Source organism: Paraburkholderia lebeckiae (assembly GCF_050436325.1).
GTDB classification, from domain to species: domain Bacteria; phylum Pseudomonadota; class Gammaproteobacteria; order Burkholderiales; family Burkholderiaceae; genus Paraburkholderia; species Paraburkholderia tuberum.
Genome location: NZ_JBNDLZ010000002.1, coordinates 2,440,087 through 2,497,757, shown reverse-complemented (window position 1 = coordinate 2,497,757; position 57,671 = coordinate 2,440,087). Strand labels below are relative to the sequence as shown.

Genomic DNA, 57,671 nt, shown 5'->3' with positions numbered 1-57,671 from the left:
CAATGGAGCGTCGAGCAGCGCGAAGGGTCACGATATCTGCGCGTCCAGCTGGCGATTACCGCGCTTCTTCAGGACGAAGCGATCGCTGCCGTCTCATTGCTGAAGACGCGCGCTCCAGGCGCCAGGGCCAGTAGTGAGCGGAAGGGCACACCGGTCATTGCGGACAACTTCTATCTGGGCTTCGAGCACCCGCTGGCGACAAGTCAAGTGGAGGGCGACAGCCTCAGCTTCATGCTGCATCGCGCGTTACCGCTGGAGAAAAACAGGACGCTGGTCTACTCCGCTGTGGCAGGTGTAGCCAGCGACGGCCAGGTTCGGCGCGACTTCGGCATCTATCTGGAGCGGGAAAGAGCTCACCCGTGTCGCCCGTTTCTGCACTACAACAGCTGGGGCGACATCGGCTACCTCACGCCGTACACGCAGGAGCAGGCGCTCGAGCGCATCGAAACAATCGGCCGCGAGTTGCACACAGCGCGCGGGGTGCAGATCGATTCGCTTCTGTTCGACGATGGCTGGGACGACCTTGGCGGCGGCTGGCAATTCAGCAAGGCATTTCCACATGGCTTCGTTCCGCTGCGCGACGCCGCCGCGCGATTCGGCGCCGCTCCCGGCATATGGCTTTCCCCGTGGGGCGGCTACGGTACGCCGAAACAGGAACGCGTGACGCGAGGACGTGCCGCTGGTTATGAGGTCATCGACAACGGTCTCGCATTATCGGGGCCGACGTATTACCGGCGCTTTCATGAAGTCGTGATGGACTTGCTCGACAAGGGCGGCGTCAATCATTTCAAGTTCGACGGCACAGGCAATGCCGACAAGGTGTTCCCCGGCAGCCTGTTCGACAGCGATTGGGACGCGGCGATTCAACTGATCGACGACATCCGCGCGGCCAAGCCCGAAACCTTCATCAATCTCACCACAGGTACGCATCCGTCGCCGTTCTGGCTGCGCCACGTCGACTCCATCTGGCGCGGCGGCAGCGACGATGGCCTGGCGGGCAGCGGCACGAACCGCGAGCGCTGGATCACATACCGCGACACGCAGACGTATCACAACGTCGTGGAGCGCAGTCCGCTCTTTCCACTCAATTCGCTGATGCTGCACGGCATCCTCTACGCGCAGTGCAATCCACGCCTCAATGCGTCAGCGGGCGACGCGTTCTCCAACGAAGTGTGGTCGTACTTCGGGACCGGCACGCAATTGCAGGAGCTCTACATTACGCCGGCGCTGCTGGGCGAGCACGACTGGGATGTGCTTGCGCGCGCCGCCCAATGGGCGCGCGAAAACGGCGACATACTTCGCGACAGTCATTGGATCGGCGGGGCACCGGACGAACAAGCGGCCTATGGTTGGGCAGCGTGGGCGCCGCACAAGGCGATCGTGACGCTGCGCAATCCTCACAGTCGCACTCAACGCTTCACACTCGACCTGCGGCGCCAACTGGAACTGCCGGATCACGCGGCGGCACGATTCGAATCGCGCAGCGTTGGGCGTGCGGGGGATTCCGGTATTCCCGCTCAACTGGACGCTGATCTGTCGCAAGCAGTGCAACTGGCGCCGTTCGAAGTGCTCACGCTCGAACTGCTGCCGGTTGCCGCCGCGAAGCGGTGAAGGGGGACGAGGCGTATGCGCTAGTACAACCTGTCGGCCAGTTGAATCGGCTTTGCCTCGATCTGATGGAGGTCGAAGACCAGCACCTCGTTGTTACCTTGCACGAGCCACGGCGCGGGACAATACAGGCGCCTTTGCGGGCCGATGTTCCAGTAGCGTCCGAGATTGTGGCCGTTGACCCAGACGATACCCTTGGTCCAGTTGCTCATGTCGAGCCAGGTGTCGCCGACTTCAGCCAGCAGCATGCTCGCCTTATAAAAGAGACCGGGTTTGCGTGGGTTCGTGCAGTCTTCATTGAGGTTGGCGATAAACGTTTCATCCATCGGCAGCAGGTAGACGTCCCATTCCTCGAGCAACGCGAGCGAGCCGTCGACGTGTTTCATCGTGACCGGCTCGAGCAGACCTTTACGGTCAACGATCGCGGGTCCGAAGTTGACGCGCCCCATGGCCTCGACGAGTATCTCCAGCGCGACCTGGCCGTCCGGGTTCGACCCGCGGTTGTGCCGCGCCGAAGGCAGGGCAAGCGGCGCGCGATGCATCATTTGGAGCGACTGCGCGTACTCCTGCGGCAGTTGCGCTCTAGATACGCCGCCCGCGTACCGTTCACCAAGGAAAACCGTTGCATAGTCATGAACGGCGCTGATATCCAGCACACCGCGGGCGTGCTCCGGCAACGACCTGCGATACAGCACGAAGCCGAACGACTGACCGTAGCGTTCAAACGACTGCGGATTCACGCCATGCTCGCTTGGCAGTGCCGCGGGCAGGTTGTCCCAGATCGAGGCGTAGAGCGTTGGCATCAAGGCCTCAGCGCCTGCGCAGTCAAGCGTGGCGATGACGTCGGGTATGGCTGGCAAGGGTTCGGGCAGATAGCTGGCGATAAGGTCTCGATACTTGATGTACTTCGGCGTCGCCATGCCTTGCTCGCTGATCGGCGCGCAGTAGTCGTAGCTCGTGATGTCGGGCTGATAGTTGCCTGAAGCGTCCACGTTCGCGCCGGCAAAAAAGCCAAAGCTCGTGCCGCCGTGAATGACATACAGGTTGAACGACAGCCGCGCCTGCATGAACGCGGCCAAGGTACTGGAGAGGTCGTAGTCCACGCCCGCGAACCCCGCTTCGCCCCAATGCGTGAGCCACCCAGGGTACACCTCGCCAGCCATCGCGGGCACCGAGGGGAATTCGCGGCGCACGGTTGCGATCTGCGCTGCGTCGGCGTTGCTCAGCGCGATCGCGCCGCCCGTTACCGTGGTGCGATTGCGTTCGAGTTGCGGGAGACCGTCTTCGGTGTAGAACGGCCCGGTTATGCCTCCTGCTAGCCAAAGCTGCCTGAGCTCTTCGAGGTAAACCGGATTGCTCGCATACGAACCGAATTCGTTCTCGATCTGGATCATCAGGATCGGTCCGCCGTGCTCGCTCATCAATGGCTTGATACGCGGAACCAGTTCGTCGATATAGCGAGCCACCGCCGCCATGTAGCGAGGATCGGTGGCCGAGTCGGTCCGCAACTGGATGTCCGGATCGCGCAACAGCCAGGAAGGGAGGCCGCCCAGATCCCACTCCGCGCACACGTAAGGCCCGGGGCGCAACAGCACCCACATCTCCTCGGCTTGGCATAGGCGGATGAAGGCCTCGATATCGCGATTCCCGCTGCGGAAGTCGAACACGCCTCTATGCGTCTCGTGGTAATTCCACATGATGTACAACGCGATGCAGTTCATCCCCATCGCCCTTGCCATGCGGATCCGGTGTCGCCAGTACTCACGCGGGATGCGGGCTGGATGCATCTCGCCGCTGCGAATCTGGAACGGCAGGCCGTCGAGCAGGAAATGTTCGCCGTCGGGGCTAAAGGAGAAGGTGTGGCTGCGTTCGAGGTTCACGATGGGCGTTGTCAAGTTGACGAATGCAGGCTACCTGTAAATCGGCTGCACCTGCGAGAACGGTAGAACGCAGCTCCTTAACGATCAACAGCTTGCGAACTTTTTCCGTCCGCGGCGGCGCCGTGCCTCGCACGGACCAAAGATGTCGTTCGCCGGACCGGCCGACCAACGTCAGCTGAGGAACGGCGGATTCAACCGGTGGACGCGATCGCTCGATGGAATCGTTCAGCTGGCGTGCGGATTGCCGGTGCGTGAACTATTCTGAAAAGATCGCAATTGTTCATTCCTTTTCAGGTATTCGACAGGAGGTGTGCCATGTCGATGTCGCCAACCTTGCAGGACTGCCTGCGCAGCAAGGGTTCCCGCTACGAAGTCGTGCGTCACCCATACAGCCACTCGAGTATCGAAACGGCTGCTGCGGCGCACATTCCGGGCGACCGCCTCGCCAAGACCGTGCTCCTCGAAGACGAACACGGCTACGTGGCCGCCGTGCTGCCGTCAACTTACGCCGTGCAGCTCTCCGAACTCTGGAGCAAGACAGGGCGCCGGCTCGCCCTAGCCACGGAAGTCGAACTGCGCGAATTGTTCAAGGACTGCGATGTGGGTGCGCTGCCGCCAATTTGTATGGCGTATGGCATGAAAACCTACCTGGAATCCAGCCTGGCAGGCCAGCCCGACGTCTACTTCGAGGCGGGCGATCACGAAGAACTGATTCATATGGAAGCGGATCAGTTCCTCATGCTGATGGACGATGCGGAGCGCGCCCATTTCGCACGGCGGATGCGAGGGTTGGGCGGGCGGGCCTAACCCAACTGGCCAGCCCGTGCGCTGGCCGCGATAATTTGACCGCCTTTTGCTTCATTTGTCAGGGGTAACTAATCAGCGGAAGCTAGAATTTGGTTCCAACTTCCGTTTGATTAGTCACGCACGTCACTGATTTTGCCGAGGTTGATCACACTCGCATTTGACTCGCCCGACAGCGTGAGCGCGTCGCCTTTGATGAAAGCACAGTTGCAGACATCGAGCGTAGACGGGACGAAACGTCCACCCGTTGCGCTGAGTCTGCCGAGGATTGCCGACGCCGAGCCGCCCGTGACCCTGTTCAAGGTCGCGCCGGAGCCGTTGTCGAACGTCACGCGGTTATGGGCTCCGACAGAGAAGCTGTCCCAATCGATCACGCCGCGCGTCGAACCCGGCTGCGTGACCAGCAGCGCATTGCCACGGTTCGAGATGGTGCCGGCCCCGGCAACGTATTGGCCGCCCTGCGGAAGAACGCCTGCTGCGCACGCAAGGTGCGTCGCAGACAGACCGGCAACGGAAATGCACAGGAAAAGCAGCGATAGTGCAGGACGCGTCATACATCCCCCTTTCCGCGCGGGCACGCATGGGAGTGCGCTTGAAGAACCGGTCTATGCCTCTGAAGAATAGCAATTTGGCGCTGCTGCGCCTCGCGATGGACTCAACCTTTCGCGACGACGTAGGCCCACCGCCCGGCTTCGAGTCTTCCCACGACCCATTCCGATATCATTTCGCAAGGATGCGCGGCATTTGCCGTTATCACGTATATAGTCTCTAACCTTTTCCCCGTTGCAGCGGGGACGCGCTCTGAGTCAGCGATGAAAGTCGACCTATCCACGCTTTACCTTCTCGTGATCGGAACCTTGTTTGCCAGTTCCGCCATGATGTATTGGGAACACCTGTCCCATCCCAAGCGCGGCAAGGAATTACGAATGCTGGCGGCCGGATATGCGACCCTCGGAATCGGTTGCGCGGCGGCTGCATTTCGGGTTCAACTGCTCGGTGCAGCTGGCCCCGCAGTGAGTAATCTCGTGATTCTCACCGGCTATCTGCTCGTCCTGGACGGTGTGGCAATGTTCAACGGCCGGCGATATCTCGCGAGCTCGATCGGGTTGCTTCTGCTGATGGGACTCACGTGGGCCGTGGCTGGCGTGCGTTGGCAGGCTGCCGTCTGGATGTACGTCAGCGCCATGCCGATCGCGCTGGCGTCCGCCATGACGTCGCTCGAACTGCTGCGAGGCGACGGCATGCCGGCGGTTCAATCCCGGCGCGTCGCCGTGGCGGTAACGGGCATCCACGCGCTGTTTTACGTCGCCCGGGCTTTCGTGCTGCCATGGCTGGTGCCAATCTTCGGGCCGCGCGTGCTGGCTGTCTCCAGCGAAATCACGATGTACGAAGGGGTTCTCTACTCGGTCATTTTGCCGATGACCTTGCTCCGGCTGACCCGGGAAGAAATTCATGGTGAGCTTTTGCAGGAGTCCCGCACGGATTACCTAACTCGCCTCGGGAATCGAAAGTTGTTCTTCGAAGAGGGGGAGCGGGTTATCAGCGACCACGGCATAAATCGACTGCCCGTCACGCTTCTTGCGTTCGACCTCGATCACTTCAAGAGAATCAACGACCACTTTGGGCACAAGACCGGCGACGAGGTTTTGAGGTCATTCGCGGAAACCGTTCGAGCCGTGACGGGTACAGACGCGATTCTGGCACGCATCGGCGGCGAAGAATTTGCCGCCCTGCTGCCGGGCTACGACAGCGACCGCGCAAAAAAGCTAGGCGAGACCGTTGTCAGCCGGTTCGCCGCAATGTCCCATCGCGCCGACGGCGACCGGATTCGCGCCACCGTCAGCATTGGACTCGCCGAGTCAAGTCGCGGAACGGCTTCCCTCACCGACCTGCTCTCAGCCGCCGACCAGGCGTTGTATCGAGCCAAGTCGCTGGGCGGCAATCGGCTTGAACAGACGCCAACGACCGCGCTCGCCGCCGCCAGCTGCTCTTCGAGTGGCAATCGGATTTAAGCTCCCGCCGGATAGAGTGGGGAAATTTCCGGTCCCGCTCGAAACACTGAATTCGTTTGCCAGCACGGCTCAGTCGATTTTCCGCGTGGCCGAGGAGCCACGCGGATTTTCGTCCGAGCGCGATCGCGCACGCAGGTACGAGACATGGATGCTCACGAACCCGACACACGGCCGACCCAGCCCGTAACCCGCCCTGTCCTTGTCTGGGACGCGCCGGTGCGGTTGTTTCACTGGCTGGTGGTCGTGCTGGTCACGGCCGCGTATGTCACGTTGAAGCTGAACTGGATCGACTGGCACGTGCGCGTCGGCGAGACGCTGCTCGCCCTTGTTATTTTCCGGCTGCTGTGGGGCTGCTTTGGCAGTGAGACCGCCCGCTTTCGCAGTTTCGTGGCATCACCCGCTGCCGCGCTTCATCATTTGCGCCGCCAGTTTCATCGCGAGCCCGATGTGCAGGTCGGTCACAATGCGGCCGGCGGCTGGATGGTTCTATTTCTGCTCGTCTTGCTGCTGACCGAGACGCTGAGCGGGCTCTACGTCAACAACGACATCGCCGACGAAGGGCCGTTTAGCGAACTGGTGCCCGCGTGGCTCGCCAACGCAATCTCGGCGTTGCACGGCCTTGTCTGGTACGTGCTGCTCGCCGCGGTGGTGCTGCACGTGCTCGTGATCGCCCTCTACGCGGTAGCGAAGGGACACAACCTGTTGCGCCCGATGCTGACCGGCTACAAACTGCTGCCCTCGTCCGTGGACGCGCCGCGGCAGGCGCCAGCGCTGCTGGCGCTGCTGCCATTCGGCGTCGGCGTTGCCGTGGTGATGCTGCTCGCGGCTTATCTTTGAGCCTGACGCAAACCGGCTCTCCGGGCGCGGCTACCGTGCCTGCTTCATTTGCCCTTCGGCGGCGTCACCTGGCCGCGAATCTCGCCATCCGGATTGTTCTTCGTGTGAACGTTGATGTACATGTCACCGGCTTCGAACATCTTGGCGTCGGCCGGAGATAGCGTGGCCTGACCGGTGATCGGGCTCGTCACCTCCATGGTGCCCTTCTGCGACAGCCAGACCTTTACGCCAGCGTTTTTACCAGCCGGGGCGGGTCCGTGGAAATGCGCCATCGTGGTCGGACTCGTCAATCCGCTGAAGCTGATGTTCCAGGTGACGACCCGCGTGCTGGGGTCGTACGTGAGCTTGGCGCTGCCGCTGCCCGGCGTCTGCACCGGCGGAACCTGTTGGGCGCCCGTCAAAGGCACCTCAAACGAGACGGGCGCCGCTTGCGCCAAGGTCAGCGTACCCGCGAAGGCCAAACCACCGAACACCATGAAAGCGCGCCGCGTGATGGATCGTGACATTTGGTTTTCTCCTGTTGGGTTGCCCGTGGTGAGCGGGCGATTATTGAAGACTGCAGAAGACCTCGTCGGCGTTGCTGGCAGCCAAACAAGTGAGTCAAGCATAGACGCAAGCACGCCGTAACGCGAAGGTTGCATGAGGCCGAAATCCGGCTATGCGTGGCGACCGCCCCGTTACGTCGACGCCGAAAGGAAACCGTCGGGCGAAAATCGTTGAGATTTGAACTGGCGCGAAAAATTCTTCCGGTACGATATGTGCTTTGCGCGAAGGCAGCGGATGTAACTGGCGCGACTTGGTGTTGCGCCAGGAGCCTTCATGGATCACACCCATTGTTACGCTGCCATGTCCATCCCGAACGCTTTCATCGGCATTGCGATTCTGTCCTGCCTGATGAGCGTCGCCGTTCTCGGCTCGCTGTTTCGCGCTCAGGTTCCGGGGATACGCCATTGGTGTGCGGCAAGTGGCCTGCTGGCCGTCATGGCCACGCTCCTTCTGTTCCGTCGGTCGGATATCGTCGTCCTGGGCGCAAGCGCGTTGCTGCTACTGGCCTCCCTCCTCGCGATCCACGGCTTCCGGCGATTCTTTCATCGGCCGCCATCGGTTATCTGGGAATACGGCGCGCTCTGTGCGATCCTGGCTGGGCTCGTCTATTGGACCTACGTGCGGCCTGACGTCAGTGCCCGGGGCGCGATGATCTCGGGCTTTCTCGCCTATGTCCGATTCGCCATCGCCTGGGTCGTCCAGCGCTACCGGCCGGTGGGCAGACCAAAATATGGCTACCACTTCGTGGCTATGGCCTCGGTGTTGGGTGCGCTCGTCCACGCAGTCCGTTGTGTCGTATATGGATCCGGCCTGGCGCATGAAACGACATTTCTGGAGGACACGCCGCTGAACGTTGCGTTTCTCGGCATGGCGATCCTGACCTTGCCATGCCTGTCGGTTGGCATGGTGATGCTGGCGCATGACCGGCTGGCGGAGCGGATGGAGCGCCTCGCCACCATCGACGATCTGACGGGCGCGCTCGGGCGGCGGGCGTTCATCGCCAGGACCGAGTCGCTGTTCGAGTTGGCAAAGGTGGCGAAGTCGAAGCTGTCCATCGCTATTCTGGACATCGATAACTTCAAGGGCATCAATGACCGATACGGGCATGCTGCCGGCGACCAGGCTCTTGCGCATGTTGCCTTGACGATATTGCGCGAGATTCGGCAAACCGACGTCCTTGGCCGCATCGGCGGTGAAGAGTTTGCGCTACTGCTGCCACTGACCGGGAAAGAGGAGGCGGCCCGTCTCACGAACCGGTTGCGCGCACTCGTCGCGGCGTCTGTTGCGCGCGCTCCGACCGGCGACGTCGCATGCACACTCAGCGCTGGCGTCGACGAATTCGGTGACGGCGATACCGTTGCCTCGGTGATGGCGAGAGCCGATACAGCGCTCTATGCCGCGAAAGCCAACGGCAGAAACTGCGTGATGCTGGCGGGGTCGTCGCAGCGTGCCGATGACATCGTTTCCAGTTTCCCGGCTTAGGAAAGGCTCCGCCCAGGGCTGCGCAGGAGACGCCTGATCGATCGTCCATTCGCACTGCCACTGCAAAAAAAAACGGCATGCAGTCGCCCGCATACCGGTCTCTATTGGGGTCCAGTCGCGTCACCGCGAAAAGGGCCGCCGCGCTGATCCGCGCCAGTCCGCGCTTTATTGGCGCTTTATTGGCGCTTTACTTGCGCTTCAATTGCGAAATATCGCGCACCGCGCCGCGATCGGCCGAGGTCGCCAGCGCCGCATACGCCTGCAATGCCTGCGACACGACACGCTCGCGATTGGTCGGCTGCCATGCGTCGTCGCCGCGCGCTTCCATCGCCGCGCGACGGCGTGCGAGTTCTTCATTCGACACCGCGAGATGCATCTTGCGCTGCGGAATGTCGATCTCGATCACGTCGCCGTCTTCGACCAGACCAATCGTGCCGCCTTCCGCCGCTTCCGGCGACGCATGGCCGATCACGAGGCCCGACGAGCCGCCCGAGAAACGGCCATCGGTAAACAGCGCACAGCTCTTGCCGAGGCCCTTCGACTTCAGATACGAAGTCGGGTACAGCATTTCCTGCATGCCCGGACCGCCCTTCGGACCTTCATAGCGGATCACCACGACGTCGCCCGGCACGACCTTGTCACCGAGAATCGCGTCGACCGCGTCGTCCTGGCTTTCGAACACGCGCGCGCGACCCGAGAACAGCCACTGCGATTCGTCGACACCCGCGGTCTTCACGATACAGCCCTTCTCCGCGAGATTGCCGTACAGCACCGCGAGGCCGCCGTCCTTCGAGTACGCGTTTTCCTTGCTGCGGATACAGCCGCTCTCGCGGTCCGCGTCGAGCGTCGCGTAGGTCGCTTCCTGGCTGAAGGCGACCGTGGTCGGAATGCCGCCCGGCGCCGCGCGGAAGAATTTCTGCGCTTCCTCGCCCGCGCCGCCGGCGATGTCCCACTTCGCGATCGCGTTGCCGAGGGTGCCGCTATGCACGTTGCCGCACGACAGATCGAGCAGCTCCGCGCGCGCGAGCTCACCGAGAATACCGATGATGCCGCCCGCGCGATGCACGTCCTCGATGTGGTACTTGTCGGTCATGGGCGCGGCCTTGCACAGGCACGGCACCTTGCGCGAGATACGGTCGATGTCCGACATCGTGAAATCGACGCCCGCTTCCTGCGCGGCGGCCAGCAGGTGCAGCACGGTGTTGGTCGAGCCGCCCATCGCGACGTCGAGCGTCATCGCGTTTTCGAACGCCTGCTTGGTGGCGATGCTGCGCGGCAGGACCGAGGCGTCCTCTTCCTGATAGTAGCGGCGGCACAGATCGACGACCAGGCTGCCCGCCTGCTCGAACAGGGCCTTGCGCCATGCGTGCGTCGCGACGATGGTGCCGTTGCCCGGCAACGCGAGGCCGATCGCCTCGGTCAGGCAGTTCATCGAGTTCGCGGTGAACATGCCCGAGCACGAACCGCAGGTCGGGCACGCGCTGCGCTCGACTTCGGCGACTTCGGCGTCGCTAATCTTCGGATCGGCGGCCTTGATCATCGCGTCGATCAGGTCGATCTTCGCGATCACCTGGCCGTCGGTCGGCGACTTGACCTTGCCCGCTTCCATCGGACCGCCCGACACGAACACGACCGGAATGTTCAGGCGCATCGCGGCCATCAGCATGCCCGGGGTGATCTTGTCGCAGTTCGAGATGCAGACCATCGCGTCCGCGCAGTGCGCGTTGACCATGTACTCGACCGAGTCCGCGATCAGTTCGCGCGACGGCAGCGAATACAGCATGCCGCCGTGGCCCATTGCGATGCCGTCGTCGACGGCGATCGTGTTGAATTCCTTCGCCACGCCGCCGGCCGCTTCGATCTGCTTCGCGACCAGCGCGCCCAGGTCGCGTAGATGCACGTGGCCCGGCACGAACTGCGTGAACGAATTCACGACCGCGATGATCGGCTTGCCGAAATCGTCGTCCTTCATGCCGGTGGCGCGCCACAGCGCGCGGGCGCCGGCCATGTTGCGGCCATGAGTCGAAGTGCGTGAGCGATAGTTGGGCATCTGTATCCTCAGGAATTGCTGTTATCGGTTTTGATGAGCGCCTGCGCGGGCGTGGGGATCGCATGAGTACGCGGACTTTGCGCTGGGAACGAATAGTGCAAGAGCGCCGGTAAGACGTCCAATATATTTTTTTTGGGTAATTAGGTCGTGAAAGATATTAATCGATGCGGCGACATTCAGCCGATTTCACGTTTTCTTGACATTGCCCGCTCCCACCGCGAATAATGTAGCGTTCGTTTAACGAAACCCTGTTCACTGTAAGAACATTGAAACGGAAACAGAGGTCTTTTCGAGCGCAACGCCGGGTTCGAGGCCAGTCGCGCCCAAGCCTGGGCTCACCCTCCTGGATTCGCGCCAATCTGTCCGCTGTGATCAAGATCAGGTAAGGCAAGTTTGCCGCCAATACGCGCCAGCACCCCGCGCCGGCGCGCCGTACCCGCCCCTCCGCCCAGCACAGGGCCGGGCACTACACAGAGTCACACACATGAAGCGAGACACTCCCCCTCACGCCGCCGGCCGACCGGCCGCTTCGCGCGGCATCGTCGAAGGTCTGGTGTATGTTTTCGAGCAGGTCATGCCCGACCCGTTCGTGCTATCGATCTGCCTGACGTTCTTCGTCGCCGTGCTCGCGATGCTGATCGCGCCGACCGGCACATTGCCGACGCTGCTCGACTCCTGGTACACCGGCACGTTCGGCATTCTGGGCTTCGCGCTGCAGATGATCCTGATCCTTGCGACCGGCTTCGCGATAGCGGAAGCGCCGATCGTGCAACGTGGTCTGCGCGCGCTCGCCTCGCACGCGAACTCGCCGACGCGCGCCGCGCTGCTCGTGTTTCCGGTCGTCGCGGTTGCCGCGTGGCTCAACTGGGGGTTCGGGCTGATCGTCGGCGCGTTGCTGTCGCGGGAAATCGCGCGGCGCGTCGACGTCGATTTCGCGTGGCTCGTCGCCGGCAGCTATTCGGCCTGGTCGATCTGCAATAGCGGGCTGTCGAGTTCGATCGCGCTATCGCAGGCGTCGCACGGCAATGCGCTGAACCTCGTCGAGAAAGCGACTGGCCACGTGGTGCCGCTCAGCGAAACCATCTTCGCGCCGTTCGTATTCATTCCGACCGTGCTGGTCGTCGTCGTGATGACCGCGATCTTCATCAAAATGCATCCGAGGGCGGAGAACGTCGTCGCGTTTCGTCAGAGCGGCGAAGCAGCCGCCGACACCCCGAGCGACGATCCGCATGCCCGCGCGAGCGGTGCGACATCGCTCGCGGCGCGCCTCGAACAGTCAATGCTCGGCACGCTGCTGCTGCTCGCGCTCGGCATCGGCTATCTGGCGATGACGTGGCACAAGGAAGGCTTCGATCTCGACATCAACAATACGATCCTGATCTTCCTGATGATCGGTCTCGCGCTGCAACGCACGCCGATCGCATACGCGAATTCGATCCGCCGCGCCGCGCGTCAGACCGGCTCGATGCTGCTGCAATATCCGATGTACGGCGGGATCATGGGCATCATGAAGGGCACGGGTCTCGCGTCGATGATCGCGAAGGCGTTCGTGACGATCGCCTCGCCGGTCACGCTGCCGCTGTGGAGCTATCTGAGCTCGCTGATCATCACGCTGCTGGTGCCGAGCGCCGGTGGCCACTGGGCGGTGCAGGGTCCGTTCGTGCTGCCCGCGGCGCTCAGCCTGCATGCGTCGGTGCCGCGCACCGCAATGGGCGTCGCGATGGCCGAGAACGTATCGAACATGCTGCAGCCGTTCTGGGCCGTGCCGATCGTCGCGATTGCGGGTATCCGGATTCAGCGCGTAATGGGCTATACCGCGGTGACGTTTGCGGTGTCGCTGGTGATTTACGCGGTGGCGTTGTGGCTCGTGCCGTAAGTGCAATGGCCTGAGTCGAACGAGGCCACTACCGTTAAAGCAAAGGGCCGATGAAGCAATGCTTCATCGGCCCATTGTGCTTTTACCGCTTTTAACGCATCTACCGCTCTTACATCTTGACGACGTCGAGCAGCGTCTTCTTGCCGTCCTTATAGTCGTACAGCGAGATCATGCCGTGCTGAAGGTCGCCCTTCGCGTCGAACGTCGTTTCACCGGTCACACCCTTGTAGTCGGTGCCCGACACCTTGGCGAGCACCTTCGCTGGATCGGTCGAGTTCGCGCGCTTCATCGCGTCGACGACGATATACACCGCGTCGTACGTGAACGGTGCATCGAATTCGATCGGATGACCGAAGCGCTTCGTGTACTTCGCCGCGAATTGCGCGCCACCGTTCATGCGCTCGACGGCCATGCCGGCCTGCGAGCACACCACGTTGCCCGCCGCCGGATTTGGTGCAGCACAATAACGCAAAACCGGCGCAAGCGACAGATTCCCGCGCAATCCCGATTGGAGCCGCGTCAACTGGCGGTCGTTTCGTCGCTCGATTCAGCGCGATTTTGCGGGTTTGTTTCGTTCAGGACATCGTCAGCAAAAGTGACGGGATAAGCAGCAACTCTGCGAATCACGGCTTGAAATCGGCCAGCATCACACCGTCGCGGATATGCGCGAGAGCGGCCGCCACGTAGTCGACGACCGGTGCCGGCGGATGGTCCGGCTTCGCCCACACGAAGCCCGAGCACTTGTGCGGCTCCATGTTCGCCAGTTCGCCTTGCCATGAACGGCACACGAGAAAGAAGCTGATGCGGTTCGTGTCCGAGTCGCGCCGCATCACGAGTTTGAATTCGAGCGCGCCGGGCGCGATCGTCACACCCGCTTCTTCTTTCAATTCGCGAATCGCGCATTGCTCGATCGATTCGCCCGGTTCGAGATGGCCCGCAATCAACGCGTACTGGCCGTCCCTGAAACCGGTATTCGCGCGCTGGATGAAAAGGCACTCGCCCTGCCCATTCAGGAACAGCACGTTCACATCGACGATGCTTTGCATTCGGCTCATTTTCTTGCCGGCATCATGACGGACTAGCCGCGTTGCGCGGTCAGCAGCTTGATGCCAAACGCGACGAAGACGAGCCCGCTGCCGCGTTTGATGGCCGCGACCCAACGGCTGGCTCCGACGCGTTTATGGATACCGCGCACGCCGAGCGAATAAATGGTGTGCACGAGCGCGACGGTGACCGCGATCGTCAGATACATCACGATGAACTGCTCCGACAGGCCGCGTTCGTGGTCGATGAATTGCGGCATGAACGCCGATAGAAAGATCATCGTCTTCGGATTGCTGCCCGACACGAGCAAGGCTTCGCGGAATACCTTCTTGCGCTCGAACGTATAAGCGGACGATGCGACGCCCGCCGGCTGCGCGGCCCGCGATGCCTCTTTGTTGCCGCCGCGCAGTTGCCTGACGCCGAGATACATCAAATAACCCGCGCCGAGCACTTTCATCGCGACGAAGAGCGGCGGCAGCGTCGTCAATACCGCGCCGACACCTAGCGCCACGAGCACGACGACGACTCCTTGCGCGAGCAGATTACCGGCAACGCTCGCCGCCGCGCCGCGGTTTCCATAGCGGACCGAATTGCGGATCACGAGCAGAACGTTCGGTCCCGGCGAAATGGTGGTGAGCAGATAGGCACCGGCGAAAAGCAACCAGGTATGAAAGGACATGGCAGGCCCAGCGGTTCGTTGTGGTTGAATACCAATACACCGGACATCATCATGCCACGGAAAAAATCGCGGTCGGCGTGGCTGCGCGCTAATCGGTACGCACGACCTGACACAAGAACTGCTTCAAACGCGCGCTTTGCGCGACGCGCTGCTGGCCGCCCGATAGTTGCGTCGGGTACTTGTGCACCTGCCCGGGAATGCGCACGCGCTCGATGTAGTGCATCGCGAGAGCCTGCGCATCGGCCTTGCTGATACGCCGGACGACGTCGCGCGTCGCCTCAACGTTTCGAGGCCGTCACCAGTTGCAGCGGCGTCTCGATCACCTTCGACAACTCGCGCTGCTTGCGCCGCTCGGTCACCGCCTTCAACGCGAAGTCGATGCCGAACACGGTCTGGCGGCCAGCGAACTGGTTCATCGTCGCGAGCACGCGGCCGTCGGCGAGTAGCGGCTTGATCGCATCGATCGCGTCGTAGCCGGTGACATAGACGCCGCCGCCGCGACCCGCGTCGCGAATCGCGTCGACCGCGCCCATCGCCATGTTGTCGTTGCCGCATAACAGCGCGCGCAGTTGCGGGTGCTCGGCCAGCATTTTCGCGGCCACGTCGCGGGCCTTGCCGTACTCCCAGTCACCCGGCTCGACCGCGACGACCTGCACGCTCGCGGCATCCATCGCGTCGCGGCTGCCGGCCGTGCGCTGCTGCGCATTGCTGCTCACCGAAATGCCTTCGATGATGCCAACCTGATCGCCGGGCTTCAGCCGCGTGGCCAGATATTGGCCGACCTGCTTCGCGCCGTTGCGATTGTTCGGCCCGACGAACGGCACCGAGATGCCGGCGGCCGCTTGCGCCGCATCGTCGAGCGGGTTGTCGATCGTGATCGTGATGATGCCGGCCTTGATCGCGCGCGCGATCACCGGGATCAGCGCCTTCGAGTCGGTCGGCGCGATCACGATCGCGTTCACCTTTGCCCTGATCGCCTCGTCGACCATGCGGATCTGCGCGGCGGTGTCGGTCTGTTTGGCCGTGCCGCGAATCGTCAGGCTGAATTGCGACGAGAAGTGGTCCTGGTAATTGCGCGCAGCGTCGACCATCGCGACCGTGAACGGTTCAGACATCGATTTGAGTACGAGCGCGATCTTCGGCTTCGTGCCGGGCAGCACTTCGGCGCCGGCATCGTCCGCGAACAGCGCGATGCCAGTGAGACCAGTTGCGGCCAGCGCGCTCGCGAGCAGCACACGGCGGCGCATGTTCTGCGTCATGGCTTGACTCCTTCGCGGAGGTGCCGGTTGCGGAGATGCCGATCGAACGACGCGACGCTGGCGGCAATTTCGTCGAAGAGCGGCCGGCTGTCGATGTCTTCGCTCAGACAACGCGTCTTCAGGGCGGCGAGTTGCGCGTCGAGTCCACCGGGTACGTCGCAACGCTCGAGCAGTTCTTCGAGCAGACAGCCGTACGCCCTCACTTCGAGCCGCTGCAACGCGATAGCGAGCTCGCGATCGCCGGCGTCAAAAAACGACGCCGCCCCGAAATCGCCGAGCAGCGCGCGCCCCGCGCCGCCGTGCAGGATATTGTGCGCGTACAGATCGCCGTGCATCACGCCGCTCCGATGCAGATGACTCGCGACCTTAGCGATGCCGCCCGCGATACCGAGCACCGTCGGAAGGTCGAAGCGCGCGTCGTCGCGATAGATGTCGCGCGTACACGATGCGAGGCTCGGCGGACCGGCGAGATTGGTGAAGCGCGAATCGATCAATCCCATCACGAGGCCATGCGTATCCGACGGATGCCCGATCACCTTGCCGAGCACGGGGATCAGGTTCGCATGTTCGCCGCCGCGAATGCAAGCAGCCATCTCGCAGTCGGGCAAACCGTCGCTCGTCACCGCGCCCTTGAACAGCTTGACGGCGACCGCACGCGGGGCGGGCTCGTTGTCCGCGTGCAGCGCCGCGCGATAGATGACGCCCGATGCGCCCTCGCCCAACGGCCGTTCGAGCCGCAACGCATCCCAACGAATGCCGCTGATCGGTGTGTCGATGAGGGCCGCCTGTTCGAGCGCCGCGTTGAACGGATTGCCCGCATACGCGAGCCACGCAAGCCGCGGCAGACGCAGCAACCAACGCGGCAATGCATCGAAACGATTCGCCGCGAGCCGCAGCAGTTCGAGCCGCGTGCATGCGGCCAACTCCTCGGGCAGCGCGCGCAGCCGGTTGCCGGCAAGCATCAGCTTCTGCAGTTGCGTGCAGCGGCCGAGCTCCGCGGGCAAGCGTTCGATGTCGTTGTCGGTCAGAATCAGCCAACGCAGCAGCGGCGGCAGCGCGCGTGCCGGCACCTCGCGGATGCGATTCGACTTGAAGCCGATCATGCTCAGTTGCGCGCATTCGCCGAGCACGCCGGGCAATTCGGTGAACGGGTTATTGGACGCGAACAGGATGCGCAGTTTGCGCAGACGCGGCAGATCGTCCGGCAGCGTCGTCAATGCGTTGTTCGACAGGTCGAGCACTTCAAGCGTATCGGCGAGATCGAAAATCTCGCGCGGAAATTCGCTCAGGCCGCACGCGAGTTTGAGTTCGCGCGCACCCGCCAGTCGCCCGGCCCGCAGTTGTTCTAAAGTCGTGGTCACAGTCGTGGGAAAGAAGATCGGGCAGCGCCCGCAGCGCGTCGTACCGAAGCTGTCGATTTTACTGAGTCAAAGGCCATCTGGGGTGCTCTGCGGTACAGTGACGTGATCGCTGCGATGGTCAGGCTCGTCGCGGCCGTGTCGAATGCGAATGAGACAGCAATATCTGGAGCGCGTTCAGGCGACACAAGGGACACACTATTGGACAACGGCGCAGCCTTCATGCAGCTTTCCGCGTCCGGTCGAAGAAACGCCTCCGCCTCGCGAACCTTGCGCCTCCACCCTGTCAGGAGCCTGAGAAAGTGACGTACACATACAAGTTGATCGATTCGCCGGTCGGTCAGTTGAAGCTCGTGGCGAAAGGCGAATGCCTTGCCGCGATTCTGTGGGAGCACGACAAGCCGAACCGCGTGCGACTCGGCGAAATGCGCGAAGCGAACGAACTCGCGGTGCTCGTCGAAACCGAGCGGCAATTGCGCGAGTATTTCGCGGGCACGCGTCAGGCCTTCGATCTGCCGCTCGACTTTCAGGGCACCGAGTTCCAGAAGCAGGTCTGGCGCGCGCTGCTCACCATCCCGTTCGGCCAGACCCGCAGCTACTCGGAGATCGCGCAGCAGATCGGCAACCTCAATGCGGTGCGCGCGGTGGGCGCGGCAAACGGCCGGAATCCGATTTCGATCGTCGCGCCGTGTCATCGCGTGATCGGCGCTTCGGGCGAGCTGACCGGATTCGCCGGCGGCCTCGCCAACAAGATGCTGCTGCTTTCGCTGGAGGCGGGGCAGACCTCGCTCGAAGCAGCGGCCGATGACGCGCATCGGCTGGCGCCGAAGCGAAACGCGCCGCAACCGGTCAAGGACGATGCACCCGCGAAACCGGCGCATCGTCCGCCGAGTCGGGGAACGCAGGGTTCGCTGTTCGGCAGCTAAAGCAGGGCACACCCAGCACGACGCGCCACCCATCGGCCGTATTCGCCGATGCTTCGTCTGCGATCAACGCCACCGGCCGCGCATGCAACACCTATCCTTAAGATGCCCTTTGGGGTATCGAACAGGAGGATGACATGCGCATGCTTCTCAACATACAAATACCGAACGAACCGTTCAGCACACTCGTGCGCGAAGGCCGAATCGGCGACCTGATGAGAAAGATCCTCGATGACATGAAACCAGAAGCGATCTACTTCACCGAGCAGCAGGGCAAACGCGGCGCGGTGGCGGTCGTCGAGGTCGCCGATGCATCGGCGATCCCCGCGCTTGCCGAACCGTGGTTCCTGACGCTCGACGCCGACTGCGAGCTGCGCATCGCGATGCTGCCCGAGGATCTGAAGAAAGCCGGACTCGACGCGCTCGGCGACAAGTGGAAATAGCGCGGCCCTCAGGAATGCCCAGCCGATAGCTGCAGCAGCATCGAAGCCGCGGCCGTCGCCGCGACCTGGCAGCCGAGCACGATATGCTCCTCGGCCGTGTCCTCGATAAAGTCGTGACTCACGCCGCCGATGCTCGGCACGAACATCATGCAGGCCGGCATGCAACGCGCGATCACCTGCGCGTCGTGCGCGGCGCCGCTCGGCATGCGCAACCACTGGCCCGGCGCGAGTGCTTCGGCGGCTTGCGCGATGTGCTCCGCGAGCGTAGCGTCCATGCTGACGGGTTCGATCGGCTCGTCGAGCGTCTGCAATTCGACGCTCACCGCGTCGTGCGCGTTGAAATCGCGCACCAGTTCCGCGAGCGCGCGTTCCATGGCCTGAAGCCGTGCCGGGTTCGCATCGCGGAATTGCAGGTACATGTCGGCCGCGCCGGGCACGACGCTCATCGAGCCCGGATCGAGATCGATGCGGCCCACGGTCCAGACGGTATCCGCGTCCACCAGTTGCCCGAACGCGTCGTTCATCCGCGCGATGAACGCGACGAGCGCCGCGCCCGCGTCGCGGCGGATCGCCATTGGCGTCGTGCCCGCGTGATTGCGCTGACCGGTGAAGCGCAGCCGCGATTCGCGCAACCCGACGATCGTCGTGACGACGCCGATCGCTTTGCCGATCGTTTCCAGCCGTCCACCCTGCTCGATATGCGGCTCCAGATACGCGACCTGGCGCCCTGCCTCGAAACGGGCACGCGGCCGGCCCGCCAGTCCAGCGGCCTCGAGTACGTCGGTGAGGCGTTCGCCCTGCCGGTTCGTCGCGCCGCGAATCGAGTCGTCGACCGCCTCGCCGACGAAGCTGCGGCTGCCGAGCAGGCCCGAGAACGTGCCCTCCTCGTCGATCCACGACGCGACGTCGACGGCGAGGTGCCGCGTCGCGTCATGCTCCGCTAGCGCGCGGGCGATTTCGAGTCCGTACATCACGCCCATTGCGCCATCGAGCCAGCCGCCGGTCGGCTGCGTGTCGGTATGCGAACCGATCACGAGCGCGGGCCCGCTATTGCGCGAGCGTCCGAACACGGTGCCGACGCCGTCGATGCGCGCGTCGAGCCCCGCCTCCGTCATCCGGCCGACCAGCCATTCGCGCGCCGCCAGATCGACCGGCGACAGCGCGAGCCGGACCACGCCGGGACCGGTCGCGCCAAAACCGCGCAGCCGTTTGAGGTCGGCCATCAGCCGGTCAGGATCGATCTTCACCACGTTGTCATCTCCATGAATTGATTGCGGATATACGCGTGAAACCCACCCTCCGGCTCGAACAATCGATACAGCGTGGGCCGCGACAGCTGCGACATCGCCAGCACGCTGTCGACCGTCAGATCAGGTTGGCCGGGATTTGCGTCGATATAGCGGCGCGCTGCCGTGAACATCGCGGTGCGTGCCACCGCCTGCGCACTGTCGGTCAAGCCTGTTTCCTTGCCGAACGCCGCCGCCATCGACAACGCAGGTGTGGAGCGCTTCCTGAGCCGCGGGCGCGTCCATCGTGGACAACGTGCGGCACAGTTCGGACGGCCGTATCAAGAAAGCGCCGCGACCGCGGACACTCTGACGAAGCGGACGAGCCGTCCGCTTCCGCCATTCACCAACTCATTTCCAGAGCGTGCGGCCAAAGAACGTCAACGTACGATCCCACGCCTGTTGCGCCCAGACCGGGTCGTATTGCGTCCTCGCGATGCGACCCGACCCGACCGCCGTTTCGTTCGCGAACGCGTGACGCGCCAGATAGCGATGAAACTCGACGTCGACTTTCGCGTCGGTGAGTTTCTTTTCGAGCGCGTCGACGGTGTCGGCGGCGAAGAACTCGTCCTGCAGACCCCAGTGGCCCATCACCGGAACCTTCATCTTCGACGCGTCGATATAGTCGAGCGGCGGGAAGCCATACCAGACGACGCCGGCCGCCACTTCAGGCACGTTGCACAGCGCGAGAAACGTCAGCGCGCCGCCCATGCAATAGCCGGTCAAGCCAACCTTCGCCGCGTGCTGCTGCAAATACTGGACCGCGCCGCGCACGTCCTGCGTTGCGGCATCGGCGAAATCGAGGCCGCTCATCAAGTGGTGCGCCTCATCCTCTTCGACCGTCGACTTGCCGCGATACAGATCGGGCACCAGCGCGAAGTAGCCGGCTTTCGCGAGGCGATCGGCGACGCCGCGAATCTGATCGTTCAAGCCCCACCATTCCTGGATCACGACGACCGCGGGCGCACCCGCGGTTTTTTCAGGCTTCGCGAGATAGCCCTGTAGCTGCTTGCCATCGGGACGGTTGAACGTGATCATCGAACCTGCGTGTTGGGTCATCGGTCGCTCCTCGAGTAGAAGAAACCGCTAGCATAGCGCCACTACCCCGTTTTCTGTTCAATCGGAATCGTGCCAATGCGCGAGCGTGATCCCGCGGAATCTGCGCGTTATGTGAATCGAACGATATGAGGATCAACATAAGAAAATTCGTTAATTGATTCGTCGACGCGAGAGACGCCCGCAGCCGCTTCGTGTTGAAAGCTCTGAGACCTGCCACTTGGGCGGCTTCGGGTACTCGATCTTTGTGAAAACCGGAATAGGCCATGACATTACTTAATTTTATTGATTCTGCCTTAGACTATTCCTAATTGCAGAAGCATTTTTAAACCGGAATTTAACTATCTTCCCCTCCTGTTTTCCATCAAACCCGGAACCATAGAAATTTGATATTTTTTTGTTTTCCGAAAAAACGATCTCCCCGTTTTCATTTTTTTGAGCCTCGTATGCATGTACCTCATAGTAGTCGCCCTCCGTATCGACTCCAGATAGGTAGTATCTCCATTTAACGATCGCAAATAGCACCTGCTTTCCATCTACCTTGTTTTTGAAAATACTAGCTAATTCCGGAAAGGTAAGGCCATCCTGATTGAATATTGAAATCGGAATCGCATCCCCGCCCTTGGGAAGAAGTTGAATCACAAGCTTTTCCGGTACTTGCTCGATATGGCTTATCTCGATCCAATCGGGAACTGAAAGGAAATCAATACGTAGTCTTTCGTTTCCAGACGCATCGACGGGGATGGCTGCGAACGTTGAAACTGACGACAATGCCAGCAAAAAACCTGCAAGTCTTAGAATGGAATAGAATACGTTTCTCATGCCCCAATATCTCTGAATATACCTGCATTCATGGATTCGGTGATAGTTGTCTCTCCGAAGTCCGTAACTGTCAGTATTGCTATTAATTAGCGCCGTAATTGCGTTAGCCTTTGAATCAGCATTGGGTGCAGTTGTTTGATCAGCAATCTCGTAAAGCTTGTGCGAAAGCCAATAATCTACGCCGGACCTCGTTCCGTATTTTGTGGTTGCCAGAAGCTCAGGATTGGCTTCAAAATTCTGAGAATCGGAAGTCCAATATCTCGCATATCCATCAGTAAAGGCTCTGTAACTTCCCCTTCCAATGGTTTGCTTCAGGCCTCTCCCTCGATATTTCTAGCCGTCTCCGCTGGCTACGGTCGGCGCTATTTCCATTTTTCCCAGCATATGCGCGGTTGGCAACAGCTTCGGCATCAGTAAACACGGGATGCAATAAAAAACTCATAAATTTTCCCTGAATTAGCAGAGCGCCATTTTCCTGCGAAAGCATCGTTTGAGCCATATCCTTCAAATACGGCATATTCTTGTTTGGCGCCTGTGCCTTCAGGGGCCGATTCTCGTAAATTCAGTTTGCCATCTGCAAAGCTACCGGTTAGTTTGATTTCTTCATTCTTGCCGATGTAAATATAACTTCCTGTAAAATTGAAACGGTTGTCTGATTGTTGTAGTTCGGCATCAATCCAGAACGTATGGCCGATCCATCCGCCATATCGTCCGAATGCCTCTTTTCCAGATTTGCAATTTTCCACGCAAAGTAATGAACCAGCATCAGGTTCATCTACTCCGGGGAAAAAATACGTTGTGCTCTTATTCGATGCAATTCCATAAACGGGGATATCGACTACTAAACCGTGTTTTTTTGCTGCATCGATGACACAATTCTTGCCCAGACGCAACGAATCAGGCTGATGACCTCCGCCGCAGAGAGCCATTTTTGCAGCATCAAACGGAGACGATTGCCTCTCAGGCTGAACGTCACCTCTGCACTCATAGCCGCTCCAGTACAACTTTGGCGACGTCATGGCAAAGCCCCTCGAAAGGGAGATCACTCGTTCGGCACGTGCCGACCCATGTACATACGTAAGGAGGAGTAGATCCCAGTTACGTGAAGACGTGGTGTTGCTACTTTCAACAATGTAATATTTCCCCGATCTTAGTAGGGAATAGCTATCAGAAACAGTTTGCTTAAATGGCAAATCGAAGATTTTTTCGTGAGATGCAGAATCCCGTAGAAAACCGTCGTCATCAATAGCCATAGCGCAACCAGATTGCGCATCACAAATCGTTATGCCTGGAAGTTGATAAGGCACAGCGGCAGGTGCCGCTACCATAGGCAAAAACGCCAGCACAATCGAGAAGAAAATTTTTCTCATCGCGCTGCCTCAATCCAATTCTTCGAATTTTTGAGCATAAAATACAAATTCGCGTGATCTAATATCGATAGAATACCTGCCTCGCAATGCAATCAGATTTATCTTCATGCACCCGGGCAACAGCCAATTTACAATTGGCTTCGACATACGAGTGCCAGTTTTTATCTTCTTTCTTGGAAAAAATATCTGTTAATTTTGATGTAAATTTTTCCCGCAAACCATTTTCGTAAAGCGTTGGAACTATATCTAACGCCTTATAAAATCCCAGCGCCCCAATTCCGGTATCTAAATATTGAATTTCTTCTGTCCATGCCCTTGTTATCTGATCTAGGCATGTCCATTTATCAATTCCGACCTCCGCACCAGGGGATGTGACGTCATAGGCGCCTTGGCAAGTGGCATCCTTGTATGCGAGCCACTCTTTCTCTGCCTGAACGAGAACTCCCTTGTCAGCAGGAGACAGTTTTGTTGCCAGGTCGTTATAGGCCAAATTTAGGATTCGGTCTGAATATTCGAAATTTGCCCTCGCACATGCTTCAAGCTCTTTGGTGACGTTGCTGGTACACATGAATTGCGATGCCTTCGCACAAAGGGGCGCGAAGGCAAAAATCAGAAGGATTATTATCTTTTTCAAGAGACTAATTCCAGCAATTACAGTTTATCCCAGCCTCAAACGAGACGGCTTCTTTTTCGCGTCCATCCACAAGTCCGCCCTGTCCACTGCCATCCCACAAACTCTTCATTCGCCGTAGTTGCACTGGCACATCCAATAGGTTTTGGGCCTGAACGTCTGCCCGGATCGCACGCATATGCTCTCTGGTTTTCAGATGCGCTTTATCTACCATTCCCGGGCCTCGATTAATAGGTTGCCAAAAATGGCATCGTCAAAATAAAAAAATACCTCATCCCTAATCATTCTCCGTAGTCAAGTTTTGCAATTTAATTACATACCGCCAAATCTTCGCACTTTATCCACTTAAGAATTGCTTTATTTTTTTTGTGAGATATTTTACAAGGTACCAAAGGCCGTCCGCATCATTGAATTCGAGCAGTTGAACCTTGTCGTCTTTGACGAGATACATTTTGGTAATAGAAGTATTCTCAGGTCTTGAGTATAGCCATGCCTTGTTAGCCGTCACTGACGATGTGACTGGGCGACGCTCGGAATAACTCCTTTGATTGGTCACGAGCAGTTTCCCTGACAGTCTCCCATCCTGGTAGACCGAGCGCGTTACCTGATCACAGCCGACGCATCCGTCGCTCAAAACGATCTGGTAAGCACCATTTCTGACCTCATAGACATCTTCATATTGCTTCGAATCGAACTTATACGAGCTGATCAAATGGTTTTTATCGATTTTGTAGTTACAGATATCCTTGCCGTTACCCACAAAATCCAAAGCAGAAAATGTATGCGTCGTTCGATTAAATGAAAAAAAACGAGAACATCCACCGGTGCTTGTTGCCGCCACCTCCTGATTACCATCCTTATAGATATCAACAATAGACATATTTTCATATCCATCATCAATAGCCTTCTTTAGATCAGCAGTCGGAGCAATGTTTTTGCAACCGGATTTCGTGTTGCAAACCTGAATTGCGCCAGCAGTATCAATCGAAAGCACGTTGGCACCCGATTGGTCCGAAAACGCATGGAGCGGCGCCATGACTGCCATGCAGATGAGGCCAGAGACCAGCAGTCTATTTAACTCTGAAAGATTCACTTCAAGCCCCCTCATTCTTGATCTTGTCAAACAACGCCTGACGCTCCGGTAATCCGTTGTGTCCACCGTTGACGGCGAGCGTAATCATGGCAACATTGTTATTCTCATGCTCAATGAGAATGTTGATGTCACCGTTCGCGCCGTACTTTTTCGTAATCCCTCCCTTGTGGCGCCAGAACCAGCAAGATGCATCAATCGCGTTCTCCATATCGGATGCAACAAGGTCGGGATTTGAAACAAAGTCAATCCCCCTATACATGGAATACATTTTGTACGTATTTTTCCACGTTAGCTGGATCGGACCCTTTCCTTTGTATTTGGGGCCGTCACCCATCGTCGTATTTCCGTTCTTGATGGCACCCTGATGCACTCCAGGATTGTATCCATCGCCCGAAGCGAACTCGATAGTCGTTTCAAATCGCGCAGATTCATGAAAGCATTGAGAGAGGAAGTGCGCTTTCTGATAGCAATCAATGATATTGTATGACTTCATTTTGCTGTTCAGCAGCGAAACAAACCTCTCTTTGTCGTATTTGTAGATGTTCGGGTATTTTTCAGGAAAGTGGAGTTGAAACGATGCTGTGCCGCCCTTTCCCGTAAACCAGTCCCCGGTCTTACCCAGTATCTTTTCCAGAAATCCAACCGTGATTGCACAACTTTCGGAACGAGTGAAATTCGCAACCAGGGCAACCGGATGAATGTGATTGGCTACCGGACTAGAGGGGAACCCGTCAACCTTGCCCTTGACCGAATCCCACCACTGAAGCTTCCTGATGCGCTCCAGTTCGCATTTCCAGTTCTCCGCCGCATTACGCATCAGTGGGGTAAGCGCTTCCCAACGGCTCACGCCACCGCCCCATTCGCTTTCGTATTTCAGGATGACGTGTCCCAAGTCACTTGCCAGCCACCGGCGTCCAAGCGCCTGCCGTAACTTGACCGCAGTCACAATCACACTACCGTCCTTGCCCAGATCGTCCTTCGTCGCACCAGACGAAGGCAAACGACTTACAGTCTGCTCGAGCTTCGACAATAGAGCGCTATTGCCGACGGCCTCCGTGGAGGGCGCGAATGCCTTCTGTTCTTTAGGGTTCGCCGAGCCGGTAACCGACAGGTTTCGCTTGAAAGCGTCAGTGAGATTAATGCCCGTTGCGTCGACGATTTCAAAGCCCGGCCATGCCCACGGACTCTCCCAATGCGTGCCAGGGTGATTTCCGCTACCGTCAGATTGCTTCCCGCCACAAACCCAACCCGTGGCCGCCTGCCCCGAACCCGTACCGACTTCGAGGCGCCACCAGGTTACTCCCTTGTCGTCGACCGCGACGTTTCCGTCACCGAGCGAATTCAGTTCCGCGCGCGGATAAGCCACGAGATCCGAGTTGACCGGTGAGCTGGCTTGACTCAATTGCAACGGAAACGATTTCCACGCAGATATTCCGTTCGGGGAACCGGGCTGGTTCAATCCGGAACGCGCAATCCAGACTGGTCCCTGGTATTGTTGTGCATGGCCTCCCGGACCCGGAATCCACGGCTGGACCTGTCACTTGCGACTGAATCGTTGTTTGGACTGCAAAGTTGAACTTTGCCAATCCAATCCAAGATGAATTATCACGTCATTGATAAATGTTTGACAAGTCATCCAAGCGCTTTCTCATTGAGGAAACGAGACAGTTCCTGTCTTCGCCGCATTTATTGCGTTTCGCAAGCCATGCTTTTTGTTCGAGCGTGAGCGGGCGGGAGTCGTTGCCGGCATCACGATATTGGGACAGAGCAAGTTTATATGCCTGCGATACGCTTCTATCAAAAGCTGACAATTCAATCGAAGTGCATATCTCGCTCTCGGCTTTGGTGTTTGACTTTGAACAGTCAAAGGAAGGGTTGGGCTTTTGATCGTCTGCGAGTCGATGCATGACGAGGATGGTCTCGTCGCGCCATCTCAATAGAACTTGATCGGTATTCGAAAGAAATAGCCAAGAGCCTCGCACTCCATTATCTAAACCAAGATCTTTATTCCACAGATCGCCATTGCAGTAAACCCGCATGGCTTGGGTATTGTTGTTTTGTCCAAGGCCAAGACGGTAGTCTGCTGCTGCCGCACTTTTGGGTGGGTATCCATACCCACCCATGCTCTTGTTTATCAGTTCATCGAGCCGCATGGGAGCGGCCTTAACACTTGGCGTGACACACTCGGAGTCATCTGGAGTGTCATTCGTAATATTATTTGATGTGAATGTAAACAGCCGTCCAACAAGACGCGGATCATTCCATGCGTAGAATGGAGTGCGCGGTGACTGGGTATTTGTGTGCACCTCTGTGACCTGCCATTTTCCCTTGATAGTGTCGGGTAACTCATTCGAGAAAACTGGAATTGCCCAAAGTAGCAAAGAAAAAATAGAAAGTAGATATCTCATTCCTAACGCCCCTTTCGAAGTCACGTTGCTCAAGTGCATTCGCACTTATCTCGGTGGGAGCGGTTGGCCATTAAATTCATACCGGTTATTCATGTAGAGGTTCACCTCATCCGACCGCCTATTTGTGAGTCCCGGCATCACAACGCCGCCGGATGTATTTCCCTCTCTGATCTTTGCCATTGCGCTATCGACATGTCCGTTATTTATGAAATTGGTAACGCTTCCCCATCTTGCGGCAGGATTGTAAGCAAAGCTCACAAGCGCATCGAACTGATTTTGACTTAGTGGAATCTTGATTGCTTTGCGCACCATATTTTCGTAGAACGGAACGGTGTGACGCAGTAACTGTACTTGTTGGTCATTGCTCAAATTAACGAGACTGAGATTCGCGTTGACAAATGTATGTGCGGCACTTCCCTGCAACCCCGCCCCATTGGCAATCGCTTGTGCTGTTGCGTCAGGAAGTCCAATGGACTTCATGTCAAATGCGATCGAACTAGCCGATCTCTCTTTCATGTCATATCCCGCGCCTAGTGTTACACCACTAGCACCACCGGGCCAATGAAGGTGATTGGTCGTGCCTGCCAGCGCTTCGTGGGAGAAAATAAAATATATTCCATCATCCGAGATCGAACTCACGCCGGCGCTTCGAACGAAATTGCCAATCATAGCCACAGGGTGCATGTGATTCACCACAGGACTAGACGGGAACTCATCCACCTTGCCCTTGACGGAATCCCACCACTGAAGCTTCCTGATGCGCTCCAGTTCGCATTTCCAGTTCTCCGCCGCATTACGCATCAGTGGGGTAAGCGCTTCCCAACGGCTCACGCCACCGCCCCATTCGCTTTCGTATTTCAGGATGACGTGTCCCAAGTCACTTGCCAGCCACCGGCGTCCAAGCGCCTGCCGTAACTTGACCGCAGTCACAATCACACTACCGTCCTTGCCCAGATCGTCCTTCGTCGCACCAGACGAAGGCAAACGACTTACAGTCTGCTCGAGCTTCGACAATAGAGCGCTATTGCCGACGGCCTCCGTGGAGGGCGCGAATGCCTTCTGTTCTTTAGGGTTCGCCGAGCCGGTAACCGACAGGTTTCGCTTGAAAGCGTCAGTGAGATTAATGCCCGTTGCGTCGACGATTTCAAAGCCCGGCCATGCCCACGGACTCTCCCAATGCGTGCCAGGGTGATTTCCGCTACCGTCAGATTGCTTCCCGCCACAAACCCAACCCGTGGCCGCCTGCCCCGAACCCGTACCGACTTCGAGGCGCCACCAGGTTACTCCCTTGTCGTCGACCGCGACGTTTCCGTCACCGAGCGAATTCAGTTCCGCGCGCGGATAAGCCACGAGATCCGAGTTGACCGGTGAGCTGGCTTGACTCAATTGCAACGGAAACGATTTCCACGCAGATATTCCGTTCGGGGAACCGGGCTGGTTCAATCCGGAACGCGCAATCCAGACTGGTCCCTGGTATTGTTGTGCATGACCTCCCGGACCCGGAATCCACGGCTGGACCTGTACCCAGGGCCCAGTTTTCGGACTGTTAGGGGTAAGCGTGAGTTTGGCAAGTTGCGCCGCGTCGCCGAGTTTGACGTCAGCGCCGACTGGCTTTGCGATGAGCTTCGCACCTGCCTGGATAACGAAAATGGTTTTGTCACCTTGGGGCAGCTCCGCAGCCCGCGCCCGGCTTTTCTCGATGAACGCCTTTAGCGTTTCGTCGGCGAAAACCTCCAGATGCAGCAACTGCCGACTCGGGACCGGCGGCAGAGGCGTTGAGGTTTCGTAGTCGATATATTCTCCAAGCTGCCCCAACAATGTCCCCGCACTCACGTGGATGGAGTGGTCCGACGGGGGAATAACCACGGTGCCGACACCCGTCGGCTCCTTTACGGCCTGCTGATCGTGCAGATAGACCCACCCCCAGTCTCCTTCGGATGTCAGTGGTGTTTCAGTCTCTTTGACGACGTCGGGGACGGGACCCTCCCCGGGCGCAGCCTTCGCCCTGACGCCATCTGGAACCAGCCATGGCGCTTGCGGTCCGTCTTCCCAGCCGAAATAATCACCGCTCTGAGGAGCAACCATCGTCCCCGATGTAATCGCCTTGATATGCCCCCACGGACCGCGCGTTTCGCCGACGGTGATTTCACTTCCTTCTGGTAAAAAGCCGACATATTGCCCAAGGGTGAACCTGTTTTTCTTGCCTGCCGTCGGCGCCGTGTATACGAGCGCACCGGACGCGCCACCTCCAACCTGCGTGTCCTTCGCCCCAATGCGGAATGCCGTCACACCAGGCCACCAGCCCGGGCGATCAAGTTTGCCGTCCGCCAGATAGGTGCTCCAGTCCGCCATGTGCATATAGAGGCTGAAGAATGTCAGCGTCTCGTCGGCTGGTTGTGCGGTGGTACTTCCAGGCGCTGCAGGCATTGTCATTTTGTGCCGGACCAGCACAAAGCCTGTCGAGTACAGAGCCCAGTCCCGCGTCTGCGTGAACTGCAGATGCGGGTACGTATCGTCGAGCTTGTAGGCAACGATATCGCCGTCGGCAATGACCCGCACGCCCTTGGACTGGTCTACGCGTGACGCAGAAGCCGGACCAAAGTGAACGCCGCCGTGCGGAAAGCCATTTACACCAAGCGGGAAAAAACCATCGCTCATGGCTCCCAGCGCGCCGTAGAAAATCTGCGGATCGGTGATTTCCTTGCCATCCTTCGCTGGAAAAGGATATCGCCATGTCAGTGACGAAGCAGACGGTGTATTTGCCGGATTGTTCTGCGGCGCCCGCGGATGGTTTTGTGGAGAGGCCATTTGCAGATCGAATGAGTTTAGCCAGAAAACCTGGAGCCATGCCCGGTCAGGTCGGGGAGGTCATTTGCCGTGGGCAGCTTTGGGGAAATCTGCATCGACGCCGCACCCTTCTTCTGGATCGTGATGACCTTGAAGAACAGGTCGGCAGGACCACCGAGCGTGACATTGCCGTCCTTGAGCTGGATGAACGCACCGTCGCATTCGAGAACGAGTTCGTTCTTTGCGCTGATGCGTACCGTACCGTTCACGCTCGACACCGACACGTCCTGATCGGCAAGCAGTGACATTGCATCGCTCTGGGCCTGAATCTCGACCGGGCCCTTCGCTGCAAAGATCTTGATACCGAGCTTCTGCGCGAACAGCGAAATCTTCTCGCCGGCCACAACCGTGAACCGCTTCACCACGCTCCAGTCGGCGTTCTTTCCGGCAACAGCCGAGATGTTGTCCTTTGCTGCGAACTGCAGACCCTGCCCCGTGACGAGCGCCGCGGAGGCCGGGGTACTCATCAGGAGCCCCGGTTCCTTCAGCCCGTCGAGATCGCTTTTGACCTGCTGCTGCGCATCGGTGTCTGCAGGCTCGGCCTTCGCGCTGGTGGCGGATGCTGCCAGCGCCCTTGCAGTCGCCAGCGCGCTTTCGAGTTGCGCAATGGTCTCCTGCATGTCGAGCTGATTGCCTGTCGCGCCCGGGCGATCGTACGCCGTCAGATGCAGACCCTTACCTGCGCGCTCGACCCCGTAACCCGATGTCCGGAGCTCGTAGCCTTCACCCCGGCATTCGAGTTTCTGGTTCACGAGATAGCCAAGGTTCAGCTGTGACTTTCCGGAATGCTCCGTGCTCAGCTTGATGCCTTCCTGGCCCTCCCAGTCCTCCATGCGCAGCTTGTTGTTCTTCTGCGTGCGGATCGTATTGCGCGACAGCCAGCGCCGGTCGTTCGTGATGAGGTCGCGGGCCTGACTGTGGTGGTGGAAGGCCGTAATTTCTGGCTTGTCCGGATCCCCATCCCTGAAGGAAATCACGGCTTCGTCATTATCCAGCGCGACGAAATGCATGCCGGTCTGCAGCTTCCCGGCGAAGGGTTTTGCCATGCGCAGTGGCACACTCTCACCGCCCTTCGGCCAGTCCGCAAAATCCACGTCGAAACGCACCACGTAATAGCCGACAGAATTCAGGTAGCCGTATGTGTACTTGTCCGGGCTGCAAATTCGCGCTGAAAGTGTGCCGGCGATCTTGGGCCAGGTGTCTGGCTTCAGTTCAAGACGGAAACGCCGGTCGGCCGGGATGGCCTTGTAGCTGTTTGTATAGGGCTTGTCGCGTGCGCCGCTGTGGGTGATCTCGGTGACCACCTGGCCTTTCGGCGCATCGGGCAGAGCAACATCCGTCTCCAGGACACGCGCGCATTGAAGCGAGAGCACGGTGCTCTCGCCTTCATACACGATCTGGCGGGCGAGCGCCGCTTCGTGGCGCAACTGTGCTTCCCACTTTGCGCCGTCCTGGTCGAGGTGGTTCGTACCGTAAATGTACGGCTGCCCGTAGGTGGTGGGATCGTCTGGCGCAACGTTCGCTTCATCCCGAAAACGCTCCCAGGCGCTCTCAGGGTTATAGTCCGCGACGACGAACGACTGCGGCACCGTCTCCGTATGCGTCCTGATCGACGTGACGGCCTCTACTCCACCCGCTTCGAGACCCGCCGCTTCACGGTACGGCACGATGAGTCGCGGGTCGTAGATGTAATGGTCGATGTCGTCGCCAAACACCATCTGATCGCCGTACTCGGTCTCAACAATATAGAAGTAGATGCCCGACTTCTGCATAAGCATCTGCAGCCAGGCCAGATCATTGATCCTGTACTGGAAACGGAAAAGTTGCTTGAGGTACTGTTTCCGCAGGCGGAAAGAGAACTGGTGTTCGCGCAGACCATGACGTCGCAGGATCGCCGCCATGATTTCCGGTATCGTCTGATGCTGGTAGATCTGCGTGTTGTCGACTGCGGCAAGCCGTCCGATGTGGGATTTCAGGTAAAACTCATATTTCCTGAAATCCTTTGTCGTCTGTATTGTCGAGAAGCGCTCGATGTATCCCGAAAAGATCTTCGGCACGCCATCGTCTGGCACGATCCTGAAGACCGCATCCCGGCCCAGGTAGTCGGTGCGTGCAAGCTGGCCCGGATGGGTCACCACGATGCGCACAAGGTTGGGTTCGCCCATTTTTTCGGACGCGTCAAATGACACGACCGAGAGCTGCGCCGCACTGTCAGTCCCCGGCACATCCAGGAAATACGCCTGACGTCCTGGTGTCGCCGTCAGATCCGATACAACCTTCCTCGCTTCGTCATACAGGCTTGCCATGTTCGCTTATTCCTCACCTGATCAGCAGTACGTCGGAACTGCTACGCATGAAATACGATCGCATAACCAATGGGTATTTGGGGTGAGTACATTACGCGCCTTCGATCTGCCAGTGAAGCATTGCTTGTGTCCACATGAAACGTTTGTTGCTTTCAATCAGCCACTGACAATTGTTGACCTTTAAGGCTGTTTTTGAGATGTATTGCGTGCTAAACATCACCGGTTAAGCGAAGCCGGGATATCAGTTATTGAACGATGAGCGCAAGCTTCCAGAACAGCATCCAGCGAGACCAGAAGACCACGACACCCGACTCGTTCACACCGTCAATTGCGTCGCGCCGGGGCTGATCGAGACCGGCATGCTCGAACAGATGACGCTCGATCACGCGCTGAAGACCGTGCCGATGAACCGCGTCGGCCAGCCGGCCGAGGTCGCTTTCTCATTGAGGAGAGGAGACAGTCTCTCAGGCTCTGGCAGTCATCTTCGGATGTCAGAATCTTTAGGCCGACACATTGTGTCGGCTTTTTTACTCGTGACGCTTTTGCAATTCCGACTCGCGCGACATGTGATTTCGCACCCGCATTCAAGCGCTTTTATCCAATGGGTGAATTGACTCGGCTGAAAGCTTGACGTATTGCGATGCGCGCTAGAACCGCTCTATCACACCGAATTGGACGCCCGCGACCGGCGCGCCCGGATAGGCAACGGGCAGCCCGGTCACGTTGACGCCGCGCAGCGTGAAGCGCGAGTCGTCGCGATTCGCGAGATAGGCGGCGCTGAAATATAGCAGCAGCGTCGGCGACATGCTGTATTCGAATGCCGCGCTGAACTGGTCCGCGCTGCCGCCAGGCGTCGTGTAGTCGCGCACGTGCGCATAGCCGAGCGAGGCACGCGCAGTGGTCGAAAAACTGTACTGCGCCGACAGCGAGCCGCCCGCGCCGTGATAGGCCGGTGTGCCGCCATCGCCGTTGAAAAAGGACAGCCACACGCGCAGCTTGCCGAAGGCGTAGTTCGCGCCGCCGAGGTTCGCGCGCAGCGCGCCGGCGCCGTGCGTCTGCTGGCGCGCGTACAGCAGATGCAGGTGGTCGAGCCGATACGACGCGGTCACGTAATAACCGTCGATGCCGTTGCCGTCGGCCTCGGACGGATCGCGCGTCGCCATCATCAGCGTCGCACTGAAGCCAGCGATGCGCGGCGACAGATACGCAACCGCGTTGTTCGCATACGGCGTGATCTTCGACAGATTGTTGAGCCCTGAGGCGATCGTGCCGGCGCCGAACGCGTCGAGATCGCCCTTGAACGGGATATAGATCGGCGAATACTGACGGCCGACGCGCAGTTCGCCCCAGCTGCCGCTCGCGCCGATCCATGCCTGACGATTGAAGATCGAGCCGGGCACCTGCAAGCTGCCGTCGGTCGAACTGAAGCCGTTTTCGAGCGTGAACACGATCGCGTTGCCGCCCCCGAGCGGCTCTGCGCCATGCAGCCCGACCCGCGAGCCGCGATACGCGCCGGAGTCCATGCGCGCGACCCAGCCCGAACCGGGGTCGGTGATTTCGACGCTCGTATCGATCACGCCATACAGCGAGACGAAGCCGGTGTTGATTCCTGAGGCGGCGCCGGTGCCGGTATCGATGTCGGTGACGGCGGCTGCGCCGTGCGCATAGAGCAGAAGCGCGCCACCTCCCCAAACCGCTCTCGCGCCGACGCTGATCGTCAAGGCTTCGCGGACTGTGTTCAGCAGGAAAGCCATGGCGTGACGCAGGATGAGTTCCTCCTCGAACACATCGATCGGATATTCCGCGAGCGAACTTACCACGTTCGGGCGAACCCGTGCGGGCCGTCCAGTACGCTCGCGCACATCCCAACGATGCAAGCGCGCGCCAGCATCCGCGACTGGAGAACGGCAATGCAGGAGTCGCCGCGGCCCGTGTGCGGCGCCGTGCCCGGGGCACCGCCTTTTTTCCCGCGCCGTGTGGTTTTTCGTGCGACGAATGATTTTGACCAAGGGGAAACCCGTATAATCCCCGAGACGTCAGACAACTTGCGCACAATCGCCGGGAGCCTGACCGCGATCCGCCGTGCAGCGTCCACCCCGAACCGCCTTCTGCCCGATCCGTGAATTCCACCGCCCCCGCCAGTTCCGCCGCCGCCAGTTCCGCCGCCGCCCCCGCCCTGCCGTTTCGCCACGCGCTTTACGCGATGCTCGGCATCGGCCTCGTCAACATGCTGGTCGCGCTCGACCAGACCGTCGTCAGCACCGCGCTGCCGTCGATCGTCGCCGAGCTGCACGGCTTCGAATATTTTGCGTGGATCGCAAGCGCGTACCTGCTCGCCTCGGTCGTCACGGTGCCGGTGTTCGGGCGGCTCGGCGACTACTTCGGCCGCAAGCGCTTCGTGATCGCCGCGGTGATCACGTTCACGGTCGCGTCCGTGTTGTGCGGCCTCGCCAACAGCATGCTGTTTCTCGCGATCGCGCGCGGACTGCAAGGCGTCGGCGGCGGCATGATGGTCGGCACCGCGTTCGCGTCGATTCCCGATCTGTTCCCCGACCCGCGCACCCGCGTGCGCTGGCAGGTCGTGCTGGCCGCGGCCTACGGCATTGGTACGGCGGCCGGCCCGTCGCTCGGCGGCTGGATGAGCGAGCACCTCGGCTGGCGCTCGACGTTTCTCGTCAATCTGCCGGTTGGCGCGGCGGCGCTCTATTTCATCTGGATGCATCTGCCGAATTTCCGGCGGCCGCATGACGGCGAAGTAAAGATCGACTGGCTCGGCGCGGGGCTCGTCGCGTGCGTGCTCGGCGGCTTGCAGGCGTTTATCGAAGCGGTGCCGAAGCACGGCCTCACCGTGGGCAATCTCGTGCTCGGCGCGTGCGTGATTGCCGGCGCGATCGCACTCTTCAGGTGCGAAAAGCGCGCCACCCATCCGATCGTTCCGCTCGATCTGTTCAAGGACGCGCAGCTCGTCACGCTATTCACACTCGGCATGCTGTCCGGATTCGTGATGTTCTCGCTGATCTTCTTCGCGCCTTTGCTGCTGCAAGGCGGCTTCGGTCTCTCGCCGCAGCAGGCCGGCCTGCTCGCGACGCCGATCGCCGCGTGCATCGCGCTCGGTAGTGTGGTGAACACGCGCATCGTGATTCACATGAAGAAGCCCACGCGGATTCTGACGATCGGTTTCGGGCTGCTGATGTTCGCGTCGATCGCGCTCGCGTTCGCCAATCCGGACACGCCGCACTGGCGCATCGTGCTGCCGATGGGCGCGGTCGGCATCGGCCTAGGCTTCATCCTGAACAACCTGAACGTGTTCGGCCAGGAGATCGCCGGACGCGAGCGCTTCGGCATCACGACCGCGCTATTGCAATCGACGCGCATGGTCGGCGGCATGCTCGGCACCAGCATCGTCGCGACTGTCGTGCAGCATCACTATCGCAATGTCGTCACGCGCACGATCAGCGTGCTCGGAGAGCCGGCCTCATCGCAATGGCGGCCGCGTTTCGTCGATCTGCGCATCCTGATCGACGACGCGTCGCGCACTCAGTTGATGGCGGATATGAAGACCTCGGGACTCAATACGCTCGCGCTGATCGACAGCGCACGCGACGCGCTCGTGCAGTCGATTCATATCGGCGTGTGGCTGACGGCGGTGGCATCGCTCGCGGCCGCGCTGCTGGTGCAGCGGATTTCGCATGTGGTGTTTCGCAAGAGCTGACAAGTGGCCCGATGATGGCCGCCGACATCCGCGGTGCGGCTATCTCGCACCGTGCAATGCAAGCCTGGTGAACCGCACCTTTCGTGCAGCCCGCCAGGGCTTTTGATTGAGTTAAATCGTCCTTAACGCACGAGACACGGCCGTTTGTTGTCGAACTTCCAGTTCGGAATCAGATATTGCATGGCAACGCCGTCGTCGCGTGCGCCGAGGCCGTGCTGCTGATACATCGCGTGCGCCTTCTCGAGCGCATCCATATCGAGTTCGATGCCGAGCCCCGGCTTCTGCGGCACCTTGACCTTACCGCCGACGATCTGCAGCGGATCTTGCGTCAGGAACTGACCGTCCTGCCAGATCCAGTGCGTATCGATCGCGGTGATCTTGCCCGGCGCCGCGGCCGCGACGTGCGTGAACATTGCGAGCGAAATGTCGAAGTGGTTGTTCGAATGCGAACCCCACGTGAGGCCCCAGTCGTTGCACATCTGCGCGACGCGCACCGAGCCCTGCATGGTCCAGAAGTGCGGATCGGCGAGCGGAATATCGACCGATTGCAGCTGGATGGCGTGACCCATCTGACGCCAGTCGGTCGCGATCATGTTGGTCGCCGTCGGCAGGCCGGTAGCGCGACGGAACTCGGCCATCACTTCGCGGCCAGAATAGCCGTTCTCCGCGCCGCATGGATCTTCCGCGTAGGCGAGAACATCGTGCTTGTCACGGCACAGGCGCACCGCTTCCGCGAGCGACCACGCGCCGTTCGGGTCGAGCGTCACGCGCGCTTCGGGGAAGCGCTCGGCGAGAGCCGTGACCGCTTCGATCTCGGCGTCGCCTGGCAGCACGCCGCCCTTCAGCTTGAAGTCGTTGAAGCCGTAGCGCGCCTTCGCGGCCTCGGCAAGACGCACGACCGTCTCCGGCGTCAGCGCTTTCTCGGTGCGCACGCGCTCCCAGTCGTCACGCGCGCCGGCGTTGTTCGCGTACGGCAGATCGGTCTTGTTGCGATCGCCGATATAGAACAGGTAGCCGAGCATTTCCACTTCGTCGCGCTGCTGGCCTTCGCCGAGCAGTGCCGCGACCGGCACGCCGAGATGCTGCCCGAGCAGATCGAGCAGCGCGGCTTCGAGCGCGGTCACCGCGTGAATCGTCGTGCGCAGGTCGAAGGTCTGCAAGCCACGCCCCCCAGCGTCGCGATCGGCGAACTGCGTGCGCACCTTGTTCAGAATCGCATGCAGATTGCCGATCGACTGACCGACCACGAACGGCCGCGCGTCGTCGATCGTCTTGCGGATGTTCTCGCCGCCCGGCACTTCGCCGATGCCGGTATGGCCCGCGCTGTCCCGCAGAATCACGATGTTGCGCGTGAAGAACGGACCATGCGCGCCGCTCAGATTCATCAGCATGCTGTCGCGGCCGGCGACGGGCACGACGCGCAGTTCGGTGACGACCGGCGTGGCGTTCGATTCGGTAGGTTTGGTGGACATGGGAAAAGCACCTGTGTGATGAAGTAGGCCGGCCGGCGGAAGCCGCCGCGCGCCGCATGCGTGTTCGACCGGACCGGATGAGAACTCGAATACAGAAAAATCGACGGCCGCATGCGAGCCGTCAGCGACTCGAATACAGAAAAATCGACGGCCGCATGCGAGCCGTCAGCGTAGTCAATGCGCGTTGCCGTGCAACGAATCGGGCAACGGCTCGCGATTGCCGGGCTTCTTGCGCGTCAGGAAGCCGGCCGCCGCCGCGAGCAGCGACGCGACGCCGAGACCGTACAGCCCGCCCGCGATCGAGCCCGTATGCTGCTGCAGATAGCCGAAGGTGGCCGGCGCGAAGAAGCCGCCGAGGTTGCCGAGCGAATTGATCAGCGCGAGCACACCGGCGGCGACGCGCGCATCGAGGTAGCCCTGCGGAATCGGCCAGAACAGCGACGCCGCCGCCTTGAAGCCGATCGCCGAGAAGCAGATCGCGACGAACGAGAACACCGGGTTGCCCGACGTCGACGCGAACAGACCGACCGCCGCTATGACGAGCGCGACCGCGAGCCAGCCCTGCTGATGACGCCATTTCGCCGATACGACCGCGAAGCCGTACATCGCGACCATCGAGATCAGCCACGGAATCGCGTTGAACATGCCGACCTCGAAGTCGGAAAGGCCGCCCATCTTGCGGATGATGGTCGGCAGCCAGAAAGTGGCCGCGTAGATGGTCAGCTGGATCGCGAAGTACAGGAAGCAGAACAGCGCGATTTGCGGGTCCTTCAGCAGCTTCACCGTCGGCAGACGCGCGCCGCCTTGCGCTTCGCGCTCGGCCTGTTCGGCCGCGATCGATTGTTCGAGCACACGCTGTTCTTCGGCCGTGAGCCAGTGCGCGTCGCGGATGTGCGACTTCAACAGCAACCAGCTGACGACGCACAGCGCGATCGAGAACGCGCCTTCGATCAGAAACATCCACTGCCAGCCTTGCAGGCCGAGGCCGCGAATCGACAGCAGCGAGCCGGTGATCGGACCGGACAGTACCGACGCGAGCGCCGAGCCCGACAGAAAGATCGCCATCGCCTTGCCGCGTTCCTTTTGCGGCAGCCACTGCGTGAAGTAAAAGACGACGCCGGGAAAGAAGCCCGCCTCGGCGACGCCGAGCAGGAACCGCAGCACGTAAAACGACGTGTCGTTCCAGACGAACGCCATCGCGCCCGCCACCAGCCCCCACGTGCCCATGATGCGCGTGAGCCAGGCGCGCGCGCCGAACTTCTGCATCAGCACGTTCGACGGCACTTCGAACAGCGCGTAGCCGATGAAGAACAGCCCGCTGCCGAGCCCGTAGGCGGCCGCGCCGATGCCGAGATCCGCCTTCATATGCGCGTTGACGAAGCCGATATTCACGCGGTCGATATAGTTCGCGATGAACATGATCAGGAAAAGCGGCAACACGTTGCGCTTCACCTTCGCGACCGCCGATTCCAGCGGGTCGAGCGCGGTGCTCAGAACTGATGTCAAGTTGTGTCTCCTTGTCGGCCACAAGGCCTGGGGGAACGCAGCGCGGCGCACCGGTGGGTGCAAGCCACTGCCCTGCGCTTGGTATGTTGTCTGACGACAGTCTACCGCTTTGCTTTGGTCAAATCCAGTAGGGTGTTTACCCTGTGGTTCCAGACCGAGCGCTCTGAAATCATGACAGATTCAAAGGTTCAGAGCCATGTTGACCAGCCCGGAATTCGTCTCGAACTAAGACGTCTGATGTCTATAATTGCCAGACTGTCGTCAGCAGCCCATGCGTCTGCGCAAATGTCCGCCTCGTCCCCGCCCCACCGCGCATCCGCACGCGAAAAATAGCCCGCGCCGATGCCGCCGAACGCGGCAGAATCGAGCACAGCCTGTGCGATACTTTGCAGGATCAGTCAACCAGCCACAAAAATGAGCAGCCTAACTGAAAAGGTGGTGGCCACCCTTTCCGATGAGATTCGCCGCGGGGCGCTGAGGCCAGGCGACCGCATCCCCACCGAAGTCGCGATGATGAAGCAGCTGTCCGTGAGCCGCTCCGTGGTCCGCGAGGCGATTTCGCGTCTGCAGGCAGCGAGGATCGTCGAAACGCGCCACGGCATTGGCACGTTCGTGCTCGCGCCCGCCGCCGAAAAACCGATGCAACTTCCCGCCGCCGATCTCACCAGCATGCTCGACGTGATGGCGATCATCGAGTTCCGGATCGACGTCGAAGCGGCCGCGGCCGCGCTCGCGGCATCGCGGCGCACCGAGCAGAACCTGAAGCAGATCCGCACTGCGCTCGATCGATTCGAGTCGGAACTCGAGCGCGGCAGCACCGACACACTCGCACACGACATCGAGTTCCATCTGCAGATCGCGCGCGCGAGCGGCAACCGCTATTTCTTCGACGTGCTGAGCCAGCTCGGCCGCTCGGTCAGCCCGCGCACCCGGCTCGGTTCGGCCGAGATCGCGGAGCTAGACCATATCGAGGTGTTGCGCAGCGTGCTCGGCGAGCATCTGATGATCTATCGCGCGATCGAGCGTCAGGATGCCGACGACGCGCGCGCCGCGATGCGCATGCATCTGAGCAACAGCCGCGAGCGACTGCGCCGCGCGCATGACCTGACGAAGGCTGGCGTGTGATCACATGCGGGGCTGAGCGGCCGCCCCGCAATACGACACGCCGCCGGCAATGCCCTCACTGCCCCACGTCGAGATCCATTAACGCCGAGCTCAGCGATTTGCCATGCGCATCGAGCGCGAGCGAACGCGTAACGCCGCCGCCGAGCGCGTCGCCGAGCACGAAGTTGAATGCGGCAATGCCCGGCAACTCATGGCGCACCACATCGCCGCGCACCACATCGCGCAGATGCGTCTTGACGCGCTCGGGCGTCAGCACATCGCGCAACCGCTCGTAATGCAGCGCGTCGTAGCAGATCACCGAGATATTGAGCGTATTGCCCTTGTCGCCGGTGCGCGAATGGGCCAGTTCTCGTAGTTTCATCTCAAGCCTCCATCAGCGAGAAAGCCGGCGCCGCATGCTCGCGCGGCAGCAGCACCGATTGCACCGCGACCACCTCGCGCGCCGCCTTCGTCACGCCGCCGCCGCCCGCCGGTCCGTTCGTGTACAGCGTCTCGACCTCGTTGCCGATGCGCAGCGCCTGCGCGAGCGACGCGGTGCGTCCCGCCACCCGGGCGCGCACTTCGTACGGCTCGCCATGACCGGCCGCCACCGCGTCACCATGCAGTGCGTTCACGCCGATCAGATCGAAGCGCAACTCGCGCGTCTGCACGCCGGTCAGCGCGAGACGCTCGCGCACGATATCGAGCGCGAGCCGCGCCCGCGCGAGCGCGCCGGGTCCGCCGTACGAAATCTGCCCCTCGCCGATATAGCCGTCGAAATACGCAACCGACACTTTCAGCGTCGCGGTGCGCTCCGTGCCGCCACCGCCGGTGACGCGCACACGGTCCACGGCTTCCTGCTCGACGCGCACCTGCGAGAAATCGGCGACCACGTCGGGCTGCAGATAACGACGCGGATCGTGGATCTCGTAGAGCAACTGCTCCTTGCAGGTCGCCTCGGTCACGAGCCCGCCACTTTGCGCGAGCTTCGTGATCACCACTGAACCGTCCCGCGCAACTTCGGCGATCGGAAAGCCGAGCCGCGCGAGATTCGGCACGTCCTTGAAACCGGGGTCCGCGAAATAGCCGCCGGTGACCTGCCCCGCGCATTCGAGCAGATGGCCGATTACCGTCGCCTGGCCGAGCATCGGCCAGTCGTCCAGGCGCCAGCCGAATTCGTGGATCAGCGGCGCGACGAACAGCGACGGATCGGCGACGCGCCCGGTCAGCACGATCTGCGCGCCGGCCGCGAGCGCCTCGACGATGCCGCTCGCGCCGAGGTACGCATTGGCCGATATCAGCCGGTCCGCGTACGCGGCCACCGCCTCGCCCGATTCGACGAAATGGAAGTCGCCCGCGCGCACGATGTCGAGCACGTCGTCGCCGGTGACTGCGGCAATCCTCAGGCCGCCGAGACCCAACTCGCGCGCGATCTGCGCGGTCCGGCGCGCTGCCGCGAGCGGATTGGCCGCGCCCATGTTCGACACGATACGCACGCCGTTGCGCGCCGCGACGGGCAGCACCGCGCGCATGCGCGCTTCGAGCAGCGGGTCGTAGCCGAGCTCCGGGTCCTTGCTGCGCGCCTGCTGCGCGATCGCGATCGTGCGCTCGGCGAGGCATTCGAACACGAGATAGTCGAGCTGGCCGTGTTCCGCGAGTTCGAGCGCGGGTTCGATGCGGTCGCCCGAATAGCCCGCGCCCGCGCCGATGCGCACGACGCGTCGAGGTTCAGTGGCTGTCATGGTGCTCCCGTTCGTTCAGCGAAGCTCACAGTGGAAAGATCCCGAGCACGACGCACGCGATCGTCATCACGACCGACGCGCCGAACAGCAGGGGAAACGTGAATCTTTGATGATCGGCCAGATCGATACCGCACAGCCCGACCACGAGGAACGTCGCGGGCGTGAGCGGACTGACCGGAAAACCGGTGGTCATCTGTCCAAGCAACGCGGCCTGACCGACGTGCACCGCCGGCACGCCGAGCTGGCCCGCCACTTCCGCGATCACCGGCAGTACACCGAAATAAAACGAATCGGGATCGAACAGCATGCTGAGCGGCATCGACAGCAGGCCGAGCACGATCGGAATATGACTCGCCATCGCCGGCGGCACGAAGCCGACGGCCGCCTGCGCCATCGCCTTCAGCATGCCGCTGCCCTGCATCACGCCGGTGAACACGCCGGCCGCGAGCAGGATGCCGGCCATCATCAGCGCGGCGCGCGCATGCGCGTCGATCCGTTTGCGCTGCATGTCCACATTCGGATAGTTGACCATCAATGCGATGCACAGGCCCACCATGAACATGATCGCAGGCGGAATCTTCTCGCCCATCACGACCATCGTGCCGAGCACGACGAGCGTCAGCACGATGTTGAACCAGAAGTTTTGCGGGCGGCGCAGCGCCTGTTGTTCCGGCGTCAGTTCGCGTTGGGGCATCGGCACCGAACCGCTCGCAGCGTTGATACCGAGGCGCTTTTCCTCGCGCCGCCCGAGCCAGTACGCCATCGAGAACACAAATACGAGGCCGATCGCCTGCACCGGAATAAGCGGATTGAACAGCGCCGAGATCGGCAGATGCAGCGACGCGGACGCGCGAATCATCGGCCCCGTCCATGGCAGGAAATTGATGCCGGCCGCCATCGATACCGCCGCGGCGAGCACGCGCCGGTCCATCTTCAGGCGGTCGTAGAGCGGCAGCATCGCCGGAATGGTGACGAGGAAGCAGACGGCGCCGGAGCCGTCGAGGTGGATGAGCAGCGCGAGCAGCGTGGTGCCCATCACGATGCGCGTGGGCCGTGTGCCGACCGCGCGCAGGATGCGCTCGATGATCGGGTCGAGCGTGCCGGCGTCGGTGATCGTGCCGAAGTACAGGATCGCGAAGACGAACATGCAGACGACGGGCGCGAGGCTCTTGAGGCCATCGACGACGAACTTGCTCGTCTGCAAGCCGAAGCCGCCGAGCAGCGATGCCGCGAGCGGCACGATGATCAGCGCGACGAGCGGCGACATGCGTTTGGACAGGATCGCGCCGAGCAGCACGACGATGGTAGCCAGCCCCAGCAATGGCAGCATGAGCTTGTCTCCAGGTTGTTTTTTAGTGTGATCGAGCGTAAGTTCGGGGCAGCAATAAAGCAATTGAAATAAATTGATTGCAGCAATCACAAATCATCATGGATCTGAATCTCCGGGACATCCGCGCGTTTATCGCGGTCGCGCAAACGGGCAGCTTCACGCGTGCGGCCGCGCGGCTGCATCTATCGCAACCGGCGTTGACGGTGCAGATTCGCCGGCTCGAGGAAACGGTCGGCCTGCGCCTGTTCGATCGCAACAGCCGCAACGTCGCCCTGACGCCGACCGGCCGCGAGCTGCTGCCCGTGCTGCAGAAATCGCTGCACGACATGGAGCACGTGCTGCTCGATGCGCGCGCGCTCGGCGAAGGCGCGAGCGGCAAGGTGCGCATCGCGTGTCTGCCGACCTTCGCGGCGAGCGTGCTGCCCGAGCTCGTGCAGGCGCTGAGAAAAGCCGTGCCACGCGTCGGCTTCGAGGTGCGCGATGTCGTCGCCAGCATGGTCAACACATTGGTGCGCAACGAGGAAGCCGATATCGGACTGACTGGCGGCGAATTGAACGACAGCGGGCTCGAGGTGCTGCATGCGGGCATCGACCGGCTCGTCGCCGTGCTGCCGAAGCAGCACGCGCTCGCGCGGCGGCGCCGGCCCGTCACGCTCGCCGATCTCGCCAACGAGCCGCTCGTGCTGACCGCGCAGGGCACGAGCGTGCGAGCGGTCGTCGACAGCGCGTTCGCCGACGCGCATTGTGAGCCGCGCATCGCCTGCGAACCGACCTACATGATGAGCGCGGTCGCGATGGCGCGCGCCGGGCTCGGCATCACGATCCTGCCGGCGTCGGCGCGCGAGGTGCGCGCGGAGCCCGAGCTAGTCGCGCGACCGATCGACGAAGCCGCGTTCACGCGGCGCATCGCGCTGATCAAAAAGCGCAGCCGAACCTTGCCGCCGGTGACCGAGACCTTCGTCGCGATGCTGATCGAACGGCTCGACGCGTCATAGGGCCGCACAGCGTCGTTTTGCGCGCCGCGCGCAGCCCTAATTTTCACGATACGAAACGATGCCGCGCGTCGTAAAAAATCATGGTGCGTGGCACAAAGCGGCCATTTCACGATGCCCGGCAGCGTTGCACATCGCAAAACTGATCTCGCAAGCCTTTGTTTTTACATTAATATTTTTAAGATAAAGACCAGTTCGACGCTCAATTGCCCGCCGATTCGCTGACGTAGACTCTTTCACAAGAGCACGCGCTTCACGCAGTCGGATTCGAGGGGCCTCACGACACGGCCACCCAAATCCCCCAGATTGCGAAGAAGCCGTCACGAATCGCGGCTTTTTTTATTGGCAACTGGGAGACTAAAAATGAAAGGCTTTCGCTTTGGTTCGACGCAGGGAGCGTTCTACATTCTGCCGGGTCAGGACGGCTGGGAAGCCACCTACGGCAACGAAACGCTCGGAGAATTCTCGAGCCCGCAACAGGCCGCCGACGACCTCGCGCGCGGTCTGAGCTGCGAGCATCTGTCGGAGCTCGACACGTCGACGCTCGAGATTCCGGAGAAGCTCGCCGATTGGGAAATCGTTCACGTATAAGGACGGGTATGACCGACGGCGACGTAGCAGTGACAGTAGAAACGACAATGGCGCCCGAAGGCGCCATTGTCGTATTCGCGGTCCTGCTGCGGCTTTGTCTTCGGTTGCGCTGCGTGCTTACCGCGCGGCTTTCGGGGCCAGCGCAGGTGCGGCCGCCGCGGCGCTTACCGCATCAGTCGCACGCGCGAGCTCAAGCCACCGAATCGACGATTGCGTTCAGCGTCGCGCTCGGGCGCATCGCCTTGCTAGTCAGCTCGACGTTCGGACGGTAGTAGCCGCCGATATCCACCTGCTTGCCCTGCGCCGCGCCGAGTTCCGCGACGATCTTCGCCTCGTTGTCGGCCATCGCCTTCGCGACGCCCGCGAACTGCGCCTGCAGCGCGGCATCGTCGGTTTGCGCGGCCAGTGCTTCGGCCCAGTACATCGCGAGGTAGAAGTGGCTGCCGCGATTGTCGATACCGCCGACCTTGCGCGCCGGCGACTTGTCGTTGTCGAGGAACTTGCCGGTCGCCTGATCTAGCGTCTTCGCGAGAATCTGCGCCTTCGGGTTGTGATACGCGGTGCTCAGATGCTCAAGCGATGCCGCCAGCGCGAGGAATTCACCGAGCGAATCCCAGCGCAGGAAGCCTTCCTCGACAAGCTGCTGCACGTGCTTCGGCGCCGAACCGCCCGCGCCGGTTTCGAACATGCCGCCACCGGCCATCAGCGGAACGATCGATAGCATCTTCGCGCTGGTGCCCAGTTCCATGATCGGGAACAGGTCGGTCAGGTAGTCGCGCAGCACATTGCCGGTGACCGAGATCGTGTCCTTGCCGGCGCGGATGCGCTCGACCGAGAACTTCGTCGCTTCGACCGGCGTCATCACGCGGATGTCGAGACCGTTCGTGTCGTGATCCTTCAGGTACTGCTCGACCTTCTTGATGATCTGCGCATCGTGCGCACGCGCCGCGTCGAGCCAGAACACGGCCGGCGTGTTGGAAGCGCGGGCGCGGTTCACCGCGAGCTTGACCCAGTCGCGGATCGGCGCGTCCTTGGTCTGGCACATACGGAAGATGTCGCCCTGTTCCACCGGCTGCTCGAGCAGCACCGCGCCGGCTTCGTCGGTCACGCGGACCACGCCGTTCGCCGGGATCTGGAACGTCTTGTCGTGTGAACCGTATTCTTCGGCGGCTTGCGCCATCAGGCCGACGTTCGGCACCGTGCCCATCGTGACCGGGTCGAACGCACCGTGCTTCTTGCAGTCTTCGATCACCGCCTGGTACACACCGGCGTAGCAACGGTCCGGAATCACCGCCTTCGCGTCGTACAGCGCGCCATCGGCGCCCCACATCTTGCCCGACTCGCGGATCATCGCCGGCATCGATGCGTCGACGATCACGTCGCTCGGCACGTGCAGGCTCGTGATGCCCTTGTCCGAGTTGACCATCGCGAGCGGCGGACGCTGTTCGTACTGCGCCTTGATGTCGGCTTCAATCGCCGCGGCCGTTTCAGCCGGCAGATCCTTCAGACGCGCGTACAGGTCGCCGATACCGTTGTTCGGGTTGAAGCCGACCTTGGCCAGTGCTTCCGCATGCTTCGCGAGCACGTCCTTGTAGAACACCGACACCACGTGACCGAAGATGATCGGGTCTGAGACCTTCATCATCGTCGCCTTCAGGTGCACCGAGAACAGCACGCCGTTCGCCTTCGCGTCGGCGATCTGCGCTTCGATGAAGCTGCGCAGCGCGTTCTTGCTCAGCACCGACGCGTCGATGATTTCGCCTGCCTGCACCGGCGTCTTCGCCTTCAGGACCGTGGTCGTGCCGTCGGCGGCGGCCAGTTCAATCTTCACGCTACCGGCCTGCGCGACCAGCGCCGACTTCTCGCTGCCGTAGAAATCGCCATCGCTCATGTGCGAGACGTGCGACTTCGAGTCCGCGCTCCATGCGCCCATCTTGTGCGGATGCTTGCGCGCATAGTTCTTCACCGACAACGGCGCGCGGCGGTCCGAATTGCCCTCGCGCAGCACCGGGTTCACCGCGCTGCCCTTGATCTTGTCGTAGCGGGCCTTGACGTCCTTCTCGGCGTCGGTCGTCGCGACGTCCGGGTACGACGGCAGCTTATAGCCCTGGTCGCGCAGCTCGGCGATCGCGGCCTTCAACTGCGGCACCGACGCGCTGATGTTCGGCAGCTTGATGATGTTCGCTTCCGGGCGCGTGGTGAGTCCACCGAGCTCCGCCAGATCGTCGGAAGCCTTCTGCTCCGCGCTCAGGTAGTCCGGAAATGCGGCAATGATCCGGCCGGCGAGCGAGATGTCGCGCGTTTCGACGAGCACGTTGGACGAGCGCGTGAACGCCTTGACGATCGGCAGCAGCGAGTACGTCGCCAGTGCGGGCGCTTCGTCGGTCAGGGTGTAGATGATCTTCGGCGGTGTGGACATGATTAATGCTTTGCTAGGAAGTGATAGACAGAGCGTTGGCAGTCGAAGCCAGCGCAAATCGTGGCGCGACGGCGACGGCGTCAGTTCGCCACGACGCAACCCCGCGACCTTCGTTTTGCGATACGACCGAGAGTATATGCGCGTTTTCCACTAAATGTGACTAGACAAACAGGTCACGAGACCGTACCGAAACGGGTCGATCCATGACTGGCAAGGGATTGCGGCCGATTACCCCGGTCTTAAGACAGATATCTTATAGATGACTTGTCGCAATATTATTTTTGGACAAATGCGAATTGGTCGCATTGACGAGCCTCAAATGGCGCCGTGGAGCCGTGACTGCTGCCCTCCACTTGCCGACGATTGGGCGCCTCGAAGATACGCTTCCGCGGCCGGCTCCTCACGCCCGCGCTTCGCGCGTCACAACGCCCCGCGCCGGCGTCGTCGACGGGCGGCGCACGGGCGTCCATAGCAGGCTCGCGCCGCTCAGATCGCCAAAGCCGAGCGCGACGAAAAACGGCGTATAGCCGACGCGGTTCACGAACCAGCCCATCGTCATCGTGAACGCGAAATTGCCGAGCCCCGCGACGAGCGCGGCGAGTCCCGTCACCGTGCCGACTTCGCGGCGCGGGAACAGGTCGGCCGACATCGAGATCACGGTGATCGACAGCGTCTGATGCGCGAAGCCGCCGAGGCACAGCAGGAACACCGCCATCGCCGGATCGTGGACGAAGCCGACGCCGGCCATGCCGATCATCAGGAACGCGCGGCCATCGTGCACGCGATGCGCTTGCCGTTGACGATCGGCACGTCGAAGCGGCGCTTCAACCACGCCGACAGCGGACCGCCGACCATGCAGCCGAGATCGGCCGCGACGAACGGCAGCCACGCGGTGAGCGCGATCGCCTTCAGATCGAAGCCGCGCGCCTGGTACAGGTAGAGCGGCATCCAGTAGACCAGCGTGCCCCACACCGGATCGGCGCAGAAACGCGGCAGCGCGATGCCCCAGAAATCGCGCTGCTTCAGGATGTCGAACACCCTCGGCCCGGAGTGTTTCGCGGCGCGCAAACCGGATTCCTGCGTCGCGCCGATATAGTCCGCCTCCTCGCGCGACAGCGCCGGATGACGGTCCAGATGCCGATAAAGCAGCAACCACAGCACGGCCCACGCGAGCCCCAGCCCGCCGCCGCAACGACGCACCAGTCGCCCACAACGACAACCCTGCTTATTGCCCGCGTCCGAGAAACTCCACCACCATCCGGTTGAACTTGTCCGCATGCTCCCACTGCGCCCAATGCCCGCACCGGCCGAACACATGCAGATCGGCGTTCGGCATCCCGGCCACGAGTCGCAGGCCGATGTCCATCGGCACGAAACGATCGTCGCGACCCCAGATCACGAGCGTCGGCGCGGTTACTTCGCCAAGGCGCGGCCCGTAGTCATTGAACTGCTTCGGATTCGCGGCGAGGCTTGCGACGAAGTTCTCGAGGTGATCGCGGCGCGCCAGCATGTTCGCGAGCCGCGCCTGCATCAGGTCTTCGGTCAACGCCTTCGTGTCGAACACGAAGACGCTCATCATGCGCTGCAGGTTCTCGATGGTCGGGTTGCGGTACAGCCCTTGCAGCAGCTTGATGCCTTCGGTCGGCATCGGCACGAATTGGCTCGGGCCGCCGGTGCCGCCGCCCATCAGCACGAGCTTGCCGACGCGTTGCGGCTCGGCGAGCGCGAACGCGACCGCGCTATGCCCGCCCATCGAGTTGCCGATGATATGCACGCGTTCGATATCGAGCGCATCGAGCAGCGCCTTCAGGCAGCGCGCATTCAGTTCCGAGCGCGAGCCCTTGCAGACGATTGGGTCGCTCTTGCCCCAACCGAGGCAGTCCATCAGAATCACGCGATAGCCCGCCGCGACGAGCGGCTCGACGTTGCGATTGAAGTTGGCCCAGCCGGTCGCGCCCGGTCCCGAGCCGTGCAGCATCACGACCGCTTTCGCACCCTGCCCCACGTCGTTGTAGTGGAGCTGCATTTCGCGGCCGTCTTCGGTGATGCGGACGAATCGGCTGGTCGCTTCCTCGGTGATCGCCGCTACTTGCGTGTTGGTATTGCTCATGTCGAATTCCTTTGTTTCACGGATTAAGTGACCGCGAGTCGCCGTCGACGGCGGACCCGCGCGGTATTTCGGGCTGCAAAGCTATTGCGCGGCCGCCGCGGCATAACGAAGCGTCGAGCGATTCACGACGAGCCACGCGCCAATCGCGGCGACCGCGATCAGCGGAATGCTCGCACCGAGCAGCACGCTCGCACCCTGACCGATCGCGAGCAGTTGCCCGGCGATCAACGGTCCGAGGATCGAGCCGAGACGGCCTACCGCCACCGCAGCGCCGACGCCGGTGCCACGCACTTCGGTCGGGTACAGGCTGCTTGCCAGCGCATACAACACCGACTGCCCGCCGACCAGGAACAGCCCCGCCAGCAGACCGCCCCACGCCATCGACGTGCCGCCATTCGCGCTCAGCAACGCGCCGAGCGCAACGACGATGCCGACATACATGCCCGCGACCGTGCGGCGCCGGCCCATCCGGTCCATCATGCCGGCGATCACGATCGCGCCGATGCCGCCGCCGATGTTGAACATCATCTGTACGACGCCCGACTGCACGCGCGTCAGACCGCGCGTCAACACGAGCGACGGCAGCCAGTTGATCAGGAAATACAGCACGATCAGCGTGCCCAGATAGCTGATCCACAACGCGATCGTCGTGCCCGCGCGTCCTTCCCGCCACAGCGCGTGCGTCACGCTAGCCGACGCATCGCGTCGCGCGCCTTTGGTTGCACGCGCCGCGACGAACTGCGCCGACTCGCGCAGGAACAGTGCAAGCAGCGGCAGCACCAGCAACGGCCCGAAGCCGCCGACGTAGAAGATATGCCGCCAGCCCGCGTCGCCCGCACTGATGATGCCGACCACCGCCGCGAGCGCCGCGCCGAACGGCATGCCGCAATACATGGCGCCGACCGCGGTGTTGCGCTGATGGGGCGGCGCCGCTTCCGAGCACAGCGCGATCAGATTCGGCATCGCTGCGCCAAGACCGAGGCCGGTCAGAAAGCGCGCGGCGAGCAGGCTGTTCAGGTCCCACACCTGCGCGGTCGCCAGCGAGAAGATGCCGAATAGCGCGACCGACCACATCAGCACGCGCTTGCGCCCGAGCCGGTCGGCGAGACGTCCGCCGATCGCGGCTCCTGGCAGCAGCCCGAACGCGCCGATGCTGAACGCCCAGCCCATCTGCGCGACCGCGAGATGAAATTCGCGCGCCATGCGCGGTGCCGCGAGGCCGGTCGATTGCAGGTCCACGCCTTCGAGCAGTGCGACGATCAGGCAGAGCCCGATCGTCAGCGCGCCGCCGGCAAGAGGTTTCGTCGACTGTGTTGTTTGCGTTGTTTGCGTTGACTGCCGCATAAAAGTCTCCAATGTTGAGTCAGCGTCGCTCTTGCGGCGACCTTGCTGGATGAAATGAACGCTGCGCGCGCGGCATGCGGCGCCGTCGCGCAGCGTCCGGGTCATGAAGCCACTGCGTCGGTTGCGTGCGCGCGCTTCAGATCCAGTGCGACGTCGACGATCATGTCTTCCTGGCCGCCCACCATGCGCCGCTTGCCCAGCTCGACCAGAATGTCCACGGTCTTCAGGCCGTATTTCTTCGCGGCCACTTCCGAATGACGCAGGAAGCTCGAATACACCCCCGCATAGCCGAGCGCGAGCGTTTCACGATCGACGCGCACCGGCCGGTCCTGCAGCGGACGCACGACGTCGTCGGCGGCGTCCATCAGCGTGTAGAGGTCGGTGCCGTGATTCCAGCCCATGCGCTCGGCCGCCGCGATGAACACTTCGAGCGGCGCATTGCCCGCACCGGCGCCCATGCCCGCGAGCGATGCATCGATACGGTCGCAGCCCTCTTCGACCGCGACCATCGAGTTGGCCACGCCCAGCGACAGGTTGTGGTGCGCGTGCATGCCCGTCTTCGTTTCGGGTTTCAGCACGGCCTTCACCGCGCGGAAGCGTGCACGCACGTCGTTCATCGTCAGCGCGCCGCCCGAGTCGACCACATAGATACAGGTCGCACCGTAGCTCTCCATCTTCTTCGCTTCGATGGCGAGGTTCTCCGGCGTGGTCATGTGGCTCATCATCAGGAAGCCGACCGTGTCCATGCCGAGTTCGCGCGCGTATTCGATGTGTTGCTTCGAGATGTCCGCTTCCGTGCAATGCGTGGCGATGCGCACGACGCGAGCGCCCGCGTTGTAGGCGGCCTTCAGATCGTGGATCGTGCCGATGCCAGGCAGCAGCAGGGTCGCGATCTGAGCGTGCTTGACCACGTCAGCCACCGCTTCGATCCATTCGAGGTCACTATGCGCGCCGAAGCCGTAGTTGAAGCTCGAACCCTGCAGGCCATCGCCGTGGGCAACTTCGATGCTGTCCACCTTCGCGCGGTCCAATGCGCGTGCGATGTCCTGCACGTTCTGGATCGAGTACTGGTGACGAATGGCGTGGCTGCCGTCGCGCAGCGTCACGTCTGAGATATACAGTTTCTTGTCCATGCGGGAAGTCTCCTTAAGCCTCTGATGCCTGCACGAGCGCCTGCGCCATGCGCTCGGCCGTCGCGAGCGCGGCCGAAGTCATGATGTCGAGATTGCCCGCGTAGGCGGGCAGATAGTGCGCGGCGCCTTCCACCTCGATGAAGATCGACGTCTTCAGACCACTGAAGCTACCGAGGCCCGGAATGTTCAGCGGCGCGCTCGCGCTGATTTCGTCGAACTGCACCTTCTGCTTCAGACGATAGCCGGGCACGTACGCCTGCACCGCGGCGGCCATCTGCTCGACCGATGCCTCGACCTTCGCGCGATCCGCGAGGTCGGACAGCGTATAGACGGTGTCGCGCATCATCACCGGCGGCTCGGCCGGGTTGAGCACGATGATCGCCTTGCCTTTCGCGGCGCCGCCGACCACTTCGATCGCCTTCGAAGTCGTCTCGGTGAACTCGTCGATGTTCGCGCGTGTGCCTGGGCCCGCTGACTTGCTGCTGATCGACGCGACGATCTCCGCGTAATGCACCTTCGCGACGCGCGACACGGCCGCGACCAGCGGAATGGTCGCCTGTCCGCCGCACGTGACCATGTTCACGTTCGGCGCGTCGAGATGCGTGTCGAGATTCACCACCGGCACGCAGTACGGGCCGATCGCCGCCGGCGTCAGATCGATCACGCGAATCGAGGGCTTCAGCTTTCGCAACAGCGCATCGTTCTTCACGTGTGCGCCCGCCGAGGTCGCGTCGAATACGAAGTCGATGTCGTTGAACACGGGCAGACGCGTCAGACCTTCGACACCTTCATGCGTGGTCGCGACGCCAAGCCGCGCGGCGCGCGCGAGGCCGTCGGAGTTCGGATCGATGCCGACCATCGCCGCGACTTCGAGATGCTTGCCGTGACGCAGGATCTTGATCATCAGATCGGTGCCGATGTTGCCCGAGCCGATGATCGCGGCCTTGAGTTTTTCGCTTGCCATATGAGTTCCCTATCGAATGCTTGCGAGTGCTTGCGTTATGCGGAAAAAGTCGCGCGGACGCTGCCGAGACCTTCGATCTGCGCGCAGTAGGTGCCCGGCTCCTTGACGCCGACCATCGGGCCCAAAGCGCCCGTCATCAGCACGTAGCCGGCACGCAGCGGCGTGCCGAGCCGGACCATGCGATCCGCGAGCCAGGCGGCGGCATTCAGCGGATTGCCGAGACACGCGGCGCCATTGCCGCGCGACAGGACTTCCGCATCCTTCGATAGCGTCATCGCGCAGGCCGCGAGATCGGTATCGCGCAGCAGGACCGGGCGGCTGCCGAGCACGAAGCGCGCGCTCGACGCGTTGTCCGCGACCGTATCGACGAAACGGATGTTCCAGCCTTCGATGCGGCTGTCCACCACTTCGATCGCCGCGACCGCATACGCGGTTGCGCGCATCAGATCGGCGTACGTGTGGCGCTCGTGCAGCAGATCGTGTTCGAGCACGAGCGCGATCTCCGCTTCGACTTTCGGCTGAATCAACTGATCGAGAGGAATCGGCTGGCCGTCGCCATACGCCATCGACGCGAACAGCGCGCCGAAGTCAGGCTGGTCGACACCGAGTTGACGCTGCACCGCCGGCGACGTGAGTCCGATCTTGCGGCCGACGACGCGCTCGCCCGCCGCGATGCGCGCGGCCACGTTGGCCTGCTGCACCGCGTAGGCGAGCTCCTCGGCGTCGGCCGGGTTCGACAGTTCGACGAAACGCGAGTCGTCGCGCAACGGCGCGATGGTCGCGCGCGTACGTTCCGATTCGCGCAGGCGCAGCGCGAGCACGTCTGCATTGCTTTGAGTGGTCATAGCAGGTTCCTGATTCGGTTAGACGTGGGCGGTCACGGGTCGCGCATGCATCGCGCCAAAGCCCGCGATCCATTCGGGGATCGGACGGTAGTAATCGAGCGACGCGCGATACGGGCCGCTCGCGTTCAGTGCGCCGAACGCGGCGATCCACGTCCGGATTTCGTGCGCGGACTTGCCGGCCTCGCGCGTGATCGCGCGGTTGGTGAAACCGTCGAGCGCGGTGAGTTCGCCTTCTTCGAGCAGCTTCAGGAACGCGCGATCCCATTCCGGATTGAGCGGATGCAGACGGCTGTCGCCCGCGGCGAACGCGCGCGCCGCCGCGATCGTGCGCGCCTCACGCGCCGCGCGTGATTCGGCCGACGGATTGCGGCCCGCGATCAGACGCTCGGCGACTTCCTCGCTCGCGCCCGCGAGTTCCGGCACCGGCGGTTCGTGCGAGATGCCGCCCGAGCCGATCACGAGCACGCGTTGCTTCGAGCGTGCGAGCGCTCGACCCAACGCATCGCCGAGCAGACGCGCGCGGCGGCATGAAGCCATCGGCGCGGCCACCGAATTGATGAATACCGGCACGACTGGATATCGATCGAGGCTGCCCGTCAGAATCTCCAGCGCTTGCGCGCAACCGTGATCGACCTGCATGCGGTACGAGACGGCGACGTCGACGTCGCTCGCGAGCACCGCTTCGGCAAGGTCGAACGCGGTATCGGCGGGCACATCCAGCGGACCGGCGAGGCTCTTGAAGTCGCCGATCGCGCTCGCCGATGCGCCGATGCAAAACGGCGGCATTACGTCATAGAAGAAACCGTTGTAATGATCGGGCGCGAACACGACGACCAGTTCGGGATCGAACTCGACGACGCGCGCACGCGCTGCCGCATGCACGCGCTCGACTTCCGCGACGACTTCGGGCGCGGGATCGTAATAGCCGTGCAACGGCGTGTGCGATAGGCATTCGAGCAGCATCGGCATATCAGGCTCCGGCGATTGCAGCGATGGCGAAAGTGGCGACGGCATCGGGCGCGAACGCTGCTTCGTCGCCATAACCGGCCACGTCAGCCCACCCCGCCACGTCGAGATGCAGCTGCCGCGCGAGTTCGACGACGAGTTGCGACACCTGCTGCGGCGAGCCCATGCCCGCGACGAAACGATCGGGACGCAACAGCACGACGGATTCCGGCACTCGCGTGAACCAGTCCTTCAGCCGCGTATTCACATCGCCGATCGCGATGACGTCTTCTGGCACGTCGTCATGGAAAGACAGCTGCGTGTCCGGCTTCGCGACCACGAAGCAGCCGCCGAGCCGCTGCCAGATCGCACGCGCCTGCTCCGACAAACCGAAGGTCGGCTCCGCGCCCCAGCCGACGATCGCGAAGCGGTTGCCGAGCACGTCGTCGAGTCGCACGACCTCGCCGCTCACCGTACGCACGCGCGGTTGAATGAACATGCGGCCGACCGGCGAATGACAATGCGGGTCGCGTCCATACACGAGACGGCCGAGCCGCGACTCGCGCTTCTCGCTCATCAGACCGAGCAGGCGGCCCGGCGCCGAATGCCCCGACCGTTCGAGCACGCGCGCGAGCCAGCCATGCTTGCGCGGCGTGCGCGCCAGCAATACGACGCCGCTTTCATAGCGTGGCATCGGCTTGAAACGCATTTCGACGAAGTAGCGCTTGACCGCCGGGAACCAGTTGAACGTACGCACGAACGCGTCGCGAAACTTGATGCCGAAGCGGCTCGTCGGCGCGAAGATGTCGCCCGCGACCTCAGAGAGGTGGATCATCGAGCGCGCATGCGAACGGCGCTCGGCGGTGTAGCTATCGAGCAGTGCATCGCCCGCGACGCCCTTGACCACCATCGCGAGTTTCCAGCCGAGGTTGCTCGCGTCGCGAATACCGCTGTTGTAGCCCTGGCCCTGCCACACCGGCATGATGTGCGCGGCGTCGCCGGCGAGCAGCACGCGCTTCACGCGGAAGCTGCTCGCGAGGCGCGCGTTGTGCGTATAGACGCGCTTGCGGATGTAGTCGACCTTCTCCGGCTCGGCGACGACCTTGCGGATCAGCGCGGCCATGTTCTCCGGCTTCGACAACTCTTCCTCGGTCTCGCCTGGCATCACCATGAATTCGAAGCGGCGAATCCCGTGCGGCAGCGCGGCCGACACATACGGGCGCCGCGGATCGCAATGCATATATACGTGCGGCGAGCCGATCGGGTCGTTGCGCACGTCGACGACGATCCACTGATTCGGTTTCGTGCGGCCCTCGAACGGCACGTCGAGGATGCGGCGCACGAAGCTGTTGCCGCCGTCCGCACCGACCATGTACGACGCGCGGATCGTACGGCGGCCGCTCTGCGCGTGTTGCGCTTCGATCGTGACGCCGCTGCCGTCCTGCGTGAACGAGTTGACCGTGTGGCCGAATCGCACCTCGACGTGCGGGAAGCGTTGCAGGCCCTCGTACAACACGCGATCGGCCAGCGGCTGAATGAACGCGTTGCGGCGCGACCAGCCGAATTCGTCGGTGCGCGGCTCGATCGATGCGAAGCAGTGACCGTTGCTCGTGACGAAGCGCATCCAGTGATCGGGGGTCGTGTGCGGCAGCAATGCATCGGCGAGACCGACGGACTGAAACACGCGCAGCGCTTCATCATCGAGGCCGATCGCGCGCGGATAGTCGATGATCTTGTCGAGCCTTTCGATCAGCACGACGCGCACGCCCTGCAGGCCGAGATAGTTGGCGATCATCAAACCGACCGGGCCGGCGCCGATGATCGCGACGTCGGTGGTGAGGGGTCCACTGTGACCTTGCGCGGCCACCGGGTCGAGCGTTTGGGGCATGTTGTCTCCGTATGTCGACCAGAGTGACCGGGCCGAGATATTCACGGAGCGCGGCGGCGGGAACCGGCTGTCGCCATGGCGAAAAATCGCCTGCGGGCAACAGCTTGCGTCTCCATGAAATCGTTGATTTGTTGGCAGTCTAGGACCGGCCACCTGCTCGCTCAACAAAATCTGGAAATTGTGCATAGAATGCACATAATTGATTTGATTGAGGTTTCAAGTGACCAAATACACGAATGTGCGAGGTCTGTCGCGCGGCTTGCAGGTGCTGCAGGCGCTCAACTCGATGGACAGCGGCCGCGCGACGAGCCAGCAGATCAGCGAACTGACCGGCCTGCATCGCACCACCGCGCGGCGGCTGCTCGAAACGTTGATGGAGGAAGGCTTCGTGCGGCGCAGCGCGTCGGACGACAGCTTCCGGCTCACGCTGAAGGTGCGCGCGCTGAGCGAAGGCTTCACCGACGACGAACGCATCGCGACGATCGCGCCGCCGGTGATGGGGCGTCTGCTGCAACGCGTCGCGTGGCCGTCCGATCTGACCACGCCCGACGGCGACGCGATGATCGTCCGTGAGACGACGCACCGCTTCAGTCCGCTATCGTTTCATCGCGCGATGGTCGGCCGCCGTTTGCCGATCCTGCTGACCGCGGCGGGTCGCGCGTACTTCGCGATGTGCCCCGACGAGGAGCGCGAGGACATTCTCGATCTGCTGCGCTCGGGCGCCGGCGGCGAGGAGCAGAAGGCGCTCGCGTCGAACGACGCGTTGATCCGCAGCCTCGTGCGACGCGTGCGCGCGGATGGGTTCGGCTCGAATCACGGCGACTGGGCGGACCAGGGGAAGATCGGCGCGGTTGCCGTCGCGATCGTGTTCGAGGAACGCGTGCTCGCGAGCTTGAACGTGGTGTTTCTGTCGCGCGCGGTGTCGCTCGCGGAAGCGAAGCGGCGCTATGTGCC

At 61.6% G+C, this 57,671-nt stretch carries 48 protein-coding genes and 3 pseudogenes (2 of these 51 only partly in view); 14 read left to right on the top strand and 37 right to left on the bottom strand.

Annotated features, from left to right (window positions below; genetic code table 11):
• Positions 1-1,611: the 3' portion of a hypothetical protein gene (locus tag OKW44_RS14700; protein ID WP_026226381.1), read on the top strand. It extends 354 nt beyond the left edge of the window; 1,611 of the gene's 1,965 nt are visible here — the last part of the coding sequence; its start codon lies beyond the left edge, outside the window; it ends in the stop codon at positions 1,609-1,611.
• A 20-nt stretch (positions 1,612-1,631) separates the two neighbouring features.
• On the opposite strand, the gene OKW44_RS14695 is transcribed toward OKW44_RS14700, so the two are convergent.
• Complete coding sequence (locus tag OKW44_RS14695) at positions 1,632-3,503, bottom strand: beta-galactosidase (protein ID WP_018423647.1); 1,872 nt, start codon at positions 3,501-3,503, stop codon at positions 1,632-1,634.
• A 300-nt stretch (positions 3,504-3,803) separates the two neighbouring features.
• On the opposite strand from OKW44_RS14695, the gene OKW44_RS14690 reads away from it, so the two are divergent.
• Entirely contained in the window at positions 3,804-4,295 is a 492-nt protein-coding gene (locus OKW44_RS14690) for an aminoacyl-tRNA deacylase (RefSeq protein WP_018423648.1), read from the top strand.
• Between the two features lie 125 nt (positions 4,296-4,420).
• Here the strand turns inward: OKW44_RS14690 and OKW44_RS14685 are convergent.
• Positions 4,421-4,846, bottom strand: a pseudogene (locus OKW44_RS14685) (two-partner secretion domain-containing protein); the annotation flags it as partial.
• Between the two features lie 258 nt (positions 4,847-5,104).
• Between OKW44_RS14685 and OKW44_RS14680 the strand changes: the two are divergent.
• Both OKW44_RS14680 and OKW44_RS14675 read left to right on the top strand, forming a co-directional pair.
• On the top strand, positions 5,105-6,304 hold the full coding sequence (locus tag OKW44_RS14680; protein WP_035471718.1) for a GGDEF domain-containing protein: 1,200 nt from the start codon (positions 5,105-5,107) through the stop codon (positions 6,302-6,304).
• 144 nt (positions 6,305-6,448) lie between these two features.
• The gene (locus OKW44_RS14675; protein ID WP_026226382.1) at positions 6,449-7,141 is read left to right on the top strand and encodes a cytochrome b/b6 domain-containing protein; all 693 of its coding nucleotides are present in this window, start codon (positions 6,449-6,451) and stop codon (positions 7,139-7,141) included.
• Positions 7,142-7,185: 44 nt separating this feature from the next.
• On the opposite strand, the gene OKW44_RS14670 is transcribed toward OKW44_RS14675, so the two are convergent.
• On the bottom strand, positions 7,186-7,647 hold the full coding sequence (locus OKW44_RS14670; RefSeq protein ID WP_026226383.1) for a CHRD domain-containing protein: 462 nt from the start codon (positions 7,645-7,647) through the stop codon (positions 7,186-7,188).
• Positions 7,648-7,960: 313 nt separating this feature from the next.
• On the opposite strand from OKW44_RS14670, the gene OKW44_RS14665 reads away from it, so the two are divergent.
• A complete protein-coding gene (locus tag OKW44_RS14665; RefSeq protein ID WP_018423653.1) occupies positions 7,961-9,169 on the top strand; it encodes a GGDEF domain-containing protein in 1,209 nt (402 codons plus the stop codon).
• Between the two features lie 187 nt (positions 9,170-9,356).
• On the opposite strand, the gene ilvD is transcribed toward OKW44_RS14665, so the two are convergent.
• Positions 9,357-11,219, bottom strand: a complete 1,863-nt coding sequence (ilvD, locus tag OKW44_RS14660) for a dihydroxy-acid dehydratase (RefSeq protein ID WP_026226385.1) — start codon at positions 11,217-11,219, stop codon at positions 9,357-9,359.
• A 484-nt stretch (positions 11,220-11,703) separates the two neighbouring features.
• Between ilvD and OKW44_RS14655 the strand changes: the two genes are divergently transcribed.
• The gene (locus OKW44_RS14655) at positions 11,704-13,095 is read left to right on the top strand and encodes a TIGR00366 family protein (protein ID WP_018423655.1); all 1,392 of its coding nucleotides are present in this window, start codon (positions 11,704-11,706) and stop codon (positions 13,093-13,095) included.
• 109 nt (positions 13,096-13,204) lie between these two features.
• Here the strand turns inward: OKW44_RS14655 and OKW44_RS14650 are convergent.
• From OKW44_RS14650 to OKW44_RS14625, 6 genes and pseudogenes are all read right to left on the bottom strand, one after another.
• Positions 13,205-13,540 (bottom strand): annotated as a pseudogene (locus tag OKW44_RS14650) (ABC transporter substrate-binding protein); the annotation flags it as partial.
• Between the two features lie 178 nt (positions 13,541-13,718).
• Positions 13,719-14,150, bottom strand: a complete 432-nt coding sequence (locus OKW44_RS14645) for an NUDIX hydrolase (RefSeq protein ID WP_051103836.1) — start codon at positions 14,148-14,150, stop codon at positions 13,719-13,721.
• Between the two features lie 23 nt (positions 14,151-14,173).
• Positions 14,174-14,818, bottom strand: coding sequence for a LysE family translocator (locus OKW44_RS14640; RefSeq protein WP_018423658.1), 645 nt, complete (start codon positions 14,816-14,818; stop codon positions 14,174-14,176).
• Positions 14,819-14,906: 88 nt separating this feature from the next.
• Entirely contained in the window at positions 14,907-15,041 is a 135-nt protein-coding gene (locus OKW44_RS14635; protein WP_018423659.1) for a hypothetical protein, read from the bottom strand.
• 55 nt (positions 15,042-15,096) lie between these two features.
• Positions 15,097-16,077, bottom strand: coding sequence for a substrate-binding domain-containing protein (locus OKW44_RS14630; RefSeq protein WP_018423660.1), 981 nt, complete (start codon positions 16,075-16,077; stop codon positions 15,097-15,099).
• Positions 16,074-17,438, bottom strand: a complete 1,365-nt coding sequence (locus OKW44_RS14625; protein ID WP_018423661.1) for a leucine-rich repeat-containing protein kinase family protein — start codon at positions 17,436-17,438, stop codon at positions 16,074-16,076. The genes OKW44_RS14630 and OKW44_RS14625 overlap by 4 nt, the downstream gene beginning before the upstream one ends.
• Positions 17,439-17,737: 299 nt before the next feature.
• Here OKW44_RS14625 and OKW44_RS14620 point away from each other — a divergent pair, with 299 nt between their 5' ends.
• On the top strand, positions 17,738-18,361 hold the full coding sequence (locus OKW44_RS14620; protein WP_018423662.1) for a methylated-DNA--[protein]-cysteine S-methyltransferase: 624 nt from the start codon (positions 17,738-17,740) through the stop codon (positions 18,359-18,361).
• A 134-nt stretch (positions 18,362-18,495) separates the two neighbouring features.
• A complete protein-coding gene (locus OKW44_RS14615; protein ID WP_018423663.1) occupies positions 18,496-18,801 on the top strand; it encodes a hypothetical protein in 306 nt (101 codons plus the stop codon).
• Positions 18,802-18,809: 8 nt separating this feature from the next.
• Here the strand turns inward: OKW44_RS14615 and OKW44_RS14610 are convergent, their stop codons facing one another.
• From OKW44_RS14610 to OKW44_RS14560, 11 genes are all read right to left on the bottom strand, one after another.
• Positions 18,810-20,051 (bottom strand): Zn-dependent hydrolase, encoded by a 1,242-nt coding sequence (locus OKW44_RS14610; protein ID WP_018423664.1) that lies wholly within the window; start codon positions 20,049-20,051, stop codon positions 18,810-18,812.
• Positions 20,045-20,257, bottom strand: a complete 213-nt coding sequence (locus tag OKW44_RS14605; protein WP_239499227.1) for a hypothetical protein — start codon at positions 20,255-20,257, stop codon at positions 20,045-20,047. Before OKW44_RS14605 ends, OKW44_RS14610 begins: the two co-directional genes overlap by 7 nt.
• Positions 20,258-20,438: 181 nt before the next feature.
• Positions 20,439-21,146, bottom strand: a complete 708-nt coding sequence (locus tag OKW44_RS14600) for a dienelactone hydrolase family protein (RefSeq protein WP_018423666.1) — start codon at positions 21,144-21,146, stop codon at positions 20,439-20,441.
• 279 nt (positions 21,147-21,425) lie between these two features.
• A complete protein-coding gene (locus OKW44_RS14595) occupies positions 21,426-21,965 on the bottom strand; it encodes a hypothetical protein (RefSeq protein ID WP_018423667.1) in 540 nt (179 codons plus the stop codon).
• A gap of 410 nt (positions 21,966-22,375) precedes the next feature.
• Entirely contained in the window at positions 22,376-23,335 is a 960-nt protein-coding gene (locus tag OKW44_RS14590) for a hypothetical protein (protein ID WP_162634076.1), read from the bottom strand.
• A 58-nt stretch (positions 23,336-23,393) separates the two neighbouring features.
• The gene (locus OKW44_RS14585) at positions 23,394-23,903 is read right to left on the bottom strand and encodes a lysozyme inhibitor LprI family protein (RefSeq protein ID WP_162634077.1); all 510 of its coding nucleotides are present in this window, start codon (positions 23,901-23,903) and stop codon (positions 23,394-23,396) included.
• Between the two features lie 400 nt (positions 23,904-24,303).
• Positions 24,304-25,074, bottom strand: coding sequence for a hypothetical protein (locus OKW44_RS14580; RefSeq protein WP_018423669.1), 771 nt, complete (start codon positions 25,072-25,074; stop codon positions 24,304-24,306).
• Complete coding sequence (locus OKW44_RS14575; protein ID WP_429410431.1) at positions 25,061-25,552, bottom strand: glycoside hydrolase family 19 protein; 492 nt, start codon at positions 25,550-25,552, stop codon at positions 25,061-25,063. Before OKW44_RS14575 ends, OKW44_RS14580 begins: the two co-directional genes overlap by 14 nt.
• Positions 25,553-26,669: 1,117 nt before the next feature.
• On the bottom strand, positions 26,670-27,467 hold the full coding sequence (locus OKW44_RS14570; protein ID WP_162634079.1) for a lysozyme inhibitor LprI family protein: 798 nt from the start codon (positions 27,465-27,467) through the stop codon (positions 26,670-26,672).
• A gap of 45 nt (positions 27,468-27,512) precedes the next feature.
• Positions 27,513-28,136: a DUF8812 domain-containing protein gene (locus tag OKW44_RS14565; protein ID WP_503125023.1), complete on the bottom strand. Its 624-nt coding sequence runs from the start codon at positions 28,134-28,136 to the stop codon at positions 27,513-27,515.
• Positions 28,137-30,292: 2,156 nt separating this feature from the next.
• Positions 30,293-32,620: a type VI secretion system Vgr family protein gene (locus OKW44_RS14560; protein ID WP_280785267.1), complete on the bottom strand. Its 2,328-nt coding sequence runs from the start codon at positions 32,618-32,620 to the stop codon at positions 30,293-30,295.
• Between the two features lie 320 nt (positions 32,621-32,940).
• On the opposite strand from OKW44_RS14560, the pseudogene fabG reads away from it, so the two are divergent.
• Positions 32,941-33,057 (top strand): annotated as a pseudogene (fabG, locus tag OKW44_RS14555) (3-oxoacyl-ACP reductase); the annotation flags it as partial.
• Between the two features lie 210 nt (positions 33,058-33,267).
• Here the strand turns inward: fabG and OKW44_RS14550 are convergent.
• Complete coding sequence (locus tag OKW44_RS14550) at positions 33,268-34,440, bottom strand: porin (protein ID WP_018423671.1); 1,173 nt, start codon at positions 34,438-34,440, stop codon at positions 33,268-33,270.
• 383 nt (positions 34,441-34,823) lie between these two features.
• Between OKW44_RS14550 and OKW44_RS14545 the strand changes: the two genes are divergently transcribed.
• Positions 34,824-36,332, top strand: coding sequence for an MFS transporter (locus tag OKW44_RS14545; RefSeq protein WP_018423672.1), 1,509 nt, complete (start codon positions 34,824-34,826; stop codon positions 36,330-36,332).
• 122 nt (positions 36,333-36,454) lie between these two features.
• On the opposite strand, the gene gudD is transcribed toward OKW44_RS14545, so the two are convergent.
• Together gudD and OKW44_RS14535 are read right to left on the bottom strand one after the other, a co-directional pair.
• On the bottom strand, positions 36,455-37,804 hold the full coding sequence (gene gudD, locus OKW44_RS14540) for a glucarate dehydratase (protein ID WP_018423673.1): 1,350 nt from the start codon (positions 37,802-37,804) through the stop codon (positions 36,455-36,457).
• 174 nt (positions 37,805-37,978) lie between these two features.
• Entirely contained in the window at positions 37,979-39,310 is a 1,332-nt protein-coding gene (locus tag OKW44_RS14535; protein WP_018423674.1) for an MFS transporter, read from the bottom strand.
• A gap of 414 nt (positions 39,311-39,724) precedes the next feature.
• On the opposite strand from OKW44_RS14535, the gene OKW44_RS14530 reads away from it, so the two are divergent.
• On the top strand, positions 39,725-40,435 hold the full coding sequence (locus OKW44_RS14530) for a FadR/GntR family transcriptional regulator (protein WP_026226387.1): 711 nt from the start codon (positions 39,725-39,727) through the stop codon (positions 40,433-40,435).
• Positions 40,436-40,490: 55 nt separating this feature from the next.
• Here the strand turns inward: OKW44_RS14530 and OKW44_RS14525 are convergent, their stop codons facing one another.
• The 3 genes from OKW44_RS14525 to OKW44_RS14515 are packed head-to-tail and all read right to left on the bottom strand — an operon-like array spanning position 40,491 to position 43,486.
• Positions 40,491-40,796: an AtuA-related protein gene (locus OKW44_RS14525; protein ID WP_018423676.1), complete on the bottom strand. Its 306-nt coding sequence runs from the start codon at positions 40,794-40,796 to the stop codon at positions 40,491-40,493.
• Position 40,797: 1 nt separating this feature from the next.
• Positions 40,798-42,156 carry an acyclic terpene utilization AtuA family protein gene (locus tag OKW44_RS14520; RefSeq protein WP_018423677.1) on the bottom strand — a complete coding sequence of 453 codons (1,359 nt, stop codon included), beginning with the start codon at positions 42,154-42,156 and terminating at the stop codon, positions 40,798-40,800.
• Between the two features lie 25 nt (positions 42,157-42,181).
• A complete protein-coding gene (locus OKW44_RS14515; RefSeq protein WP_018423678.1) occupies positions 42,182-43,486 on the bottom strand; it encodes a CitMHS family transporter in 1,305 nt (434 codons plus the stop codon).
• 98 nt (positions 43,487-43,584) lie between these two features.
• Here OKW44_RS14515 and OKW44_RS14510 point away from each other — a divergent pair, with 98 nt between their 5' ends.
• Both OKW44_RS14510 and OKW44_RS14505 read left to right on the top strand, forming a co-directional pair.
• Positions 43,585-44,481: a LysR family transcriptional regulator gene (locus OKW44_RS14510; RefSeq protein WP_018423679.1), complete on the top strand. Its 897-nt coding sequence runs from the start codon at positions 43,585-43,587 to the stop codon at positions 44,479-44,481.
• A 360-nt stretch (positions 44,482-44,841) separates the two neighbouring features.
• Positions 44,842-45,069, top strand: coding sequence for a hypothetical protein (locus OKW44_RS14505; RefSeq protein ID WP_013092475.1), 228 nt, complete (start codon positions 44,842-44,844; stop codon positions 45,067-45,069).
• Positions 45,070-45,259: 190 nt separating this feature from the next.
• Here OKW44_RS14505 and OKW44_RS14500 read toward each other — a convergent pair whose 3' ends face one another.
• The 10 genes from OKW44_RS14500 to OKW44_RS14455 form a co-directional block, all read right to left on the bottom strand.
• Positions 45,260-47,488: an NADP-dependent isocitrate dehydrogenase gene (locus OKW44_RS14500; RefSeq protein ID WP_018423680.1), complete on the bottom strand. Its 2,229-nt coding sequence runs from the start codon at positions 47,486-47,488 to the stop codon at positions 45,260-45,262.
• 400 nt (positions 47,489-47,888) lie between these two features.
• Positions 47,889-48,269, bottom strand: a complete 381-nt coding sequence (locus OKW44_RS14495) for an MFS transporter (protein WP_026226388.1) — start codon at positions 48,267-48,269, stop codon at positions 47,889-47,891.
• Entirely contained in the window at positions 48,245-48,766 is a 522-nt protein-coding gene (locus OKW44_RS14490) for an MFS transporter (RefSeq protein WP_239499228.1), read from the bottom strand. The genes OKW44_RS14495 and OKW44_RS14490 overlap by 25 nt, the downstream gene beginning before the upstream one ends.
• On the bottom strand, positions 48,714-49,598 hold the full coding sequence (locus OKW44_RS14485) for an alpha/beta fold hydrolase (RefSeq protein ID WP_018423681.1): 885 nt from the start codon (positions 49,596-49,598) through the stop codon (positions 48,714-48,716). The genes OKW44_RS14490 and OKW44_RS14485 overlap by 53 nt, the downstream gene beginning before the upstream one ends.
• Positions 49,599-49,679: 81 nt before the next feature.
• Positions 49,680-50,942, bottom strand: coding sequence for a 3-(3-hydroxy-phenyl)propionate transporter MhpT (mhpT, locus tag OKW44_RS14480; protein ID WP_026226390.1), 1,263 nt, complete (start codon positions 50,940-50,942; stop codon positions 49,680-49,682).
• Positions 50,943-51,043: 101 nt separating this feature from the next.
• Positions 51,044-52,075 (bottom strand): 4-hydroxy-2-oxovalerate aldolase, encoded by a 1,032-nt coding sequence (gene dmpG / locus OKW44_RS14475; RefSeq protein ID WP_018423683.1) that lies wholly within the window; start codon positions 52,073-52,075, stop codon positions 51,044-51,046.
• Positions 52,076-52,088: 13 nt separating this feature from the next.
• Entirely contained in the window at positions 52,089-53,039 is a 951-nt protein-coding gene (locus tag OKW44_RS14470) for an acetaldehyde dehydrogenase (acetylating) (protein ID WP_018423684.1), read from the bottom strand.
• Positions 53,040-53,074: 35 nt separating this feature from the next.
• Positions 53,075-53,884, bottom strand: coding sequence for a 2-keto-4-pentenoate hydratase (locus OKW44_RS14465; RefSeq protein WP_018423685.1), 810 nt, complete (start codon positions 53,882-53,884; stop codon positions 53,075-53,077).
• Positions 53,885-53,902: 18 nt separating this feature from the next.
• Positions 53,903-54,853: a 3-carboxyethylcatechol 2,3-dioxygenase gene (locus tag OKW44_RS14460; protein ID WP_026226391.1), complete on the bottom strand. Its 951-nt coding sequence runs from the start codon at positions 54,851-54,853 to the stop codon at positions 53,903-53,905.
• 1 nt (position 54,854) lies between these two features.
• The gene (locus tag OKW44_RS14455; protein ID WP_018423687.1) at positions 54,855-56,717 is read right to left on the bottom strand and encodes a bifunctional 3-(3-hydroxy-phenyl)propionate/3-hydroxycinnamic acid hydroxylase; all 1,863 of its coding nucleotides are present in this window, start codon (positions 56,715-56,717) and stop codon (positions 54,855-54,857) included.
• Between the two features lie 220 nt (positions 56,718-56,937).
• Between OKW44_RS14455 and OKW44_RS14450 the strand changes: the two genes are divergently transcribed.
• A protein-coding gene (locus OKW44_RS14450) for a DNA-binding transcriptional regulator (protein ID WP_018423688.1) crosses the window boundary here: on the top strand, positions 56,938-57,671 show its 5' portion. It continues 106 nt past the right edge of the window; 734 of the gene's 840 nt are visible here — the first part of the coding sequence; the start codon lies at positions 56,938-56,940; the stop codon falls past the right edge of the window.

What these genes read in the sequence shown, in the direction of transcription:
- OKW44_RS14690 (WP_018423648.1), top strand. Translation starts at nt 3,804, where the DNA reads ATGTCGATGTCGCCAACCTTGCAGGACTGCCTGCGCAGCAAGGGTTCC.
- OKW44_RS14680 (WP_035471718.1), top strand. Translation starts at nt 5,105, where the DNA reads ATGAAAGTCGACCTATCCACGCTTTACCTTCTCGTGATCGGAACCTTG.
- OKW44_RS14675 (WP_026226382.1), top strand. Translation starts at nt 6,449, where the DNA reads ATGGATGCTCACGAACCCGACACACGGCCGACCCAGCCCGTAACCCGC.
- OKW44_RS14670 (WP_026226383.1), bottom strand. Translation starts at nt 7,647, where the DNA reads ATGTCACGATCCATCACGCGGCGCGCTTTCATGGTGTTCGGTGGTTTG.
- OKW44_RS14665 (WP_018423653.1), top strand. Translation starts at nt 7,961, where the DNA reads ATGGATCACACCCATTGTTACGCTGCCATGTCCATCCCGAACGCTTTC.
- ilvD (WP_026226385.1), bottom strand. Translation starts at nt 11,219, where the DNA reads ATGCCCAACTATCGCTCACGCACTTCGACTCATGGCCGCAACATGGCC.
- OKW44_RS14655 (WP_018423655.1), top strand. Translation starts at nt 11,704, where the DNA reads ATGAAGCGAGACACTCCCCCTCACGCCGCCGGCCGACCGGCCGCTTCG.
- OKW44_RS14645 (WP_051103836.1), bottom strand. Translation starts at nt 14,150, where the DNA reads ATGAGCCGAATGCAAAGCATCGTCGATGTGAACGTGCTGTTCCTGAAT.
- OKW44_RS14640 (WP_018423658.1), bottom strand. Translation starts at nt 14,818, where the DNA reads ATGTCCTTTCATACCTGGTTGCTTTTCGCCGGTGCCTATCTGCTCACC.
- OKW44_RS14635 (WP_018423659.1), bottom strand. Translation starts at nt 15,041, where the DNA reads ATGCACTACATCGAGCGCGTGCGCATTCCCGGGCAGGTGCACAAGTAC.
- OKW44_RS14630 (WP_018423660.1), bottom strand. Translation starts at nt 16,077, where the DNA reads ATGACGCAGAACATGCGCCGCCGTGTGCTGCTCGCGAGCGCGCTGGCC.
- OKW44_RS14615 (WP_018423663.1), top strand. Translation starts at nt 18,496, where the DNA reads ATGCGCATGCTTCTCAACATACAAATACCGAACGAACCGTTCAGCACA.
- OKW44_RS14600 (WP_018423666.1), bottom strand. Translation starts at nt 21,146, where the DNA reads ATGACCCAACACGCAGGTTCGATGATCACGTTCAACCGTCCCGATGGC.
- OKW44_RS14595 (WP_018423667.1), bottom strand. Translation starts at nt 21,965, where the DNA reads ATGAGAAACGTATTCTATTCCATTCTAAGACTTGCAGGTTTTTTGCTG.
- OKW44_RS14590 (WP_162634076.1), bottom strand. Translation starts at nt 23,335, where the DNA reads ATGAGAAAAATTTTCTTCTCGATTGTGCTGGCGTTTTTGCCTATGGTA.
- OKW44_RS14585 (WP_162634077.1), bottom strand. Translation starts at nt 23,903, where the DNA reads ATGTGTACCAGCAACGTCACCAAAGAGCTTGAAGCATGTGCGAGGGCA.
- OKW44_RS14580 (WP_018423669.1), bottom strand. Translation starts at nt 25,074, where the DNA reads ATGAGGGGGCTTGAAGTGAATCTTTCAGAGTTAAATAGACTGCTGGTC.
- OKW44_RS14575 (WP_429410431.1), bottom strand. Translation starts at nt 25,552, where the DNA reads ATGAAGTCATACAATATCATTGATTGCTATCAGAAAGCGCACTTCCTC.
- OKW44_RS14570 (WP_162634079.1), bottom strand. Translation starts at nt 27,467, where the DNA reads ATGAGATATCTACTTTCTATTTTTTCTTTGCTACTTTGGGCAATTCCA.
- OKW44_RS14565 (WP_503125023.1), bottom strand. Translation starts at nt 28,136, where the DNA reads ATGATTGGCAATTTCGTTCGAAGCGCCGGCGTGAGTTCGATCTCGGAT.
- OKW44_RS14560 (WP_280785267.1), bottom strand. Translation starts at nt 32,620, where the DNA reads ATGGCAAGCCTGTATGACGAAGCGAGGAAGGTTGTATCGGATCTGACG.
- OKW44_RS14545 (WP_018423672.1), top strand. Translation starts at nt 34,824, where the DNA reads ATGCTCGGCATCGGCCTCGTCAACATGCTGGTCGCGCTCGACCAGACC.
- gudD (WP_018423673.1), bottom strand. Translation starts at nt 37,804, where the DNA reads ATGTCCACCAAACCTACCGAATCGAACGCCACGCCGGTCGTCACCGAA.
- OKW44_RS14530 (WP_026226387.1), top strand. Translation starts at nt 39,725, where the DNA reads ATGAGCAGCCTAACTGAAAAGGTGGTGGCCACCCTTTCCGATGAGATT.
- OKW44_RS14525 (WP_018423676.1), bottom strand. Translation starts at nt 40,796, where the DNA reads ATGAAACTACGAGAACTGGCCCATTCGCGCACCGGCGACAAGGGCAAT.
- OKW44_RS14520 (WP_018423677.1), bottom strand. Translation starts at nt 42,156, where the DNA reads ATGACAGCCACTGAACCTCGACGCGTCGTGCGCATCGGCGCGGGCGCG.
- OKW44_RS14515 (WP_018423678.1), bottom strand. Translation starts at nt 43,486, where the DNA reads ATGCTGCCATTGCTGGGGCTGGCTACCATCGTCGTGCTGCTCGGCGCG.
- OKW44_RS14510 (WP_018423679.1), top strand. Translation starts at nt 43,585, where the DNA reads ATGGATCTGAATCTCCGGGACATCCGCGCGTTTATCGCGGTCGCGCAA.
- OKW44_RS14505 (WP_013092475.1), top strand. Translation starts at nt 44,842, where the DNA reads ATGAAAGGCTTTCGCTTTGGTTCGACGCAGGGAGCGTTCTACATTCTG.
- OKW44_RS14500 (WP_018423680.1), bottom strand. Translation starts at nt 47,488, where the DNA reads ATGTCCACACCGCCGAAGATCATCTACACCCTGACCGACGAAGCGCCC.
- OKW44_RS14490 (WP_239499228.1), bottom strand. Translation starts at nt 48,766, where the DNA reads ATGCGGACAAGTTCAACCGGATGGTGGTGGAGTTTCTCGGACGCGGGC.
- OKW44_RS14485 (WP_018423681.1), bottom strand. Translation starts at nt 49,598, where the DNA reads ATGAGCAATACCAACACGCAAGTAGCGGCGATCACCGAGGAAGCGACC.
- mhpT (WP_026226390.1), bottom strand. Translation starts at nt 50,942, where the DNA reads ATGCGGCAGTCAACGCAAACAACGCAAACAACACAGTCGACGAAACCT.
- dmpG (WP_018423683.1), bottom strand. Translation starts at nt 52,075, where the DNA reads ATGGACAAGAAACTGTATATCTCAGACGTGACGCTGCGCGACGGCAGC.
- OKW44_RS14470 (WP_018423684.1), bottom strand. Translation starts at nt 53,039, where the DNA reads ATGGCAAGCGAAAAACTCAAGGCCGCGATCATCGGCTCGGGCAACATC.
- OKW44_RS14465 (WP_018423685.1), bottom strand. Translation starts at nt 53,884, where the DNA reads ATGACCACTCAAAGCAATGCAGACGTGCTCGCGCTGCGCCTGCGCGAA.
- OKW44_RS14460 (WP_026226391.1), bottom strand. Translation starts at nt 54,853, where the DNA reads ATGCCGATGCTGCTCGAATGCCTATCGCACACGCCGTTGCACGGCTAT.
- OKW44_RS14455 (WP_018423687.1), bottom strand. Translation starts at nt 56,717, where the DNA reads ATGCCCCAAACGCTCGACCCGGTGGCCGCGCAAGGTCACAGTGGACCC.